Source organism: Streptomyces violaceorubidus (assembly GCF_000717995.1).
Taxonomy (GTDB): Bacteria; Actinomycetota; Actinomycetes; order Streptomycetales; family Streptomycetaceae; genus Streptomyces; species Streptomyces violaceorubidus.
Genome location: NZ_JODM01000039.1, coordinates 1 through 53,613, shown reverse-complemented (window position 1 = coordinate 53,613; position 53,613 = coordinate 1). Strand labels below are relative to the sequence as shown.

Here is a 53,613-nt window from a genome sequence, read left to right as displayed (position 1 = left end):
ATGAGTGAGATCACCACGCCAACGACAAGGGGCCCTGTCTCGTCACCACACCCGCTGACCAGCCCATTTCACCCACCAGCACAGGATGAAAGAGGCTCAGTGAGTGCCACACGAGAAGGGCGCACAGCGCCCGCCCGGGACCGGCTTCAAAGAATTGCCTGGAGCTGTGTTTGAGGTCCATACGCGGAAGGCCAGGAGCGGGCCATCCCCGGCCGAATCGGCTGTCGGATGCCCCGTCCGCAGACCAAAGCAGGGACGCGGAGGCCGTACCCATACTTTGGTGCGGAAGTCGAGCCGCTCGTGCCGGGCGGTTGGTAACCGGATGGTCGGCATTCTACAGTGGCCGACGTGATCAGTGCTCGGCGGATCCGGGAGGTGCCCCCGTTGGTCGTGGATGTGGGCCTGGCGGCCGTCGCCGGGGCCCTGACCGTGCTGGCCGCCCGCCTCCAGGTACTGGGACTGCCTGTCTATCCGCAGCTGACCAGCGGCGCGGCGGTGAACGCCGTACTTCCGCAGGGTCTGTCACGGAGCCCTTCGGGCGGCAGCGTGGCGCTGTTGGTGTGTGCGGCGCTGGTGTGGCGGCGTCGGCGCCCGGTCGCACTGACGGTGGCGACGACCGCACTGACCGTGGCGTGGCCCGTGGTGGTACCGCTCCTGGTGGGGCTGTACACGGTGGCCGATCGCTGTTCGGCGCGCGTCACTGCCTGGGTGAGCGGACTCGCGATGCTGCCGGTGGCCGTCCAGTTCGTACGCACGGTGCAGTCGGGCCTGCACGGGGTCGCAGATCTCGTGGCGGGAGCCGCGCTGGTGGGGACGGCGACCGGCTGGGGCATGGTCGCGGCCGACCGGCGTGCACGTGCCGCACGTGCGGCAGCGGACGCCGAGACACGCGTGGAGCTGGCCAGGCGACGGGTGCGCGAGGAGATCGCCCGCGAAATGCACGACGTCCTGGCTCACCGGCTGACACTGCTGAGCATGCACGCCGGGGCGCTCTCCTACCATCCGGATCCGTCCCCGGAACAGGTGAGGGAGGCGACCGGAGTGATCGTGGAGAGCGCCGGCCGCGCTCTCGAGGACCTGCAGGACATCCTCCAGGTCCTGCGCACGCCTGCCGTCACGGCGCGGGTCGAGCCGCCCCAGCCGACGCTGCGCGAGGTGACCGGGCTCGTCGAGGAGACCCGGGAGGCGGGGATGCGGGTGGAGTTCAGCGAGCGGCTCGAGGAGATGAGCACACTGGACGACATCAGCTCACGCACCGGGTACCGCATCGTGCAGGAGATCCTGACCAACCACCGCAAACACGCACCCCGCTCGGTCCTGCGGCTGGCCCTGGCCGGCGGGCGGGCCGACGGACTGACCGTGACCGCGTCCAACGCCCTCGACGCCTCGCCCGGCCCGCGCCGCGCGGTGCCCGGCCAGGGGCTGGTCGGGATGGCGGAGCGGGCGCAGCTGGCCGGTGGGCGGATGCGCCAGGACCGCGACGCTGGTGTCTTCCGGTTGGAGGTGTGGTTGCCGTGGAAGCGTTGAACCGCCTGATGATCGTCGACGACGACCCGCTGGTGCGCTCCGGCCTGCGTCTGATGCTGTCCGCGGCACCCGACATGCAGGTGGTCGCCGAAGCCACCGACGGCAGCGAGGTCGTCGAGCTGGTCGCCCGGCACCGGCCCGATCTCGTGCTGATGGACATCCGTATGCCGGGGCTGGACGGCCTGGCCACCACTGAACTACTGCGCCGACGCCCGGAGCCGACGCAGGTGCTGATCCTCACCACCTTCACGACCGACGGGTACATTCTGCGGGCCCTGCGGGCGGGCGCCGCCGGTTACCTCCTCAAGCACACCCCTCCGCCACAGATCATCGAGGCCGTACGCAATGTGCTGGCCGGTGAGCCGGTGCTGTCCAAGGAGGCCGTACAACAGCTCATCGCCACGGTGGCCGACCCGGTACAGCAGACCGTCGCCGACACAGACCGTGAACAGAAGGAGGCCGTCGAGCTGCTGGACCGGTTGGGCGAGCGTGAGCGGGAAGTCGCTCTGGAGGTCGCTCGCGGACTGACCAACGCCCAGATCGCGGCGGCGTGCTACATGAGCCTGCCCACGGTGAAGGCACATGTGTCGCACATACTCACCAAGCTCGATCTGAACAACAGGGTGCAAATCGCCCTGGTCGTGTATCGCGCGGGACTCGTCTGAGCCCCACCCCGGGACCCGAGAGCGCCCCGGGCGGGGCGAAGGCCTGCGAGGGCCCTTGTCAGCGCTTTTCGGCGGGGGCCGGGCGCCGTCGGATGCCGAACCCGCCGCGGACCCACCATGCGGACAGGGCGACGAGCACGCCGGCGAGCGCCAGGCACAGCCCCGTCACCGTCCAGCAGGGTCGTCTTGCCCGCCCCGTTCGGGCCGACGAGCGCGGCCATCCGTCCGGCGGGCAGCCTGAAGGAGGCGTCGCGCAGCGCCCACCCGCGCCGGTAGTACCTGCCCAGCCCGCGGGCCTCGACAGCGAGGGCTTCGGGGACTTGCCCGTCTTGTGTGGAGTAGGTCATGACGTGCTGGCCTGCGTTCCTCCTGTGAGGGGTCAGCGGCGGGCCGCGCTCCGTGTGCGGCGACCCCGGCTCAGACCCGGTCTCACCGCTGCCGGGCCCGGTGGGGCGGCGCACGTGACGAAGCTATGGCCTGGGCGGCGGTGGAACTTCGGCGAAAAGTCGGTGAGCCATGGCTGCCGGAAGTCGGGGCCCGTGACGAACTTCTATACCTTGGTCGGCCGTTCAGGGACGGACGCCGGACTCCGGTGGCCGTCGGCATCGTGAAGTTGCGGTTCACGGGGCTGGTGTGCGTTTGGGGAGGCCCGTGCCGGTCGCGGGCAGGCGACGCATGTCGGCGGCCGGGGCACCGTCATCGGGGCCGATGGAGCCGGTGGCTCGACGGCCGGCAGCGCAGCCTCGGCCGTCGACGCCGTCCAGTCGCCGCACAGCAGGCACACGTCCCTACCGGGCAGTGGAGCGGCGCAGGTCAGGCAGGGTTCAGCGGAGTGATGCCGGTACCCGCGTACAGGTCGGGCCGGAGCGACAGGACGGTGAGCGGCTCGCCTGCCTTGATCGCGTGCCAGGCGATCACCGCCGTGTGAGCGATGGGCCAGTCCGTGTCGGGCCAGCCCATCGTGTCGACTGCGTGGGCGGCGGTGAAGGGGACGTGCTCTGCGAACCGCAGGGACGCCGCGTGCCGGCCGGCGCCGGCGGCCTCCCGTTCGGCGGCCACGACGGCCAGGGAGGGGAGGACGACGCGGCCGGTGCCGCGTGAGGCCTCGATGTAGAGGCCGGTGAAGAAGGGGTCGGCCCGGAACAGGGCGGACAGCGCGGTGTGGTCCAGGACAGCCGTCACGTTCACGCGGCGGCGCCACCCTGATGCGCGCGGATCTTCGCCCAGGCGTCCTGGCCGGCCTGCCGAACCTGCTCGCTGTACTCGACGCCGAGCTCGCGGGCCGCCTCGGCGGCGCGCTCCTCCCGTTCCGCCCGCGTGAGCTCGCGGGAGGCGAGCTCCTCCAGCAGTTCAGTGATCGTCGTGCCCCTTTCCTCTGCCAGGACCCGCAGCCGGTCGCGCACGTCCTCACTTGTCTTGATACTCGTCGGCTTGCTCATGCGACCGATTCTACCGCCGGTAGAACAGGAGTGACATGTGCGGCAGGCGACGAGGAGCGGCAGAGAGACCGGGTCCTGCGTGGTCCGAAGGCGGCCGGGCGACGGCGACGAGCCGGCCGCGGATGCGTCGCGCGTCACGGCACACCGTCCGAGCGGCGCACGGTCGCATGCGTCAAACACGGCGCGATGCAGCCGAGGTGATCCAGGCACGCGGCGTGTCGAGCACCGTACGGGCAGGTGCTCAGGCGATGTCCGTGTCCGTGTCCGTGTCCGTGTCACGCTCCACCGTGCGAAAGAGGCGGACGGTCAGGCAGCATGGAAATCGTGTGCCGGGCCGCCACGCCACTCCACCCACCGCCGGTCGTCCAGGACGGTGGCCGCCGAGCACATGACCGCGATGGCGGCCACCGACGACCCGGAGCGTCTGCTCGATCACGACCTCGCCTTCCACCAAGTCGTCGTCCCCGCCGCGGGCAACGAGACCCTGGCCGGGCTCGTCGAGGGCCTGTCGACACGCACCCTGTGGGCCCGGCCCCGTCTCTACCGGGGCCACGGCGATGACGGGGCACTGGTCCGCACCCGTGTGGAGCAGCGGCCCACCTCTGCGGTGTGAAGGACTGGATCGCGGATCAGTCCGGTGTCAGGGCACCCTGCCAGTCACGGAAGACGTGTGGATTCCGGCCTTCCGCATGGTCCAGCGGTGGCGTCCGGTGCGGGCGCCGTCCCGGGCTCATGACGGCCGGGGAGACGCAGGCGCGTCAGCCGTGGTCAAGGCCAGAGGTCGAGCCGCGCAGACAAACTCCGTTGCCCACGGGGCTGACTGAACCTCCTGAGGGCATATTCCGTTCCCTGGGTGACATGCCTCATCCGGCATGGCGACCACCAGCAAGTAACCCAGGAAGCGGAGCAGTTCATGCCCAAGAAGTTCAAGCCGGGACGACGTACGACCAGCGCGCTGGGCGCCCTTCTCGCGGCCTCCGCAGCCGTTGTCGCTATCGGCTCCCCTGCCTCGGCGGCGATCAGCAACCACCGCGTGCAGCTGTGCGCCCAGGGCAACTACAGCGCCGACATCACCTGGTCGACCGGTGCCCACTCCTACGTGGTGAACCCCGGCCAGTGCCAGACCTTCGACATCTCGGGCACCGGGCCGTACACCATCGGCGGCTTCTACAACGTCAGCCACGCGCACTTCAACATCACCACGGTTGTGCCCCTTCCTGGCGGATTCAACCAGGACACGCCCGGCAGCAAGTGGGGCGCGATGGGCACCACCACTGATCCCTACACCGAGCGCTGGCAGTAGGCATACGGCGGCCGCCGAGGCGGTCCGCCCTCGCGCCGACTTCACGTACGCCGCGGTCATAGAGCTGGACGACTACCCCGGCTTCGACCGCAGCGTGCCGGCCGGCTTCGCGACCGCCTGCTCGACCTCACGCCGGTCCGCCTCGAGGAGGCCGGGCCGGTGGTTGCGCGCGACCCGCGCGACGCTGTCGCGGGACTTCGCCGGATACCGCTTCGGCACTGCGACATCCTTCCAGGCCGCCTCTCAGCAAGCCAGGTCAGTGTCACCCATCCGTGCCGTCGTCAGACGCGCTGGGGAACACGGCCTCGACTGGCCGGGCTCCTTGAGCGGTCACCCGGCCTGGTCCGAACGTGTGCCAAGTCCGCAGACATCGCGTGACATGCTGAGAGGATGATTGAGGAGAAACAGAACACCATGGCGGAGCAAGCCGTCCGGGACCGGGTGGTGGACTGGCTGGAGCGGGCCGAGGGACCTGGCTTCGGCCGTGTCACACGTATCGATCAGTGGGACGTGACCCCCGACGGCCTGCACGTGGCGGCGGTCGGCACTGTCCTCTCCGGTCTGGACGGTCGAAGTCACCGTGTTCTGTGTGTGATCGCCACCAGCGACGGGGCTTGCCTGGAGTACGACGTGCGGGCAGATCGCGTCTCGTGCGGTCCTGGTGTCGTGGCCGTCGCTGCACAGGGCCGTCTCACCTGGTTCGACCTCGCCGGAGAAGTCTGGTCCGAAGGACCGACTCTGCCCGGGTCCGTCGAGCAGCTCCATGTCTCGGCGGACGGCCGACGGGTGCTCGTCGTGCTGGCCGCTGACCAGTCCGCGTGTTACAGCGCGGCGGGACGTGTGTCTGCCGCGCCGTCGCAATGGGAACCCCTTGTCTTCACCTCTGAGCCGGAACGGCGTCGTCAGTGCTACGTCGTGGACCGGCACAGCGGTTCCGTACACAACGTCACTCCGGCCGGCCTCAACGTCTGGGAGATGTGCTGGGCCGGTCCGGACGCCGCTCTGGCCGTCTGTTCGGCACAGCCTGGTGAGTCTGGCTGGTACGACCCCCAGCTGACGCGTATAGAACTTCCGTCGGCGGCAGCCACCTGCCTCTATGTCCCGCCACAGGGCCGCCAGTTGGCCTCGCCGGTCTGGGCCGGTGGCCGGAGCGCCGTGATCGAGGCGACCTGCAGCGACCGCGGAGTGGTGGCGGGAGATGTGATCCTCCTGGACCCGGAAGGGAACGCGGTACCCCTCGACACGCAAGGAGTGGACGTGTCGTCGCTCCACTTCCCCGCAGAGGGACACCTCGGATACGCGGGACTGCGCGGACTGGTGACCGTCATCGGACGAATAGATCCGGAGATGGCGGCCGTCACCCAGGTCCGGTCGACGAACCAGACCTTCCACGGCTGGACCCCGCAGATACGTACCGACACGGCGGGCCGCTTCCACGGCTTCCTCGAGTCCTACGAGACGTGGCCGCGTCTGGTCACCGTCACGGAGGCGAAGACGCGTACCGTCTTCGACCCGGCTCACGAGGGCACGGCCTTCGTGCGGGACCGGTCCGGGAGGATGGAGGAGGTCTCCTGGACCTCCTTTGACGGTCAACGGATTGAGGGCCTGCTCGTCGTCCCCGACGGCCCGCCGCCGTATCCGCTGGTCGTCAACGTCCACGGCGGACCGGTGTCGTCGTGGCGCAACTGCTGGGGCGTCTCCAACTCGGACCGCTATCCGCTCGCACCCCTGCTGGCATCGGAGGGGTACGCCGTACTGCATCCCAACCCGCGTGGCAGCCACGGCCGCGGGGAGGCCTTCACCCGCTCGGCCGTCGGGGACATGCTCGGCGCACCGGTACAGGACCTGCTGAGCGGGATCGACCACCTCGTCGACCGAGGCGTGGCCGACCCCACGCGGATCGCCGTGACCGGCACCAGCTACGGCGCCGTCGTGAGCCTGTTCCTGCCCACCGTCGACCGGCGCCTCGCAGCCGCGATCGCGGTGTCCCCCGTGAGCGACTGGAGCAGCCAGCACTACACGTCCAACATCCCCCGCTTCGACGAACTGTTCCTGCAGGACAGCCCCCATGCCGCGAACAGCGCCTACGTCCACCAGAGTCCGCTGTTCACCATGACGCGCAACCGTACGCCCACCTTGGTGACCGCGGGCCTGCTCGACAAGTCCACCCCACCCCAGCAGGCCGTCGAAGCGCACCAGGCACTGCTGCACGCCGGTGTCGAGACCGAACTGGTCCTCTACCCCGCCCAGGGCCACGGAGTACGCGACTTCCCGGAAACCACCGACCACCTCTGCCGCACCCTCCTGTGGCTCCACCGCCACCTGGCCCCGCAACAGGAGCGGCTGACTCGGTGAGCTGAGGTGTCGGTGAGTGACGTGCCTGCTGTCCTGCCCTCTCCCGAGCCGCACGGGGCGCCGCCCGCGGTCATCGCGTCTCGTCCACCGCCGGGGCCGGGCTGCCGCCGCGAGTGAACGGTAGGCGGCCGGGAGAGAGCGATGCCGTCGGCCACGGCGACAGTGAGTGCCACATCGAGACGCGCTCATCGAGAACGCGCTCGATGTCGGCAGTGCCGCCGACCGCGGCGTCGCAGAACGTCGTGACCGGTGCCGTACCGGTCTGTGCGTTTCAGTCGCGGTCAAGAACTCTGGTGGCCACCCGGACCGCGGCTGGACAGAGATACGTAGGATGTGTCTCTACATGTGAGCAGACACATGTGCATCGACATGACCGGAGGAGCCGTGGATCTTCGACTCGAGGGCCGACGAGCAGTGGTGACCGGCGGCAGCCGGGGTATCGGTTTCGCGATCGGCCGGGCGCTGGCGGCTGAGGGGGCGTCAGTCGCCCTGGTCGCCCGTTCCGCCGGCCATGCCGAGGAGCAGGCGGCGCGGCTGCGCGCGGAGACCGGCGCAGAGATCATCGCGGTCCCCGCGGACACCGGGGTGGACGCTTCGGTGACCGAGATGGCCAGGGCCGTGCGAGAGCGGCTCGGCGAGGTGGACATCCTCGTGAACAACGCCGCCACCACCAATCCAGGAGCGTTCCCCGACTCCGCCCTGGAGGACGAGATCAACGTCAAGGTCCGCGGCTATCTCCGCTGCGTCCACGCCTTCGCCCCCGGGATGGCCGAGCGTGGCTGGGGCAGGATCATCAACATCGGCGGACTGGCGGCGCGGCAATCCGGGTCGGTGACCGGCTCGGTGCGCAATGCTGCCGTGGTCGCCATGTCGAAGAACCTCGCGGACGAACTCGGCCCCCGGGGGGTCAACGTCGTCTCCGTCCAGCCCGGTGCCACCAGGACGCTCACCTGGCTGAACAACCTGGATCGTCAGGCGTCGGCCGCGGGTGTCAGCCGTACGGAACTGGAGGAGCGGTACGCCGCCACGGTGGGCATCGGCAGGCCCGTCGAACCCCACGAGGTGGCGGCTGTCGTCGCCTTCCTGGCCAGCCCGCTCAGCGTGGCGATCAACGGCGACACGATCGCCGTGGGCGGCGGGATCAAGGGGCCGATTTACTACTGACCCGGCCCCGGACGAGCACACACGTGCCGGTCGCCATGGGTGGACGGCAACCGTGCGGTACGACCGCTCAGAGCGGGACGACCGCCGTGATCGTGGTGCCGGTGTCCGGGGCGTGGGTGACGGTCAGGGTGCCGCCGAGAATCGCGGCCCGCTCGGTCAGCGCGGCCAACGCCGCGAGGTCCTCCGCCTGGACGGGCGGTGCGCCGTCGTCCTGAACGGTGACCACCGCACTGGCGCCGATGGCGGCGCTCACCTCGACACGACCGGCCCGACCGTGTGCGACGGCCCGTTCGACGGCCTCGACGACCAGCAGGTACAGATGGGCCTCGACCAGGTCGGGGAGCCGCTTGGCCGGCATGCCCGAGAAGCCCAAGGGCACCGGGCAGCGGCGCGCGAGGGCGGTGAGGGCCGCCGACAGCCCTCCGACGCGCAGGGCACCGGGACTGAGCGCGTCGGTGACCTCCCGGACTCCGGCGAGCGCCTCCTCCAGGTCACGGGCCGTGTCGTGGAGGAGGTCGAGCGCGCCGGAGGGGGCGGTGCCCAGCTCCTGCCTGGCCAGGCTCAGCCCGAGCAGGGCTCTGACCATGCGCTCCTGGACACCGTGCTGAAGAGTCATGGCGTACCGGCGTTGGCGTTCCGTCTGCCGGTGTGCGAGCAGCCCCGACGACCGGTTGCCCTCCCCCGCTCCGCCGCCGACGGGGAGCGGCACCGGAAGAAACCGGAAGACGTACAGTGCCGTCCCGCCCTCCGGGCCGTTCCACGGTGTCAGGGTCCACTCGACGGGCAGCAGCGAACCGTCGAGTCGGGCAAGCATGCCCTCGCCCCGCACCGGGCCGGTCAGTTCCCCCGGCTCCGGGTGCTCGTCGGTCGCGGTGACCGGACGGCCGTCGCGGCCCAGCAGGTCAGCCGGACGGCCGTGGCCGAGCGCCGCGGCGGCCGCGGGATTCGCGTAGCACACCAGGTGGTCGGCGTCGACGGCCCAGACAGGCTCCGTCACCATGCCGAACACGCTTCCCCCGCCGTCGGCAACCGATGTCATCACGCACGTTCCTTCCCCCAGCCCAGTATGTGCCGCCCCAACGGCGCCGGTATCCGTCGAGCGCCGCGCGGCAGGCGGCAGCCCCGCACGTGGCGACACAGGAAACCCGGCGCCCCTGACAGCGCCTGATGCCGCTGCCCCGACTCTCACAGGCGCAGCCAGGGTCTGCATCAGTCATATGACTTGGAACGGGGGCCGCACGACGGCCAAGCGACCGGCACTGCCGTACGACGCCGCCTGCGGAACACCTTCCCGCCGTGCACCGTCGCCGGTCGTGATCGATGACGAACGGTGGTTCCCCCAAGGTCTCCCAGGCCTGAGGAGCCCGTAGTGCCAGCCTCTCGACGAGTGCCGTGTGTGGGCTCCGGCCGGTTCCCGAACCGCCCTGGGCTGTTTGGTGATCAGGGATGCGGGGGCGCCGCACCCGTGCCATTCCGGCGTCGATGCAGCGGGTGTACGTCTTCTCCCATCGACAGATGACCCGCCCGGCGGCGCACGTCGAGGAGATCAGGGTCGGCGGTACTGGCACGGGTCCGGTTGACCGAGCCGACGAAGGGCGTGCGGGTGCCTGTCCACTGGCTGCCGAGCGGTTCGTTGACATCGGCGGCATGCAGGCGGGAGCGACCCATCTCAACGTGTTCTGGTTCCAAAAAGCCGGGGGACGTCGTCGACGTCCCCCGCTCCCTGTACCTCCTGCTGCGCACCGGACCTGTGGCCGCCCGGCCACATTGCCCGGGAACAGCCCGTCAGTCGTTGGGGTATTCGATCCAGTAGTGGCTGTTCGCAGCCGTCGTGCCGAGTGAAGCGAACTTCCGTCCCGAGGTCGTGGAACTCATCCACACCTCGGCGCCGTTGCCGGCGGTGGGCATCATGAAGGTGTCGTCCGACGTGTTGTAGTGCCCCTGGACGGAGAACTTCCACAGGTTGCCGTAGTTCGGCACGGTGAGCGTCTGGCACTCACCTGGATTGACCCAGCCGGCGTACGCGTTGCCGTACTGCGCGTTCTCGTAGAACCACCGCGAGGCGTAATTGCCCTGCGAGCAGAGCTGGATCCGCCCCGTACCGATCGCGGCCGACGCCGAGCCGGCCGGAACGATCGCCGCTCCGAGGCCGGCGGCCAGAACTGCCACCGCTGATATGAACCTGCGTGTCTGCATCGAGAAGTTCCCCCATCTCATCCAGTGATGATCTGTGTGACCGCTGTGGACAGAACGAGATCTTATGACGTGTTACTGACCCGAACAAGCCGATCCGTGGCGAGATTTGTTCGCTCCTCTCCATTCCGAGTGGGTGCTCCGACTACATGTCGAAGAGGCGTTCCGCGCAGCACGGTTCCCGGCGCAGCCGGCGGCTGACGTCGAGCCAGTCGGTGGGGTCCACCGCCCGCGGCTGTCGCGCGGTCGCGGCGTACGCACCGACGAGGTCGTCCTGTCGGTGGACGATGCCGTCGCGCATGGCCCAGGTGGTGCGGATCAGATCGTCGAAGTCCTCGAAGGGGTTGCCGTCGACGGCTGTCAGATCGGCGACCTTGTCGGGCTCCACGGTGCCCAGGTCGTCCGCCACGCCGAACAGACGGGCAGGCACGACGGTGGCGGTGCGCAGGGCCTGTGCCGCGGAGAACCCGTGGGATCGCAACGCGCGCAGTCCCAGGTGGACATGGAGGCCGATCGGCGCAAGCGGCGCGTCGGTGCCGAGGGCGAGCGTGCCGCCCTGGTCTTGGATGCGCCGGTAGACGGCCATCTCCTCGGCGACGGCCCGCAGTGCCGACTCCGTCGGTGGAGCCGCCGCGTAGTGGTCGACGAGCGCGGTGTCCCACGGTGGCATGAGCGTGGTGACCCGGGGATCCTCGGCCAGCTCGGGGGCGGCGCCGAGGAGGGCGATGGCCGTGAAGGGGGTGAGGACGAGCTTGAAGTCACCACCCCGGTAGGTCTCCAGGACGTCCTGGTAGGAGTGGCCCGTCGGCGAGTGGGCGTGTCCGTACTCGGTGCGCTGGGTGGCGGCCAGGTGGGTGGTGAGGTCCTGTCCGACGCCGATGCCGGGTGACAGGAAGTGGCTGCCGGACCGTACGCCGAGGTCCTCGTGCGCGGTGCGGGCCGCTTCGCGCATGGTCCCGGCGCAGGCACGGACGTACGTCTTGACGAAGTCGTAGTCGAGTGCCGTGGCTCGTTCCAGGGAGCGCCGGACGCCGTCACGCGTGCGGTGCGCCCTGCCCATGCTGTAGGCGACGCGGCTGCCGTCGATCAGCTCACCGGTGGCGAACAGGCGCGGTCCCCTCATGTGGCCCGACTGGACGGCCTCCCTGATCCTGACGGCTTCGTGGGCGAAGCCGCCCAGCGACACGTTGGTCGTGACGCCGTAGGCGAGCATGAGACTGCTCTGCCGGCCGCCGTAGGTGTACTGCCAGGGGTGGGTGTGCGAGTCCCACAGCCCCGGGATGACGGTGAGGGCGGAGGCGTCGACGAGTCGCTCGCCGGCCGGAGCGCCCGCCCGGTGGGGTTCCACGGCGGCGATGCGGTTGCCGCGGACGACGATGTCGACGTCCTCCAGGACCGTGTCGCCCGTGCCGTCCCACAGCCGTCCGGCGTGCACCCGGGTGGCGTTGGAGCGGGAGGGCAGCCGACGGCGGTAGGACAACGGGACGGGCAGGGCGCGGTCCTGGGTGCCGTCGCGGTTCACGAGCCGGAGGGTGCCCGCCGCCTCGTAGAGCAGGGTCCGTGAATCCCCGGACCACGAGGGGTGGTCGGCCGCCCTGTCCGTGACGCGCCGGGCCTCGCCCGCGGGGGAACCGTCCGCGTGGACCGGAAGGATCCACAGCGCGGACTCCATGACGAACGCCATCGCCGAGCCGTCGGGAGCCCACACCGGGCCCGCGTTGCCCCGGTCGGAGAGTGAGGCGTGCGCGAGAGGCTGGTGGGCCGTCCATCGGCCGGTCTCGGTGTCGACCACGCGGATGAGGTTGTAGCCCTCACGGAACCGCTGGTTGAGGCGGTTGCGGTCGCAGAAGGCGACGTAGCGGCCGTCGGGCGACCATGTCGGCCTGCTGGGCAGCCCGTTCGCGCCGAGGGGGGTGACGAGTACCTTCTCGGTCCCGCTCGCCAGGTCCTTGAGCAGCAGGCTGCCGGTGATGTCCTGGCAGGCGAGCCGGGTGCCGTCGGGGGAGAGCGCGGGGTTCAGACGTCCGCCGCCCGCGACGATCTCGTCCCGGTCCTCATCGAGCCAGTAGCGGTGGACGGCGATCAGTCCGTTGCCCTCGGGGCCGCCTTCGTAGGAGTAGAGGAGGCTGCGTCCGTCCGGTGCCCAGGAGGGCATCTGGACGTAGGCGGCCGGATCGGCCTGGACGAGCTTGCGGGGACGACGGCCGATCGGCATGACCCACAGCGCGTTCAGGGCGGCGAACGCGACGGACGCGCCGTTCGGGGAGAGCACCGGCAGGTGGATGCCTCGTACCGGACGCGCGGCCGTCGAGTCGAACTCGTAGCGCTTCTCGGGGTAGGAAAGCACGGGCACGTTCAGGGAGGCGGTGAACGGGATGTGCTCCGCGACGTCCTGCGGGGCCGACCGGCCGGGCCGCCGCACCCGCAGTTGTCCGTCGGCGACGTAGTAGAGCCGTCCGTCCGCGCCCCAGGACGGCGGGAGGGGGGAGACGTCCTCCCCGTCGGTCACCGGTTCGCCGTCGACCAACAGGGTGGCGGCGGCCGCGTCGGCCGGGATGACGGCGTCGCCGACGTGCACGTAGGCGATCTGGCCGGCCGGGCCGAGGGCAGGGCCGGCCAGAACGCCGCTGTCCACCGTGCGCAGCACCGTCACCTCTCCGCCCCGGGCGGGTACGGAGGCGAGGGTGCGTCCGGCGCCGGTACCCTTGTCGGCTCGGACGAAGACCAGTTCGTCGCCGTCCGGGTGCCAGGCGGGGTCGTAGTCCTCGGTGCCCGGCTCCTGCGTGAGCCGGGTCAGCTCGCTGGTTCGGACGTCGACGGTCCAGATCGAGTAGGAGCTGCCGGTGACGGGGTCCCCGCCCCGTTCGGACGCGAACGCGACGCGGGTGCCGTCCGGGGACCAGGCCGCACCGCGGTCGTCCCAGGGTCCGGACGTCAACTGCCGCAGTTCCGTGCCGTCGGGCCGCATCGTCCACAGGTGGAAGCCGCCGCCCCGGTAGGCGCACACCGCGATCCGGGAGCCGTCCGGCGACCACGCGGCTCGCGTGGGTTCCAGATCGACCGGGGTCAGCGCCGTCGCCGATCCGCCCTCCCGGGGCAGGGACCACAGAATGCCCTGCACTTCCATGACGAGTCGGCGCCCGTCCGGGGACACGATCACGGACGCGTTCGTGCCGGCGGTGAGTTGGAGGGCCCTGGTGCCGTCCACCGCGGCCGGGGCGCCTTGCTGCGACGGGACAGCGCCTGCCTGCTGGGCCGGGGCCAGGGCGGCGGCACCCAGGCTGCCGATTCCGGCCATCAGGACACCACGTCGCGTTAATACATGTTCACTGAACGTCATGCGGACATGCTAGGGCCCGCGGCGTCGACCGGCACGTACCGAAACGGCCACGGTATCCAACGTATCTGGACGGGTGCCGACCGGAACTCGATCCCAGGAGGGTACGCCGCTGCCTCGGAAGATTTCTGCCCCTCACACATGTTTTCTCGGGCCGCGTCGAGGTTGAACACTGGGCTCTCGGGACCGCGGTGCCGCCGACCCGTGTCTCCACGGCTCCACGGCACACTCCCTGGGGCTCGACACGCCGAGTTCTCCCGACGAAAGAGGTCGCACCACCATGACCGAGCACACGAGCGCGGACACGACCGCGCGTACGAAGATCCCCCTGGGCTCCGACCTGACGGTGGGCCGCATCGGATACGGCTCCATGCGCCTGACCGGGGAGGGACTCTACGGCGAGTACCCCGACCGCGAGGCCGGCAAGTCCTTCCTGCGTCAGGCGGTGGACGCCGGCGTCGACTTGATCGACACGGCCGACGTCTACGGGCCCCACACGACCGAAACGCTGATCCGCGAGGCGCTGCACCCCTACCCGGAGCACCTGGTCATCGCCACCAAGGGCGGTCTGGTCCGCAGCGGCCCCGAGCAGTCGACGATCGGATTCGTCGGCAACCCGCAGTACCTGCGGCAGTCCGTCCACCTCAGTGCCCGGCGCCTGGGTGTGGAGCGCATCGACCTGTACTACCTGCACAGCGGGTGGGCGAAGGATGCCTCCTTCGCCGAGCAGGTCGGCACGCTCGCACAGCTGCGCGACGAGGGAATGATCAGGAACATCGGGCTGTCGAACGTGTCGGTGGAGCAGCTGCGGGAGGCCAGGAACATCACCGAGATCGCCGCGGTGACCGCGCACTACAACGTCGTCGCACGTCAGGAGCGCCCGCTGCTCGATGCGGCGGGGGCGGCGGGGGCGGTGTTCGTACCCTGGCAGCCCGTGTCCCTCACCACGCCCGGTGACCCGACCGACACCAGGGGGAGCGACACGGTCGCCACCGCACTGACCGCCATCGCGGACGCCCACGGGGCGACCGTCCCGCAGGTCGCACTGGCCTGGCTCCTCGCCGTCTCACCGACGATGCTGCCGATTCCCGCCACCACCACACTCAGCCATCTGCGGGAGAACCTCGCCGCTCAGGACCTGCGGCTGACGGACGACGAGATCCGTACGATCGACGCCCTCGCCTGAGCCTGCCCGTGCGAAGAGGGTCGGACGACGCAGCTGCTGATCAGCGACCGCCGCGCGTCACCGACCGCCCGGCGGGAAGCCGATTCGCAGACCGCCCGTCCGGACCGCCGACCGGTCCGGACGGGCGGTTTGGCGGCCGCTGTCAGCCGAGGGTCACTTCGTCAGCAGATCGGAGGCACGCTCCGCGATGGCGTACACCGTGGCGTTGGTGTTGGCGCTGACGATGGCAGGCATGACCGACGCGTCGGCGATCCGCAGGCCGCCGATACCCCGCACCAGCAGGTCCGGGTCGACAACCGCCATGTCGTCGGACCCGATACGGCACGTGCCGCTGTAGTGGAAGTACGCGAGCAGCCCGCGTCGCAGGAAGTCCCGGACGGCGTCACCGTCGCGCACGTCGGGACCGGGCTGCGCCTCCTCCCCGCGCCACGGAGCGAGTGCGGGGGCCTCGCCGATCTCCCGGGCGATGCGCAACCCGGCCATCATCGTGGTGACGTCGCGCTCGTCGCCGAGGTAGTTGGGGTCCACCAGCGGAGCCACCGTCGGGTCCGGTGAAGCGAGCCGCACCGAACCGCGGCTGTGGGGTGCCATGACCGAGAAGCCGATCGTGTACCCGCTCTCGGGACCGGGCAGGGACGGAGCCCGGTACGGCAGGCTGACGAAGAGGATCTGCAGGTCCGGGCCTTCCGCCCCGGGGTCGACGCGGACGAGTCCGACGCCCTCGCCGGGCGGGTTGACGGGGCACGGGGGCACGGGCTGCCGCGCGGCGTAGGTCAGGGTCGACATGGCGTGGTCCTGGAGGTTGGCCCCCACACCCGGCAGGTCCAGCACCGGCTCGACGCCCACGTCGAGGAGGTGGTCCCGAGGACCGATGCCCGAAACCATGAGCAAGTGGGGGGTACCGATCGCGCCGGCAGCGAGAACGACCTCACGTGTGCTCCGCGCAGTGTGCCGCACGTCACCGACCACGTAGTCGACGCCTGTGCAACGGCCGTCGGACAGGCGAAGGCGCGTGACGAGCGCGCCTGTCACGATCTGAAGATTCGGGCGGTTCCGGACGGCGGGCGGCAGGTAGGCGTCGGCCGCGCTCTGCCGCTGTCCGTCGGCGATGGTGTTGTCGCACCAGCCGAATCCGGTCTCCAGACCACTGCTGATGTCGTCAGCGCGACGGTGACCTGCCTCGACCGCACCCTCGACGAGTGCGGCGACGACCGGATTGGGTGCGGCCGGCGGTCCGACCCTGAGCGGACCCTCCTGTCCGCGCACCGCGGCGTCGCGACCGGCGGCGGTCTCGCTACGTCGGAAGTACGGCAGCAGGTCCTCGAAGCCCCACCCCGGTGCACCCAGTGCCGGCCAGCGGTCGTAGCTCGACCGGTGGCCGCGCATGAAGTTCAGCCCGTTGATGCTGGAAGAGCCGCCGAGCGCGCGTCCTCGCGGCAGCGGCATGACCGCCCCACTGAAACTCTGCTCGGTCGACACACCGGCCCAGTCCGCAGTGCTGCCCATCAACGCCGGCCAGGCCCCCGGGACGGACATCAGCTCCAAGGGTTGCGCGTCTCCCGCTTCCAGCAGGAGCACCCGCAGGTCCGGATCCTGTGAGAGACGCGAAGCCACAACACTTCCGGCGGTGCCAGCGCCGACGACGACGTAGTCGTAGGTCACCGCTTCGTTTCGCACAGTCAGTCTCCTGTTCGCAGGCGGGACGGGATTCCCGCTGTAGCCCTCGGGCCCTCCGCGTCGCGCGAGAAGGTCCGATCAGACACATGTGGATCCTAGCCTCACACGTATGAACGACAAAACGTAGGTGGGTGAGCTGGTGTGTATGGAGTAACTGACCAGCCCCAACCGGAGCAGGGCGAGCTGGGAGTGTTGAACACCGATGGGGTGCCCGGCCGGTGTCGGCCGGGCACCCCATCGACTGAGAGGTAGGACTGTCAGTAATGGGCCCACCACAGGTTGACCTTGGTGGCGCTGGCCCAGGAGCAGTAGTACTTCTCTGCCCCCGTGGGGTCGGGGGTTCCGTAGGTCTCGCTGTTCTTCTGGTTCTCCATCGCCTGACACAGGGTCCAGGGGGACACGCCCCAGCTGTTCGAGTAGTAGGACGAGACGAAGTCGTTGTGCAGCGCGGCGGGAGCCGCCGAGGCCGAGGCGGCGCCTCCCGCGAGCAGGCCGGCGGCCGCGGTGGTGGCCAGCAGGAGCCCGGCGGAGGTTCGCTTGAGAGTCTTGATCATGTGAGCAGTAAAACTTTTGGCGGCCTGTCAGCACAAGAGATACGTGTGCAAACGAGTTTCGACGTTAAAAGGTTCTCAAATTAAGGACCTCGACCCGAAACCGCGCGACCGGCGAGGCGTCCCAGACCGGTCAACGCCACGTCGCACGGGCAGCGTTGTTGCCGACGACGACCGCCGACACGGCCCCCACCGAGAGCACCCCGGCGAAGCCGACCATCGCCGGTCCGAGCCCGACGTGCCGGCTCGCCACGCTGAAGAGGACGGCCGGCAGGCCCATACCCAGGTATCCGGCGACGAAGAACATGGCGAGCACCCCGGCCCGGGACTTCTCCCGGGCCACCTCGGTGGCCCGCACCACCCCGCACTTGAACAGCAGTCCCGCCCCCGCCCCGGCGACGGTCACCGCGAGCAGGAACAGCCACAGCGCCGGCCGGTACAGGGATCCCGTCACCAGCAGCAGTCCGGCCGGCAGCAGGGCGGCGCCCAGCAGGGACATGGGACGCGGCGCCAGCCTGCCCAGCAGCAGCTGGGCCAGCGCCGACGCGCCGAACATCAGGAACGCCGCCACACCGGCCACCAGGTGCGAGGTGATGCCGAGCCGGGTCACCAGGATGACCGCCCCGAGCGAGGAGATCAGCCCGAACAGCGCGAAGGAGAAGACGGCCAGCGCGGCGGCCGCACCGAACACCGTCCCGGTGCCGGGCCGCAGCCCGAACCGCTGCGGCGGGTTTCCGGCATCGCCCGTGCGCTCCACCGTCTCCGGTGTGGCCAGCACCGTCACCAGGCAGAGGACGGATGTCAGCGCGAACCCCGACTGGACCACGGTGAGCGGATGTCCGACCCATTGCGCGATCACGCCGGCGACCAGGGGGCCGAGGGCCAGCCCGCCGAGATTGGCGAGCGAGGCGACGACGCCGGGCAGTGCGGCGTCCGGCCGGTCCGGATGCCGGCGGTGGTGCAGGTCGTACAGGTACGCCGTGGCGGTGGACGCCATCAGCCCGATACCGGCCCCGGCGAGGAACCGGCCCACCAGCAGTCCCTCCAGTGTCGTCCACTCGACGAGCACCAGCGCGGCGACGGTTGCCACCGCCAGGGCGGGCACCACGATCCGCCGGCGCCCGAGCCGGTCCGACAGGTGCCCGAGGCCGAGGAAGCCGGCCACCGCGCCCAGCACGAGCACCGCGAAGGCGACGGTGACGGTCGTGGCGCCGAAGCCGTCCCGCTCCGCGTACAGCGGCCACAGTGGAGTCGGCGCGGTGCCGAAGGCCATCAGGACCGTGAAGGCGACGGCCACGGACCAGAATCCGCGTGTGTGGGCCGCCCGGTGGCGGTCCGCGCTCCGCCGGGAAGGCGCGGCCTCGGGCGGGCGGACATCGACGGGGGTGCGGCCGAGCGCTGCGACAGGGTGTGACATGCCTCAAGCCTCGTCCTCTCCGGGCCGGGCGTCCAACGTATCCTCGCGATACGCCATATCTCCGTGGGTGATAGACACGTACCTGTGGAACTGCATCATCTGCGCTACTTCGTGGCCGTGGCGGAAGAGGAGAGCTTCACCCGGGCCGCCCGGCGTCTGCACGTGGTCCAGTCGGCCGTCTCGACGGCCGTCCGTGCCCTGGAACGCGAGCTGGGCGCCGAACTGCTGGATCGCACCCCCCAGGGCGTGCTGCTCACCGAGGCCGGGACGGCGCTGCTGCCCAAGGCCACGGCCACCCTCGACGCGGCGCAGGAGGCGTACGACACGGTGCACGGCCTGCGTGGCCGGCTCCAGGGCACGCTCCGGGCGGGCGGGGTCGCCGCCGCCGGCCTGCTCGACATTCCCGCCCTGCTGGGCCGCTACCACGCGCTGCACCCCGACGTGACGCTCCGCCTGCACGCCTCGCCCGCAGGCTCCGCGGGACTGGTGCGCGATCTGTTGACGGGTGAACTCGACCTCGCCTTCTCGTCCCTGCCGGGCAACCGCCCCGAGGGGCTGGACGTGCGGGAGCTGGCCACCGCGCCGATGGTGCTGATCGTGCCCGCCGCGCACCGGCTGGCCGGCTCCGGTTCCGTGGCACTTCAGACCCTGGTGGACGAGCCCTTCGTCGACTCGCCCGTCGGTTACGGCAACCGCGATCTGGTGGACCGCGCCTTCGCCGCCGCGGGGTCGGAGCGCCGGGTGCTCCTGGAAGCCACCGACATCGCCACCACCGCCTCTTTCGTCCGCCACGGGCTGGGCGTCGCCTTCCTGCCCTCGTTCGTGGCCGGTCCGGCTCCTGAAGGGCTGGCCGTCCTCACCGTGCGGGACACCCCCATGCACTGGTCGCTGTACCTGGCCACCGCGACCCGGCGCCGTCCGCGGGCGACGGTGTCGGCCCTGCTGCGGCTCGTCGACGCGGAACTTCCCCGCTTCCTCACCGCGCCGCACGGCGAAGCGGCGGGCACCGAGTGAACGTCCGCACCCCTCGGCGACGTCACGGCAGGGGTGCGCCGGTGCGTGGTGTCGGGGCAGCCGGAACCCCGGTCGGCAGATCACCGCGTCGGTGTCACGTCGCACGGCGTGGGCGACGACGGCACTCCGCCGGTTCCACAGCGACCACAGCCACCGCTGCTTCGGTCCGGTCTCGGGGATGAGCACCGTGACGCGGGTGCCCGGCTCGGCAGCCGCTGCCGTGTTCACGGTGGTCTGCGCCCCGGCCGTCCGGTGTTTCGTCCTCCGGGCCGGGGTGCGCCGGGCGGGCGGTGAGCCGTCCGGAGGCCGTGCCGTGGTCGGTCGTGGCGCCGTGATTGGCCGGGGCTCCCGGTCAGGATCCCGTGATGTCACGCGCGGGGGTCAAAACCTTCGACAGGGCCAGGACCGTCAGGCCGGCGGCGACCATCACCGAAACGCCCGCCCGCAGGCTCAGCCGGTCGCCCAGCAGCCCGACCACCGGAGGCGCGGCGAGGAACCCGACCCTGGCCACCCAGGAGACGATCGCGACGCCGTCGGAACTGCGTGTGCCGGGGATCCTCCCTGCTGCCCGTATCGCGGCCGGGAAGAGGGTGGAGGCACCGAGTCCCGCGCAGGCGAAGGCAGCGATCACCGCGGCGGCGGAGTGGGTCAGCAGTGCGCAGGCCACCGGCAGCGCCACGAGCACGCCGCTGAGGCGGGCCACCGCCACCGTTCCGAGGCGGTCGGTCACCCGGTCGCCGAGGAACCGGCCGGCGGTCATCGCACTCTGGAAGGCGATGTAGGCGAACCCGGCCGTGGCGTCGGAGGCCCGGTAGTCGTCCTGCAGCAGAGCGGCGCCCCACGAGGCCGGGGTGTCCTCGATGACGGACGACGTGACCAGGAGCAGCCCGAGCATCAACAGGCTCGGCAGTGCCGCCCTGATCCCGGCACGGTACGCGGAGCCGGTGGGCGCCGGCTCGTGGGCGGTGGCCGTTCCGTCTCCGCCCGGCAGGAGGAGCGGCCACACCGCCGCGCCGAGCAGCGCGAGCATTACGCCCACCGCGACGAGGTGGGGTCGCAGCGGGACGGCGCAACCGATGAGCAAGGTCGAGAGCAGTCCACCGACGACCGCGCCCACGCTCCACAGCGCGTGGAAGCTGTTCAGGATCGATCTCCGGTATCCGCGCTCCACCCGCAGCCCATGGGTGTTCATCGACGCGTCCATGATGGCGTCGAGCACGCCGAGCAGGAACAGGCAGCCGGCCAGCGTCCACCACCCGGACGTGAAGGAGACCAGCGGTACCGCGAGGGCGAACACGAACGCGCAGAGCGTGGCGAGGCGGCCGCTGCCGACCCGGGCGCCCAACGGTCCTGCGAGAAGTCCGGCGGTCAGGGCACCGACCGGCATGCAGGCCAGGGCGGTCCCGAGTGCCGCGTTGGAGAGTCCGGCGTGGTCGCGGATCTCGGGCAGGCGCGGAACGATGTTGGCGTAGGCCAGTGCGTTGGCGAAGAAGAGCAGGAAGACCGCGGTTCTGGCGCGTCGCAGCAGGCGGGTCGGGCCCGGTGGCGGGGCGTCGAGGGGCCGGGCGCCGGGCGGTTCGTCCGGGGCGGGACTGCTGGTGGGGTGAGTGGAGTCGTTCACGGAGGGACCTTCCGGCTGGGGGGGGCAGGTCGTGTCTGCGACCGGTGGGCGCCGCACGTCGCAAGCGGGCCGGCGGCAAGGCGGCCGAGGTGAGCCGTCAGAGCGTGGGAACGGCCGCAGCGGCGGCATATCGCTGGGGAAGGTGCAGGAACGCGGCGGCGCCGACGAGTCCGGCGTCCGCACCGAGCCGGGCGGGGCGGACGGCCGTCTTGCGCAGGAAGGGCAGCCCCGCGAACTCGCGCATCCCCGCCTCGATGGCGTCGAAGAGCGGACGTCCCGCCTGGGCCACGCCACCGCCCACCACGATCAGGTCGAGATCGCACACAGCGCTCACGGAGGTGAAGGCCGCGGCGAGTGCTCGTCCGGCCTCGGCGAAGATCCGACCGGCCAGGGCATCGCCGGCGCGTGCCGCGACAGCGAGGTCGGCGGCGGTCCTTCCGTCGCCCGGACGACTCCAGCCGGCCGCCCGCGCACGTGCCAGCAGCGCCGTGCCGCTGGCGGTCAGCTCCAGACAACCACGGCTCCCGCAGGGGCAGTCGGGCCCGTCCGGATCGATGATCACGTGTCCGATGTGCCCGGCATTGGCCGATGGACCGGTCCAGGGACGGCCGTCCAGGACCAGTCCTCCGCCGACGCCGGTCGACACCGTGCAGCCCAGCATGTTCCGCGTACCGAGGCCGGCGCCGGCCCAGTGTTCGCCCACAGCCATGCATGTCCCGTCCCCGGTCAGGGTCACCGGGACGTCGGGAGCCCACGCCGAGGCCCACGTCCGGACGGGAGCGTCACGCAGGACCGGAATCATGACCGGGCTGATGGTTCCGGCGTCCGGGTCGATCGGCCCCGCGGACCCGATGCCGACGCCGCGCACGCCGCCGGCCGCGGCGGCGTGTTCCAGGACGCCCAGCGCGGCCGCCGTCACCGCGGCCCGTGCCTCCTCGCGGCCACCCGTCACCGGCGTCGGCACGACGACGCGGTGGCTCACCGAAGCGTCGGGATGGACCAGCGCTGTCGCGATCTTGGTCCCACCGATGTCGACGGCGAGCACCGGGCGGGCATCAGCGGCTGCCGACGAGAGCGGGGAAGCGTGGGAAGGGGCGCTCATGAGGAATACTCCCTGACTGGGTGATCGGGGGCGGCGCAGGAGCGGCGGCCGCTCGGGGACTGCTCAGGAGGGCCGGCCCGCCGGCGACTGCGCGGAAGGGCCGGGACGGCTCAGAGATAACGAGTGCGGTGGCGCAGGCTGCCCAGCAGCCGGCCGGCGCGCAGGGCGACGCGGACGGCCCACCGGGCCCGCGCCGCTTCGGGACCAAGCACCGCACCGGCTCGCAGCAGCAGCCTCGCCCATTCCCAGAGCGCCTCTTTGGACGAGGACCGGGGCATTCCGTCGGCGGCGAAACGGCGGTACAGCAGAGGATGCGACCGCCCGTACCGGTAGTACTGGCGTGCCATGTCACGTACGCGGTCACGCAGGCGGTACAGGACCACGGCGTCGGCCGCGAAGGCGAGAGCGGCGCCCGACAACTGGGCACGCCAGAAGAACTCGACATCGTCCGACCCGTAGGTGAACGCCGGATCGAACCCGCCCAGTCGCTCCCAGACCTCCCTCCGTACGCCGCAGTTGGCGCCCCACGGGTAGGGCAGGAAGGCGAACGAGTCGGCGAGCGAGGGAACCGGCGCCGGCGGACGGGCCGCGAGAGCCACCGCACCGTTCAGGGTGTGCCGCTCCAGGGCTCCGCCCACCGCCGCGGCCGTGCCCAGCGCCGCGACCATCGCGGACATCCATGTCGGGGCGACGATGTCGTCGGCGTCGCAGAACAGCAGGAGTGTCCCGGCACTGTGCCTGCACCCAAAATTGCGCGCCCCATTGACGCCGCCACCGCCGTCGGCGCGCACCACGCGGAGAGCGGGCAGTACGGATCGGTGTGCCTCCGCCACCGCCGCCGTACCGTCGGACGAACCGTCGTCCACCACGATCACCTCCCAGGGGCCGGTGTGGTCCTGGACCGCCAGCGCGTCCAGTTGTCGGCCGAGCGTGTCCGCGGCGTCACGCGCCGGTACGATCACCGACACCAGGGCCTCGTCCACGGGGCCGGCCGGACGCGGCACCTCGACGGACGTCACGGTGTCCCCCGCCGCACGGCCGGCTCCCGCTCCGGCCCGCCCAGGATGGCTCCGACCACCCGGTCCGTGTCCCGCAGGTCGGGCAGGACGGCCTCGGCTCCCGCAGCCAGCAGTTCCTCGGCGCCGTCGCCCCCGGTCGCCACCGCTACCACCCGCGCACCGCCCTCGACAGCTGCCGCGACATCCCGCAGGGTGTCGCCCACCAGTACGGTGTCGTCAGCCCCGAAGCACCTGCCGTATCTGTCACTGGCCCGGCGCTGCGCCACGGCGACCAGCCGCGCACGGACCGGGTGATCCGATCCGTAGGCTCCGGCGTCGAAGTCGACCAGGCGGTCCAGTCCGAAGGCCGCGAGCTTGCGGTGGGCGTTGGGCCGCAGGTTGCCGGTCAGCAGCGACTGGGCGGCCCTTGGATCGGCACGCAGAGCCGTCAGCGCCTCGAAGGATCCGGGCAGTCGCCGCCCTCCCGATCGCAGCTCGTCGTCCAACTCACGCAGGGCGGTGACCATCGCCGCGGCCGCCTCCGGCGCGCTGATGCCGTGCACGCCGTGCGCTTCCAGCAGCTGGCCCATGATCGCCTGTTCGGTGCGGCCCTCGGTCGGGACGGTGACCTTTGGGGCCGATCCGGTCAGGGCACGGAAGGCACGCGGGTAGACGGCCGGCCCGGCCGGTCCGCTGTCCAGCAGGGTGTGGTCGATGTCCCACAGGACCAGGGTGGTGAGCATGTATCCCCCAGAGTGGCGAGAGTGAAGGGAGCCTGCGGCGGGCCAGGTCGGTGCACCGGGTTCGCCGGCCGGCTACCGACTCTCGGCTCTCGGCACCCGTTCCCGGTCGAAGGCCGTCAGGGCAGGGTGTAGGGCCCGCGCGTCGCCGCGCATCGCGCCGCGCGTTCGGCCGCGGCGCGCAGCGCCGTGGCCGTGGTGGCGCCCCTGCCGAGCGCGTGCGCGAGAGCGGCTGCGAAGTTGTCTCCCATGCCGTAGCTGTCCTGCTCCCGACCCGGGACGGGCATCGCGTCGTACCTGCCCGTCACGTCGGCCGACAGGAAACGGCCGCCCTCGCGTCCTTCGGTCAGTACGACCAGGCCGGGCTTGGTGGCGAAAGAGGCCGGGTCGTACCGTTCGGCCGGATCCGCGGCGCTTCCGATCAGGGCGTCCACCGGCACTCCGCAGGTGGCGACCACCTCCGACTCCCGGAGACTCGCGGTCACCACACGTGCCCGACGGGCATGTTCCAGGACACGGCCATCGCCCGCCACGAAATGCACCACGTCGTAGGTGACCAGTTCGTGCCAGGGCAGAGGATCGTCGAGGGAGGGCTGAAGGCGCGGTCCGAGCGTCGTGGTGGTGCGTTCGCCGGAGTCGTCGACCACACTGACGGCCGTGCGGGTGCGCCCGGGGCGGGTGGCGGTCAGGACCTCCACCCCGAGTCGTCCGAGGACTTCTTCGCTGCGGCGGCCGGCGGTGTCGTCGCCGAGCGCGGTGAAGAACGTCGTCCGCCCGGCCAGTTGTGCCATCTGCACGGCGGCGACGGCACCACCACCGGCCGGTCCCTCCCAGACGGCGGCCGCGTGAGCCACCTCGCCCTGCTGCGGCACCCGGGCCAGCCGCGCGATGGTGGTCCACTCCACGTGCCCGACGACCGCGGTCCGAAGACCCCTGCTTACGCCGCCTGGATGACCCATGTGTCTCCTTCGAGGCCGATCGATGACGTGGCGTGTTGTCACATGTTGCCGAGCCGCAGTGTCACATGACAATGCACCCAGCGGAAGAGACGCCTTCGCGCGCCTGCCCCTGGATGCCCATCGGATGGCAATCCTCTTGAGATACATGTTTACGGCCGCCGCGCTTGGCGAAAGATCGCTGCGTACAAGGGGGTTGCGGAGACATGGAGAGTGACTGATGATCGTCCGCAGCCGAAACAGCACGCGGGATCCGTCACGCGAATGAAGCGTGGAGGTCTGCAATCCTGCGAGAGGGTTCCACACGCATGGTGTCCACATCATCCTTCTCGGCCGGACGGCGAGGCACTGCCGTGCGCGCTCTCCTTTTCGACCTCGACGGCACACTCTGGGACCCTGAGCCCCATGTCTACCGCATCTATTCCGACGTCTTCCGCGACCACGGCCACGAACTGACGCGCAGCCGGTGGGCCGGTGTCCTCGGCACCATCGGCTTCGACCTGTGGGGGAGCCTGGAAGAGCTGACCGGCCGTTCGCTGGACCGCGCCGTCCTGGACGCCCACGTGGCACGCCGAAAGGAGAAGGAACTCGCGGTACTGCGGGCGCGCCCCGGCGTACCGGGTCTGCTCCAGCAGACCGATCAAGCCGGTCTGCTCCGGTCGGTGGTCAGCAACAGTCCCACCGCCTGGATCAGGCGCTACATCCGGCAGTGCGGCATCGAGGGCGGGTGGCAGGCCATACACAGTCCGGAGGGCGACACCAACCGTGCCAAACCGACCCCGTATCTCTACCGCGAGGCACTGGCCAGGCTCGGCGTCGCCCCGCACGAGGCCGTCGCCTTCGAGGATTCCCCCAGCGGTGTCCGCGCGGCGCACGCGGCCGGGGTGCGCTGCGTCGCCGCGCCCAACGCCATGACCACCTCCCTCGACCTCAGCCTGGCGCACCTGCGCATCGAGTCCTTCGAGGGCACCCGCCTGGAGGAGATCCTGCACCGGATCGAATCCGACCCGCGCAGGGCAGACGACGACGGTACGTCCATGAAGAAGCACAAGACCCCGGACGACGTCTGCCTCTGACGCTGTGACGTCACGGCTTCTCCCGAAACCGGCAGCCGCGAGTGCCCCTGGCGAGCCGGCCCACCTTCACGGAGGCATCATGCACGTATCCATGGCCCCAACCGGCACGAACCCGTCGAGGACCGAGCCGGCCGACGACGTGGTGAACCACTTCTACTATCCGCCCGACGACTTCGAGGCCGACCGCGGCGAAGGCGTCTACCTCTACGGCAAGGACGGCCGGCGCTATCTGGACGCGTCGTCGGGGACGTTCAACCTCACACTCGGCTACTCGCACCCGGAGGTCGTGGAGACGATCCGCGAACAAGCCGGCGAACTCATCCACGTCACCAGCAAGTTCCAGTCCAAGCCGGTCAACGCGCTGGTCGCCGCGCTCAGCGAGGTGGCGCCGGCCGGCCTGACCCGAGTACACCTCAAGTCGTCCAGCGGATCGGACGCCAACGAGGCAGCCATAAAGATCGCCCAGCACCATACCGGCAACCCCGACGTCATCTCCCTGTTCCGCGGCCACCTCGGACAGACGATGGCGATGATCAACGCGTCGGGCGCCGCCTTCCGCCGGGCACCCTTCCCCGCCCAGCTCCCCGGGGTGGTGCACGTGCCCGACCCCTACTGTGTCCGCTGCTTCTACCGGCAGCAGCGCGAGACCTGCGGACTGCTGTGCGTGGAACGCGTCAACGACTTCATCGACTACGCCAGTTCCGGCCGGGTGGCCGCCGTCATACTCGAACCGATCTCGGGCAACGGCGGCAACGTGGTGCCGCCGGACGGGTACCTCCAGGCGCTGCGCGAGCTGTGTGACGAGCGGGGCATCCTGCTGGTCTTCGACGAGATCCAGACCGGTTTCGGCCGCACCGGGCACATGTTCGCCTCGGACACCTTCGGTGTCTCCCCGGACATACTCACCTTCGGCAAGGGGCTCGGCGGCTCGGGGATGCCCATCGCCGGGCTCCTGACGGCGGAGCACCTGACAGGGCTGGAGGGCCATCACATCAACTCGACGTTCGGGGCCAACGTCCTGGCCTCGTCCGTGGCCGTGAAGACGCTGGAGATCATCCGGCGTCCCGGCTTCCTGGAGAACGTCCGGGCCGTCGGCGCCCACATCATGGACCGGCTCGGCGAACTGGCCGCCCGTCACGCCTTCATCGGTGATGTCCGGGGCCGCGGTCTCATGATCGGCATGGAGGTCAACGACGCGGACGGCCGTCCGGACCCGGGCTTCACCAACCATCTGGCGGCCCGGGGCATGGACCACGGGCTCCTCCTGCGCACCTCGCTCTACGGCTTCGGGAACGTCCTCAAGGTACGTCCCCCGCTGATCATGACCGTGGAGGAGGCCGACGAGCTGTGCGACCGGCTGGACCGACTGTTCGCGGACGCGCTGTGAGGGCGCTGGTGCAGGGCGTCGCCGACCGGATATGGCAGGCCGTACGCGACGACCGGGCCACCCGCTCGGGACGTTATGTGGAGGGCATCACGGCCGGCGGCGACGCCGAGTTTCCCGTCGACGTCCTCGCCGAACGGGTGGCCTGGGACTTCCTCCAGGAATCAGGGGTCTCCGTCGCCGTCTACACGGAGAGCGAGGGGCTCCGGATCATCGGCGAGGATCCGAGCCACGTCCTGGTCATCGACCCCATCGACGGCACCCGGGGGGCGGCCGCCGATCTGGAAATGGCGTGTGTCTCCGTCGCCGCCGCCCGTTACGGACCCGCCCCCGTCATCGCCGACGTCGAGTACGCGATGCTCAAGGAGGTGAAGACCGGACAGTGGATGTACGGCGACATCCACTCCGCCGGCATCGAGAGCGGCGGATACCCCGACCCGGTTCCCAGCCTCGGCAGGACCGAGGAGACGGAACGCATGTTCTGGTCCCTGGAGTTCAACGGCCATCCCGCCCAGCTCATGATCGACGCCTACGGTCACCTGGTGGACGCCTCGGCCAATCGCGGCGGCGTCTACGTCTTCAACAGCGCTTCCTTCTCCATCTCCCGCATCATCACGGGCCAGATGGACGCCTACGTCGACATCGGCAACCGCCTGCTGCGCGACCGTCCGGAGACGGAGAGCGACTTCCGGAGAGTCGGCCACGGCAGCATCCTGCACCTGTTCCCCTACGACATCGCCGCATCGGTCTTTCTCGCCGAACGGGCCGGCGTCGTCATCACCGACGCGTACGGCGCCTCACTGGGCGACATGCTGCTCCTGGAGATCGACCCGGACAACCAGCGCTCCTGCATCGCAGCGTGCACTCCTGCTCTGCACGCCGCTCTGCTCTCGACGATTCACTGGTGAGCACCGCCCGCACGCCCCACAGGGAGGCCCCCATCGCCACCGCACGGCCCCAGCAGACGTCCGACACCCCCACGGCAACCGTGGGCACTTCCTCGCCGGCCGGCGAACAGGCCGCGGTCGACGCGGCCGCAGCACGTCTGCGCCTCACCGTCGGGGAGGAGATCCTGGACGGCGGCTCGCCCGCTCGGGTCCACCACGCCCGCACGGAGGACGGAACAGAAGTGGTCCTCAAAGTCCTCGCCGCCCATCCCGGAGCGGTGGACGGACACGACCTGAGTTCCTTCCACGGCAAACTCGAACAGATCGACCATCTCCGCGAGCACGCGCCGCAACTGGCCGCGCGCTACCTGCCGGTCCTCAGCTCCGTCGTGGGCGACGGATGGGCCGCCACCACCACCGCCCACCTGCCCTCCGAGGACCTCGGCGCCGCACTGCGCCGGGACGACGGCGACGAGAACCTGTTCTTCGCCCGCAACGACCTCGTCCTGCGCGCGCTGCTGACCGACGGGTACGCCCGCGCCACCTCCCCCGTGCCCCCGGAGCACCTCGCCGACGTCCACATAGGCCGGTTCCTGCGCCGCCTGCCTGTGCTGGAGCGGCACTTCCCGCAACTGGCCGGCGAACGCCAACTCGTCATCGAGGGACGGCGCCTGGAAGCCCCGGCACCGCTGCTGCGCCGACTGCTGGAGACGCAGGCGGACCGCCTCAGCGCACTGGCTCCGGCCCGGCTCGGTGCTCCCGCGCATGGTGACAGCAACGTGCGCAACCTGCTTTTCGCCACCGACGGCCGCGCGGACACGGACGTCCACCTCATAGACCCCCGCGGTTCCACCGCCCCCTGGGACCCCGTGTACGACCTCGCGAAGATCCTGTTCAGCCTTACTGTCTGGGACCCGATGCTCCGCCTCGGCATCCGGGTCGACCACGACCCGGCCGCCGGCGGATACCGTGCCGAGTTCCGCGCCCCGGTGTACCCGGGCTACCGGTCGGCGGCCCACCAGTACCTCGATCGCCTGGACGGCGTGGACACCGATGCCTGGTTCGACAAGGACCCGCACTGGAAGCAGCGCCTGCTGTTCACCCATGCCCTGCACGTACTCGCCGAGGCACCGTGCAGACTCTCCGACCGCAAACCCAAGTACGACGCGACCGGGCGTCGGGTCACCATCGAAGAACTCGCCCTCGGTCACTACCTGATGGGCACCGTGCTGCTCAACGACCTTGCCGTCCAGTGGGCGGAGGGCGCCGCGGAGCTGGACACCCACCGCCACCTGTCCGTGGTGACGGGCGGACCGCCCGTCTCGCCGGGACGCGACCGCTGACGGGCTTTCAGCCGTCGGTCACCCGGTGGCGCCTCAGATCGGCCAGTGCCTCGTCCAGCCCGGGTCCCAGGAGGCGATGGCGTTCGCTGCGCAGTACCAGGCGGGCGGGGCGGCGCGGCGCGGGCACCGGATCGTCGCCGCGCACGGCGACGACCTCGGTCGGCAGGTCCAGCGCGTCCCGGACCCCGGCCATCAGCTCGAACCGGGTGACCACCTGGGAGCCGCCCAGGTGGAACACGCCCACTCCGTCCCACAGCTCCTCCAGCGCCCCGGCCAGCCACGGCAGGTACAGCGGCGCGCACACCACGTCCGTGCGCGCCGCTGTCCGAGGCTTGTCGAACCTGGCCATGAAGCGGTCCGCGAACACACTGCGCCCGTACACCAGCGGTATCCGCACGACCAGATGTCCGTCCTCGCCCGCGAGGAGGTCCTCGGCAGCGGACTTGGACCGCCCGTAGGCGTTCACCGGCGCGCGGGCGGAACTCTCCGTATAGGCATCAGCGGCGCCGTCGAAAACGTTGTCCGTGGACAGCAGCAGGATGCGGGTGCCGGTGCCGCGCACCGCTTCCCGCAGCGTCTCGACCGACCCCGCGTTGAGCTCCATGGCCAGATCAGGACGGCGCTCGGCATCGGCGAGGTCCACCAGACCGGCGGCGTGGACCACGAGGTCGAAGCCGCCGTCCAGCAGCAGAGTTCGCAGCGCCCCCGCGTCGCGCAGGTCGAGCGGTATCAGGCCCGGCACGGCCCGCGCCGACCGGGTTCCGACCACCGTGTGCCGGACGGACCAATCGGACCAAAGAGCCCCACCGACGTAGCCGGAGGCCCCCAGCAGCAAGATACGCATTCGCCTTCTCCGGAGTTCCCGCCGCCCCCGAGGGCGGCCCGTCGGCCCACCGTAGCCGCCCGCAGCGTATCCACAGAAGATCACAGGAGTCATCACAGTCATGACGGACATGCAGGCCTTGGTCCTGGAAGCGGGGACACCCCGGCTCCGCACCCGCCCCACGCCCGTGCCGGGACACCCCGAGGATGTCGTGGTACGCGTGGCGGCCAGCGGCATCTGCGGCACTGACCGGGGCATCGTGCTGGGCGAGTTCCCCGCCCTGGACGGTGTGGTCCTCGGACACGAGGCGGCCGGAGTGGTGACAGCGGTGGGAGCCGCGGTGACCGCGGTCCGCCCCGGCGACCGTGTGGTCGTGAACCCCACCTACTTCTGCGGCCGGTGCCGTCCGTGCCAGCGAGGCATGGCGGCCCATTGCACGGCGAAGGACGGCCGGGAGATCGGCGTCGACCGGGACGGCACGATGGCCGGTGCGGTCGTCGTACCCGGAGCCTTCGTGCACCCGATCCCGGACACCATGTCCTTCCGGCGTGCCGCCCTCGTCGAACCGTTGGCGTGTGTCCTCAACAACGTCGAAGCCGCCGCGCCCCGCCCGGACGACCGGGTCCTGGTGATCGGCGGCGGACCGATCGGCACCCTGTGCGCCATGGTGTTCGCGCACCGCGGCACACGGACGGTCCTGCTGGAGCGGGCCCCCGAGCGGGCAGTGCTGGCGCGGAGCATACTCCCACCCGCCGTGCGGGTGATCAGCGGCGACGAGCCGGGTCTCTGCCTCGCGGAGGGCGCGCCCGCGGACAGCCCGGACGTCGTCGTGGACACCACCGGGGTTCTGCTCGCGGAGGCCCTCACACATGTCGCGCCCGGTGGCACGGTCGTGGTCATGGGCGAACGGGAGGCCGCTCGGGCCTCGCTGGCGCTACGTGCCCTGGTCACCGAGGGCATACGTGTCATCGGTGCGGGCCCCTACCCTCCTCACCTCTTCCGGGCCGCCCTCGACCTCGCCGACATCATGCCGATCGACCGGATCATCACCGACGAGTTCGCACTCGACGCCTACGAGGATGCCTTCGCCGCACTGGCGGCCCCTCTGGGAGCAGGCGCGACCGCGGGCACCTACACGGCGATGAAAGTCCTGCTCGTCTCCGATTCCGAGCTGGTGCGCCGGTGACCGCCCGCACGGCCGCGAACGAAGCCGGCGCAGCGCCGCCCGGCCGCCCGGCCACCGGATGGATGGTGTTCGACTACGGTGAGGTGATCAGCTGGCACCGGGATGTCCGTGCGGAGCTGGCCGCCGTACTGGGAGTGCCGGTCGCCGCCTTCTGCGCGGCGTGGGCCGCCGAACGCCCCGCCTATGACCGGGGCGCCACGGACCTGGCGTACTGGCAGGCGGTCGGCACCCGGGTCGGTGCCCGCGTGGACAGAGGTACCGCGAACCGGCTCACCGCCCTGGACCTCTCCGCCTGGTCGACGGCGAGGCCGGACGTGGTCGCGCTGATCGCCGATCTCTTTGCTGCCGGCGTTCCCCTGGCCCTGCTCTCCAACGCCCCTCGGTCCCACGCCCGGAGCCTGCGCGAGCAGGCGTGGTCGAAGTACTTCCGTCACCTGTTGTTCTCGGGCGAGTTGGGGACCGCCAAACCGGATCCGGCGATATGGCGAGTGGTGGCCGCACGGCTCGGTTCCGGACCTGCCGACTGCCACTTTCTCGACGACCGTCCCGAGAACGTCGCGAGTGCGCGGCAGGCCGGCCTCCGGGCCGAGCTGTGGACCGGAACGACCGCCGACCGCCTGCGGCGTACCGCCCTCAAAGGCGCGCTCCGGCCGGCACGGCACGTACGGGCGGACGGGAACCTTGTTCCGCAGCCCAGGAGATCGGCCGACGCGGCAGTGCAGCGGAAGGGACACCACGTCCCGGATGGCGCCGGAACTGATCCAGGCCAATGAGACTTCGGGGACCGCGAGTTCCAGCTGGGTGACGCGGGAGAGCAGGACGCGCAGGGCCGTCGACCCACGTCGTCGCGTCGTGGGTCGACGGCGCTGGACTGCCACAGGCCCTTGCGGCCGCGGGCGATCGCGTCGAGGCCCGCGTCGGCAGCCGCTCCCGCCGCTACTGGGGCGAGGCCGGCATGGCGTTCCCGGACGAGAACTCCCGGTCGATGCGCATCGACCCACGCCGTCGGCCGGCATCCGCGAAGGGGGCGGACGGCGATGCGCGGAACGGCCCTCACCAGGTCATGGTGCATTGCTCCGCCCATCCGATTGAGGGGCACCGGCCCGGCGGAGCCGGTACCCCTCATCGTGTTCACCCATCCGCCGCCGGGAGCGTGGGGCAGCGCCGTGGCGTGGGGTCAGCGCAGGCCGAAGGCGCGGGTGACGGTCTGGGTGACGCCGTCGCCGTGGCGCTGCTCGGCGGTGACGCGGAAGGACACGTAGTCGGCCCGCAAGGGGGCGTGCAGCCGGGTCTGCCAGGTGTCCTTGTTCCGTTCCAGGTCCTGTCGGTGCCAGGTCGCGCCGTCGTCGTAGGAGATGTCGAGGCGGACGGCGGTGACGGTGTCGTCGGTGGCGGTGCTGCCGAGGACGACGGGCCGGACGGAGAACGGCGAGGTGCGCTTGGCCCGCCCGGCGAGGTCCACGTCCGTGCCGTAGTCGAGCTGGACGAGCGGGAGGACCTGGTCGTCGGCGGTGCCGGAGTGGAAGGTCCACTCGGTGTGGGTGGTCCGGGAGTACGGCAGGAGGTCGCTGTCGGACCGGGTGTCGGCGACGAGCCGGTACGGCAGTGTCCGCGGCGGCAGGTCGCCCACGCCGAAGTCCGGTCGGGCTCCGTTGCGGACCAGCAGGGTGTCGCCCTGGTAGAGCGCGAAGCTGCGTGTCATCAGGTTGCTGTCGCCGCTGTGCGCGGATCCTCCGTCGCCGAAGCCCGCGAGCGTGCCGCCCATCGCGTCGCCGACGCGGTGCGGCACCTCGAAGCCGGCCATGCGTGGCCGGACGACGGGTCCGAACCAGTGCTCGTCGTGGACGCTGCCCGGGCGGTAGCCGACGATGTCCGTGAAGGTCGCCCAGCCGTCGATGGCCGCGTACTGCTGCCACTTGACGCCGTTTCCGGTGGACACCCAGTCGGTGCGGTGGCCCGCGGCGACCGGCTCGCGCGGGAAGGGCGGCACGCGTGTCATGCCGAACCCGGCGTAGGGGTAGGCGGCCGGCCAGTACTCGTACGGCGGGCTGTCCTCGCGGCTCTCGGTGACCTGCTTGCCGGCGGGCGGGGCGAAGGTGTTGTCGATGCGCGCGAGACTGCCGGGACCGGTCTTCGCGGACGGATCGTCCGGCACGCCTCCCTGGTGGTAGTCGGCCAGGTCGTACAGGTAGGCGGGCGAGGGGTGCGCCTGGACGGCCAGCTTCAGCCGGTCGCGGCTCGCGCCGTGGATGCTGCCGATCAGCTCCTCGCCCTCGTCCCGAGGAAGCGAGGTGACGGGGAGCTGCCCGGCCGTCCTGCCGTCCGGTTCGCCGTACCAGTCGAGTCCGCGGCCGTCGCCGTCGTTGACGACGAGGAGCATCGCCGCGCCCGCGGCGTGTGCCGCGGCGGCCTGGTCGGTGGCGGCCACCGCGGTGCTGTGCCGGACGACGACGGCCTTGCCGCGGGCGTCGAGGCCGGCGTACTCGGCGGTCCCGCCGGTGCCTGCGAAGACGGCGTCGACCTGGGTGGTGCCGTCCGGGAAGGGGCTGCTTCCGGGCTGTGTCAGCAGGGTGTCGTCGAGGGTGTGCCCGCCGCGATAGGTGATCTTCAGCGGGGTCTGCTTGGCGCGGATGCGGGTGCTGAAGACGAAACTGCCCTGGTGCACCCGTCCCTTGGTGGGCAGCGCCCACAGGCTGTCGTAGGCGGCCGAGGGCATGAGGATCTCGTGCAGCGCCTGTCCGTCGCTGGGTGACGGGGTCTTCGAGGTGAAGGAGCGGAAGAGGTCGATCCTGCTGTTGGTGACGGATGTGGGCTTGGGGGTGTCCACTTCGATCCGGCGGATGCGGGAGGCGTCGAGGACGACGTCCTGGTCGCCGGTCAGATCGACCTCGGGGGCGGTCAGCACCGCGTAGCCGAGGGAGTGGGAGCCGTGGCGCCCCTCGACGTCCAGGGTGGAGACGATCGTGTACGAGCCGGGGGCCAGGCGGGTGGTCAGCTTTCCGTCCGGCACCCACATGACGGCGGTCCGCCCGTCCGGTCCGGTGATCTCGACATCGTTGTCCACCGGCTTGCCGTGCCGGTCCTTGAGGCGGACCGTCAGGTCGTACTTCTCGGACTCGACGGACATCCCCACCACCGTGTGGACGGAACCGGTCGCAAAGCGGGCGACGACCTGTGCGCCGTACTGTCCCGGTGCCAGACCCTTCGGATCGGCGAGGAGGCCGACCGTGGAGGTGCCGTGGGCCGGCACGGTGACGTGGGAGGCGGCCGGTGTGAACACTCCGGCGGACGAGGTGCCCGGGTCGACGGAGAGGGCGAGGGCGACGGCGTGGTCGGTGGTGTTGCGGTAGGTCAGGTGCCGTTCGACGGGCGCGTGCTGGTTCTCCGCCGACCAGCGGACGAGTCCGGCGTCCACCGAGCCGTCGGCGACGATGTGGTCGTTCAGGTAGGCCGCGGCGACGTCGACCCGGCCGGCGCCTGCCTGGTAGGGGGTGTAGTCGGGGGTCGGCGCGCTGGTGCTCATCAGCGCGTTCTTGATGTCCCGACCGGTCCACCCCGGGTGCTTCTGGGCGAGCAGGACGGCCGCGCCGGCGACGTGCGGGGCTGCCATGGAGGTGCCGCTGTCGGTGCGGTAGTAGCCTTCGCCGCTCTGCGAGTACTGCGACCGCGCGGCCAGTACGTCGACGCCGGGCGCGGTGATGTCGGGCTTGAGGCCGTCGTCGTTCTGCCGCGGGCCCGTGCTGGAGAACCCGGCGAGCCGGTCGGAGGCGTCGACCGCGCCGACCGTGAGGGCGGCGTCGGCGGTTCCCGGTGAGCTCACGCTGTAGGGGTCGTTGCCGGCGTTGCCCGCGGCGATGACGAAGAGGGCCCCGGTCTGAGCGCTGAGCTGGTTGACCGCCTGGCTCAGGGGGTCGTCCTGGGTGTGCCAGACCGGTGTGCCCAGGCTCATGTTGATCACCTTGGCGTGCTCGGTACGGGCCGCCCACTCCATGCCCGCGATGATCTGTGACATCGCGCCGGAGCCGGAGTCGTCGAGCACCTTGCCGACAAGCAGGTCGGCGCCGGGAGCGACGCCTCGTTCCTTGCCGCCGGACGCGGCGCCGGTTCCGGCGACGGTGGAGGCGGTGTGGGTGCCATGACCGTTGTGGTCGGTGACGTCCTCGCCCGAAACGAAGCTCCGGGTGCCGACGATGCGCGGGGCGAGGTCGGGGTGGGCGGTGTCGACGCCGGAGTCCAGTACGGCGACCCGCACCCCGGCACCGGTACCGCCGGCGGACCAGGCCCGGGGGGCGCCGATCTGCGCGGTGGTGTCGGCCAGGTCGGCGTGGGCCTTGGCGTCGAGCCACACAGTGCCGACACCGGAGGTGAACGACGGGGTGGCGGCGCCGCCGGCGGACCGACGGGCGGCGGAGTTCGCGGGGGCGGTGAGGGCCTGCCAGAAGGCGGCGGCCTTCGTGTGCTGGGCGCGCACGGCCTGCGCCCCGATGGCGGGGAGTTGCGCGGTGGTCCGGGCGCCCGGCAGGTCGGCGCCGCTGCCGGTCCTGGCCGCGGCGCTGCCCTGCGCGCGGGTCATGATCAGGGGGAGGGCGCCGGTGTGTGCGTCGTCGTAGCCCTGGGCGATCAGCTGGGTGACGTTGAAGAGCTGCCGGTCGAGTCCGCCGGTCGCGAGGTAGGCCATGGCTTCGTCCGGGTACACATACGTGTCACCCTTCTCCACGGTGACCCGCACCGAGCCGACGGCTCCCGGCGGGCGCTGAACGCCCTGCACCCCCACGGCGTTGCCCGGACCTCGGACCACCGTGACCTGGTCGCCGGTGATCAGCGTGAGGGTGAGGGGCGCGCCGTGCGGCTCGCCGTGCTCGGTCGAGGAACCGACGGCAGGGGTGGGTGGATCGGCGCCGTGGGCTGCTGTCGGAACACCGAGGGCCGCGACGAGCAGCGCGGCGGCCGATGTCGTGCGTATACGGGAAAGACGGACGGGCACATGTCCTCCATGGAGTGATCGTCGAATCCGACCATCTTCCAGCAGGCGTGTAAAGCACCTGGATAAGTGGTGTTAACACGGCACTGATTGTCGCGGAGATGTGATCTGCGCTGCACCGAGGTGTGTTCGACCCTCCGCACACGTGTGGGGTTGGAGGTGCCGGACCGGTCGAGATGCAGGATCCATGGCATGACGTCGGGGAGGCCCCCGAAGCCCGGGTCAAACCCCGCTCGCCGGGCGGCCGGAGATCACCCCAGCAGATCCAGGTCGCGCAGTTCGGCGCGTGAGGCGATCCCGAGCTTGGGGAAGAGCCGGTAGAGGTGGTATCCGACGGTGCGCGGCGACAGGAACAGCTGTGCCCCGATCTCCTTGTTGGACAGCCCTCGCGCCGCCAGCGTGGCGACCTGCAACTCCTGCGGGGTGAGGAGCGTGGCGAGACTGGATCTGGGCACGGGGGCACTCTCGCCGACCGAGCGCAGGGCGTTTCTGGCCCGCTCGACCCAGCCTGCCGCGCCCAGCGCCTCGAAGGCGTCCAAAGCGCCCCTCAGCTGGGGCCTGGCCTCCTTGCCCCGGCGCTCCTGGCGCAACCACTCGCCGAACGCCAGCCGCGTCCGGGCGGTCTCGAAGGGTGCCCCGGCCTGTTCGGCCGCTTCGAGGGCCAGGCCGTAGGCGTCCTGCCCCGGTGTGACCAGCGCGCGGGCCCGCAGTGACAGCGCGGTGCCCGACGCCAGGAGGTCGGCGGAGAGCTCGCCGGTCGCATCGGCACGGACCGCGGCCTCGGCGAGGTCGGCCAGCGCCCGTGCCGCGATGGACGGATGGGCCGCCACGTCGGTGGGCGAGATCAGCCGGGACAGGTGGTGGTACGCGCCCTTGGCGTCGCCGCCGGAGAGTTCCAGCAGCCCCAGCGCCCAGGTGGCGCGTGCGGCGACGCTGCCGATCCGACGGGCGGCCGCCCACGCGAAGGCGGAGCGCGCCATCTCCTCGGCCCGGGCGCGGTCACCGGCTCGGGCCGCCTGCAGGGCCACGATCGAGCGGAAGATGCTGGCGTGCAGATCACCGCCGAGATCCTGTGCCAGCCGCAGTCCCTCGTCCGCCGCGAGCCGGGCGCTCTCGACCCGGCCGAGTTCGGCCTCCGATTCGGCGAGGACCTCCAGGCCGACCAGCAGTTCGCCGGCCGAGCCGCTGGACCGCAGCTCTGCCACCATCTGGGTGGCTGTCGAAGCCGTCCAACCGCGCACGCCTTGGATCCAGGCGCTGTAGGTGACCAGCAACCGCAGCCATACGGGGAGCTCTTCGGGCGGTGCCTGGTCGGGTGGTGCCTGCCGGCCGTCCAGGACCGCGGCCGCGTTGAGCCACGGCGACACCTCCACCTCACGCAGTCGGCCGCAGACCTCCGCCAGCAACGGTCGGTCGGCGGCGTTCCAGGCGAAGAAGGCCGCTCGGGAGAGCATCAGCGCGGCCATCGGCGGGTCCACCGTGTCCGGGGCCGAGTGCAGCAGGGTCCGTGCCGCCGCGACCAGCTCGCCGGACTCGTTGTGAATGGCGGCCAGGGTGTAGGCGAGCTGGCCCTGCAACTGCTTGTCGGTCGGGTCCGCCGACACTCCCTCGGCGAGGTTTCGCGCCCACGACAGCCGCCCCGACAGCCGGGCCATCTCCGCGGCCTGTGCCTGCCTGGCCGCCGCGGCCTGCTTGTCCGGGGAGAGCGCGGCGGCACGCGCGAGCGCGGCGGCGGCCTCGGCCGGACCGCCGCGGGCCTGGGCCCGTTCGGCCACCGCGACCAGGGCCGCGGCGGTCGGCTCGTCCTTTCCGGCGGCCGCGGCCGCCCGGTGCAGGACGCTGCGGTCGGTGTCCTCGGCCAGGATGTCGCCCAGCGCCTGGTGGGCGCGCTGCCGTTCGACGAAGCGGGCGCTCTGGTAGACCGCGGAGCGGATCAGCGGGTGGCGGAAGACCAGCGCGTCGTCGTGGACACTGGCCAGTCCCGCGGCCTCGACCGCCTCCAGGTCCGCGGCGGTGGCGTCCAGGGCCCTGCCCGCCCGCAGCAACTCGTCCAGGCGCAGCGCTTCGCCCGCGGCGGCGAGGAGCAGCAGCGCGCGGGAGGGCGGCGGAAGCTGCTGCACCCCGTGGATGAACAACGTGGTCAGGCGGGTTGACCAGAACGGGCGGTCGGACAGCGGCACCGCTCCGGACAGCTCTGCTCCGCTCAGGCTCAGGTGCAGTTCGGTCAGGGCCAGTGGGTTGCCCGCGGCCTCGCCGAGCAGGCGGTCGCGGACCGAGGCGGGCATGGGGACCGTGACGGCGGCGGCCAGCAGCTGGGCCGAGGCCGCGTCGGACAGCGGGGGGACGGTGAGTTCGGGCAGCTCGCTGACGCCGAAGGTGTCCGGGTGGCCGCTGCGTTCGGCGATGAGCAGTCCGATCTGTTCATCGGCCAGCCGCCGGGCGACGAACCGCAGCACGTCCGCCGAGGAGGGATCGAGCCACTGCGCGTCGTCGATGACCACCAGCACGGGCGCGGCCTCGCTCAGCAGGTTGAGAGCCGCCACGGAGATCAGGAAGCGGTCGGTGCCGGAGCGCTCGGTGGACAGGCCCAGAGCCTGCGCGATCGCCGTGCGCTGCGCCTCGACCAAGGTGTCCAGGCGGTCCATGACCGGCCGCAGCAGCTGGTGCAGGCCCGCGAAGGCCAGGTCGGTCTCCGATTCGGCGCCGGTGGCCCGGAGCACCCGGAGCCCGCTCTCCTGGGCACGGTCGGCGGCGTAGTGGAGCAGAGCGCTCTTCCCGAGTCCGGCACCGGCGCGCAGCAGCAACGCCTCCCCGTGGTCGAGTACCGAGGCAACCAGGAGGTCGAGCCGGGCGGTCTCCGATTCCCGGCCGAAGAGTTCGCGGCCCATCACACCAGGGATTCTCGCAGACGGGCCGGAAGGCGCCGGAGGCGGCGTCGAGAGGCCCGACGGCGCCGGGGCATCCGCACCCACGCGTTAGGCGGGGTGATCCGGTATCACCAGCAGCGGGCGCTCGATGTGCCCGACCAGGGGTTCGGCCTCGGGGCCGGCCACCACGAGCCAGGCTCTGGTCGCCTCGGCGACGTCGCTCACCACCTGCCAGGCCGGCCTGGTTCCCGCCTCCCCGCGCGGGACGGCCTTGATTCCCAGTTCGGTGGCCAGCAGAGCACCCTGATGCGCGAGTCGCTCCGCCCTCTCGACGTCGGCGGGGGTGGTGCCGGGCACGGGGGCGAGCACGACGGCTGTGCGTCCGGACGCCAGCAGGGCCGCGATCTCCACGACGGCCGCCGATCCTCGATAGACGATCAGCATCGGCTCGGTGAGATCCGCTGCCGTGTACGCGGCCGCGGTCCGGCCGCCGCGGGCGGTGATCATGCCGTCCATGCCTGTCTCCTCTCGGACGTTCATGCCACCACAGTGCCTACCGCACCCCCTTTCCCGCATCCGTCAGACCGACTGGCCCGAACCGCCGCCGGTTCGTGCCCCCAGTCACCTCGACCGGCCCCGGCGCGGGGCAAAACCAGTCATTTTGACAGAAGCCCGGTCGGCCGTTCCCGGAAAGCATGGTGCGTGGACATCGGACCATCGACCCAAGGAGGGGCCATGACGAGCTCACCGACGGCCCAGCGGCCGGCACTCGGCTTCGCAGCGATCTGCCTCGGCTACTTCATGATCATCCTCGATACCAACATCCTCAACGTGGCGCTGCCGGACCTCCGCGACAGCCTGCACGCTTCGATCGCGGGCCTTCAGTGGACGGTGAACGGCTACACCCTGGTACTGGCCGCGCTGCTGCTCACCGCCGGCGCGCTCGGTGACCGGATAGGCCTGAAGAGACTGCTGCTGGCCGGCCTGGCGACGTTCACCGTCGCCTCGGCGCTGTGCGCCGCCGCCCCGTCCACCGCGGTCCTGGTGAGCGGCCGGGTACTCCAGGGGCTGGGAGCCGCCGCACTGCTGCCCGCGACCCTGGCGCTGATCCCGCACCTGTTCCCCGAGGCCGCACGCCGCCAGCGCGCCGCACTGGCCTGGGTCGCCACCTCGACGCTGGCCATCGCGGTCGGCCCGCTGGCCGGAGGCCTCCTGGTCGACGCGTTCGGCTGGCGCTCGGTGTTCCTGGTGAACGTACCCATCGGTGTGGTGACCGTGGCGCTGATCGCGATCTCCGTCGCCGAGACCGTCCCGCAGAAGGCCACCCGCCCCGACAAGCTGGGCCAGTTCCTCGCCATCGCCGCGCTCGGCCTGGTCACCGCGGGCATCACCTCCGCGGGCTCGGCCGGCTGGGGATCGCTCATCACGCTGCTGCCGCTGGCTCTGGGGATCGTCGCCGCCGTCGGCTTCGTGATCAGCCAGCACCGCGTCGACGAGCCGTTGCTGCCGCCGAGCTTCTTCGCCCACCGCCAGCGCACAGCGGCCGTACTCTCCGCGACGTTGATGGGCTTCGCCTTCTACAGCGTGCTGTTCATGCTGTCCCTCTACTTCCAGCAAGCGCGCGGCTGGTCCGCCGGAGCGACCGGCGTCGGTCTCCTGCCCGCCACCGCCGGTACCGTCGCGTCCACCTTCCTCTTCTACAAGCCGCTGGCGCGCCGCTTCGGGCACCCCGTCATGCTGCTGGTGGGCATGATCGGCAGTGCGGTGGGCGGCGTGATGTTCGCGCTGACCGACCACGACAGCAACTACCTGGTTCCCGCCACGGGAATGGTTCTGCTGGGCGTGTTCAGCACGTTCGTCCTCTCGTCGCTGACGACGATCATCATCTCGAGCACCCCGGCGCACCACTCCGGTCTGGCCTCCGGCGTGCAGAACACCGCCCGGCAGGCGGGCGCGCTGTTCGGCATCGCGGTCATCGGTACGATCCTGAACGGCCCCGGCTTCATCGGCCGTATGCACATCGCCGCCTACGTCACCGTCGCGGACCTGCTGATCGGGGTGGCGCTGGCCGGCCTGGCGCTTCGCTCGCAGTCGAACCAGCAGGCCGCCGAACAGCCGGCCGTGCCCGCGTCGGTGCGCAGCTGAGCCTGGTCTCCGACCTCGTGAAGCCCCGCATGACGTGGAGCCCGGGTTTCCCGGTCGGCGCCGGTCGACGAGAGCTTGTCACGGACAAGTTCGGCCTCCAACGGAATAGAACGCCGCGGCCTCGGTCGGCGTCGGGAGAGTCGCTCCCCCGACGCCGACCGAGGCCGCGGCCGCCGGGCCCCTGTCCGGGAGGAGGCCACCACCGCGGCCGCCCCGGCGCTCCGGGCGCCGTGGCCGGATGCGGCCCGAGTCCTCCCCGTGTCGGTGGGCTCACCGACCCGATCCGGCAGCCGACCGAGGCGGTCCAGCCGGCTCCGGGCCGTCGGTGTGCGGGTGAACGTCGTCGAGCTCAGCACGAGGGCGTACCAGAGCGCCGGTGGCACGCCGGTCCCCGCCCCGGGTCCGGACCGGCTCAGCGGCATCGCCCGCAGCACTCCGGCACGTGGTGGCTCGCGGCCATGGGGGACGGTTCACTCCACAGACCGGCGATGAACGCGCGGGGCCGGTCTTCTTCCCCGCCTGGGCGGGATGCGCCTACGGTGCTGCGTGGCGACCTACGACAGGATCGGCGCGGCCCATGCCGTCACCCGGCGACCAGATCCCCGCCTCGCCGCCAGGATCGATCAGGCGCTCGGCGGTGCCATCACCGTGATCAACGCGGGTGCCGGTACCGGCTCCTACGAACCGCCGCGGACCGTGCTCGCCGTGGAACCCGGGGCAGTGATGATCGCCCAGCGACCGGCCGGGTCCGCCCCGGTCCTGGATGCGACGGCGGAGTCGATCCCCCTCGCCGACGACTCGGCCGACCCGGCGATGATCCTGCTGGCCGTGCATCATCGGCGAGCTCCTGTGCATCGCCCGGCAGCGGGTCGTCGTCCTCCCCTTCGACCCCGGCATCAACCACCGGTTCTGGCTGCTGGAGGAGTACCTGCCCGAGGCGGCCGCTTTCGACGGCACCCGAGCCGTCGCGGTCGAGCGCGCGGCCGGGCCGCTGGGCAGTGCACGCGTCAAGACCGTCCCCCGTCCCGCACGACTGCGCCCACGGATTCCTCACCGCCTTCTGGCAGCGACCCGAGGCGTACCTCGACCCGTCGGTGCGGGCCGGTATCTCGCTGCTCGCCCAGACCGGGGACGAGGTGATCCGACCGGGCCTGGCCGACGCCCGCTGAACCTGGGCCAGCAGTAAGCCCGTTGACCAAGTGTTCCAGTGTTCATCCGGTTCACACCGGGGACAGAACCGCTTGGCAGGAGGACTCATGGGAAGTCGCCCCGCGACGAGGCGAACCTGGGCAGGTGGCCTGGCGACGCTGCCGCTGCTCGCCGGAGCACTGACACTGACCACTCCCCTGGCGCACGCCTCCGAGGCACCGGCCCGCCACGACCTCCCGGGCACGAAGCCGCGGTGGGCGACGGCCCAGGCCGACAGAGGAACGGCCTCCGGCGCCGAGAAGGTGTCCGTGCGGGTCTACCTCGCCGGTCGCGACGCCGCAGGACTCTCGGCGTACGCCAAGGCCGTCTCCGACCCCCGATCGCCCTCGTACGGCCAGTACCTGAGTCCGCGCCAGGCAAAGGCCCGCTTCGGCACCACCGACGCGCAGGTCGCGACGGTCAGGTCGTGGCTGACGTCCGCGGGTCTGAAGGTGACCGGCGGCAACCGGCACTACGTCTCCGCCACCGGCGACGCGGCAAGCGCGGAGGCGGCGTTCGGCACCCGGCTGCACGAGTACGCGAAGGACGGCAAGTCCTACCGGGCGCCCGCCGGTACGGTGTCGGTCCCCTCGTTCGCGGCCGACGCCGTACTCGGCGTCAGCGGCCTCGACAACGCTCCGCGCATGCTCGGTCACGACGATCAGCTTCCGCAGCCCAAACCGGCGGTCGTCAACTCCGGGCCGTTCTCGACGTACTACGGCTCCGACCTCGCGACCTCGCTGCCCTCCGCATACGGCCACAAGGTCCCGTACGCCGTGAAGGGGTACACCGGCCGGCAACTGCGCGCCGCCTACGGAGCCGAGCGCCGCACCGGCAAAAAGGTGCGGATCGCGGTCGTCGACGCGTACACCTCGCCGACCCTCCTGCGGGACACCGCCGCCTACGCCGAGCGGCACGGTGACGGCGCCTGGCGCAAGGGGCAGCTGAAGCAGGTGCTGCCCGAGCGTTGGACGGACACCGAGGACTGCGACGCCGCCGGCTGGTACGGCGAGCAGACCCTGGACGTCGAAGCGGTGCACGCGGTCGCACCGGCCGCGGACATCACCTACGTGGGCGCCGCCTCGTGCTCCACCGAGGACTTCTACGACGCCCTGGCCAAGGTCGTCGACGGGCATCTGGCCGACATGGTCTCCAACTCGTGGGGCGACTTCGAGAGCAACGTGACACCGGATGTCGCGGCCGCCTACGACCAGGTGTTCCAGTTGGGCGCGGTCCAGGGGACGGGCTTCTACTTCTCCTCCGGCGACTACGGCGACACGGAGATCGTCACCGGCACGAAGCAGGTGGAGTTCCCGGCCGACTCCGCGTGGGTGACGGCGGTGGGCGGCACGTCGCTGGCCGTCGGCAAGCGCGATACGTACCTCTGGGAGACCGGCTGGGGCACCGAACGCGCCGTGCTGTCCCCCGACGGCACGGCGTGGGACGGCTTCCCCGGCACCTTCAACGGCGCCGCGGGGGGCGGGACGAGCCGAACCGTCCCTCAGCCCTCCTACCAGCGAGGTGTGGTGCCCGCGGCGCTGGCCACCGCCCACGGCACGCCGGGCAACCGCGTCGTGCCGGACCTGTCCGCAGTCGCCGACCCCAACACGGGGTTCCTGGTGGGCCAGACCCAGACCTTCCCCGACGGCTCGCGGCACTACAACGAGAGCCGGATCGGAGGCACCTCGCTGGCCGCGCCGGTGATCACCGCGCTCCAGGCCCTCGCCCAGGAGGCACGCGGCGGATCGGCGATCGGATTCGCCAACCCGGTCATCTACTCCACGTACGGCTCCAGGGTCTACCACGACGTCACGGACACCCCGACCGGCGTCGAACTAGCGGTGGCGCGGCGGGACTTCGTCAACGGTCACGACGGATCGGACGGTCTGGTCACCTCCGTGCGCAGCCTCGGCAAGAACACCTCGCTGCGGACCGTGCGCGGTTACGACCCCGTCACCGGCGTCGGCTCGCCCGCGGCCGGATACGTCGAGTCGTACCGGCGGCGCTGACGCCGGGGCATTACGAGCGCTGCTCCGACAGCCGTCCGGCACAGCGGGCGCGTTGACGCGGCGACCGCGGACGCCCGTGGCAGCGACGAGATCACCGACATCTCGGCCACGGTCGACTCGATGGCCGACAGCCTGCACCAAAGGCTGCTGAGTGAGCAGCGCTTCACCGCGGACGTCGCTCAGGAACTGCGCACCCCGCTGGTGGGTCTGCTCACGGCGAGTGAGCTGCTTCTCGCCGGTGGCGGCATCCGGGCGACTCGTCCCCTCCCCTCGCGGCACGGCCGGACCGGGAACGCACTGGGCCTGCGAGGTTTCGGCCACCTCTGGCCGGATCGCGTCGTGGTCGGGCGCGTCGGCTGAACCTCCGCCTGCCTGTCGCCGTTCTCCGTAGAGATGTTCGAGCAAGACGTGACGGGAGGGGCTCATGACGGAGACGACATATGCGGTGGAGCTCACTGAGGACGCCGTGACCAAGATCTCCGATCTGCTGCGGCGGGAGAGGTCGGGGCTCGCCATGGTGATCGGGAACCCGAACGCGAGTGGGTCCCGCACCTGCGGCGACTCGCTCCGGTGACTCCGCGAGACGGCGGACGACAGGTGCCCCTGGCCTGGCTGTGCGCACAGGACGGCGCAGGCCGGCTGCTCGCGCGCAGCCGGGGCCTCTGGCGACTGCCGTCCTTCGAGTACCGTGCCACGCACCACGTCCTGGCTCTGACTCTGCTGTTCACCTGCCCACCAGAGGCCATGCCCGCGCTGGGCGGGGACGACGCCGACACGCTGCGCACGCTTGTGTCGGACGATGTCGAATGGTCCCTTGTGGTGCTACACGACTCTCGCGACCGGGGCCGGTGGCTTGCCGTCGCCGGACAGGATCGCGGCCGACGGTGCTTTTCGCTGGCTGACGTCCAGCCACCTGCTCGGCGGCTCGCTCGACGAGGCGCTGGAAGCCTGGACTGACACGGCAACCCGCCTCGGAGCGGGCGTCGGGGTCGGAGTGACGCTGGCCCGCCGGGCGCTCGGCTCATAGGGCCCGCCCTGTCGCCTGCCCGTCCTGTGCACATCGGTTCCGCACCCGGCCCGAAGAATCGGGGAGTCCGGGCCGAGGTCCAGGAAACTCTTCCCGGGACCGTACGGGTCGCCCTCCTCTGGTCCGAGGTCCAGAAAGCCGTGACCCGGCTCCCGGCCTTCCGTAGCTGGGCGGATGGCAGGGGCCTTGCTACCGGAGTTCTTGTTGAGCCCTGCGAGGTGATGGTCAACAAGTTCCTCCAGGTGCTCGGCCGGTGAGAGCGCGAAACGGCCTGCGGGATTCTGGGCGTTGTGCCTGGCGCCCCAGACGGCGTTGAAAGAACCGTTGGCCGCTCCCGCGACCCAGTCGCCGGCCAGGCCGTAGACGCTGTCTTGTGCTGCGGCTTCCGCCATGCCGGTCACCGCGCCGAAGCCGGCGTTGAAGCTCACCACGGTGCCGAACTTCGCCAGCGACTGCACGTTGTTCGGCAGTGCGGTGAAGAACGGCTTCTTCGCAAGGTTCTTCACGCCTGCCATGGCCGCGCCGCCCATCAGCCCCATGGCGAATCCCACCGGCGCGCCCACCGCACCGTTGACGGCGGCGACGCCCAGTTCACGTCCGTCGAGAGCGTGTCGGCGGCCCTCGCCGAGTTCGATGATCTGGGCAAGCAACGCCATGCCCACCATCGCGACCACCGATTCGGTCAGGCGGGTCAGCACGTGTGCGACGGCCTGCCGTACGAATGCCAGGCACAGCACTCTCGTGGCCACGATGTCCTCGACGGCCTTGGCCGCTCCGCCGAACATCCACAGCGCCGAGTCGATGACGAGTTGCAGAAACAGCACCACCAGCGCACCGATGATCTCGATCCGCAACGTCTCGATCTGCAGGGCCTCCTCCTCCAGCGCCTCCGCCGCGGACTCGGCGGCTTCGATGAGGACGGGCAGCACGGCGTCGGACTCTCCCACACCCCGGCCACCGACGAGTTGGGCGAGGAAAGCCTCGACCGCTCCCTCGCCGGCGCCGGACAGTGCCTTCGCCGCGAGTGCTCTGACGTTCTCCACACGCTCGGATACGGGCACGAGGGAGTGCGCCGTCTCCCGCCAGGCCGCCGCTTCAGCCCGTAGCGCTGTCTCGTCACCGGTCGGCCAGCGGTTGCCGGTGGTGATGAGCAACAGATTCTGCAGCTCGGACGGAACGTGATGCGCGTCTACCATGGCGGAACTATCCGTCCCCAGGTCCAGGCGTGTTCGGCTCGGCCTCGGGCATCGGCGATGGCGCTCTCGGCGTCACGCTGGGCGCCGTGGAAGCCGGTATTCATGGCGCCGAGATTCTCGGCCATGCTCCGGAGCACTTGCTGCAGCCCTGGTACGGCTTGGGTGAGAGCATCGCGGGGCTCGGCGAAGAGACTGCCGAACGTCTGCCCCAGTGCCGGATCATCACCCCAGGGAGCCGCCCCCGAACGCTGGACCGCGCTTGTCAGACGTTCCGCGATGTGGCCGACTGCCTCGGCCGCCTCCTCGGCCTCAGCGATCGCGTGCGCCAGCGCCTCGAAGTCGACGGCGAGGACGCCACTGCCGGAGAGACCGCCCTCTGGCAGTCTTGGGATGTGGAGGTCCGGTTGAGGCGCCGACACCGGCACGTTGCGATAGCCATCAGGCGGCGAGGGGACCGGGACACCTCCCTCCACCGGCAGCGCCGAACTGGGCACGACCCACCCCTTTCCCGACACGTGCGGATACAGCCGAACAGGACCCGGCCCCCGGGAGGGGGAGTCCACGTACGACTCCTGCCAGACTCTGAGTACTGCATCACCGAAGGAAGCTCCCGACCCCCGGCCATAACAGATCCCTGACGCCTGTGGTCCGTACCCTGACGTATGACTGACGACCGCGGCAGGCAGCAACCGGGTGGTGGCCAGGAATACGACGCACGGGCGGACCTCGTGTCGTGTCCGCCGACCAGTCCGCGTGTTACAGCGCGGCGGGACGTGTGTCGGCCGCGCCGTCGCAATGGGAACCCCTCGTCCTCACCTCTGAGCCGGAACGGCGTCGTCAGTGCTACGTCGTGGACCGGCACAGCGCGGCCAGTGCCGCGTGAGGTCTCGATGGAGAGACCGGTGAAAAAGGGATCCGCCCGGTACAGGGCGGTCAGCCAGGCGCGCCTCCCGCTCCGCCTGCGTGAGCTCGCGAGAGGGGAGCTCCTCCAGCAGCTCGGTGATGGTCGTGCCCCGTTCCTCGGCCAGGACCCGCAGCCGGTCGCGCACGTCCTCACTGGTCTTGATTTCGTCGGTTTGCTCATACCACCGGTTCTACCGCCGGTAGAACCGGAGTGAAGTGGGATGCGGCAGGAACGCGGTCAGTGGAAACTCACGGGTCCGCCCACGGACACGGCCGGCAGGGGGAACCACCGCAGCGCATCGATCTCCGGCGCCAGCCGGGCGTCCCGGACAGCGGCGTCCTCGTGCCTGCCGAAGAGGATGGCGCGGGCGCGCTCCCGATGAGCGACCAGGTCTGCCTCCGCCGACCGCTCGGCGCGAGGTGTGTTCGTGACGGCGGCGACGGCTTGCCTCAGGCCGGTTGCCGGAGCGGGGTCGAACGTCCCGTGCTGCCAGATGCCGGAGCGGAGGTCGAAGCGGTAGTCGGACAGCAGACGGTGACCCGCTTCGGCGATGAGTTCGACCGCTTCGACGATGTGCTCACGGACGGCGTCCGACATGAAATACGGGAAGCTGACACGGGTCCAGCCGGGTTTCACCGCTTCACTGCCGTGTTCCGTGATCACATCGCGATGAGCGTGGGACAGCCGCGTGTCGATGCCGAGCAGGCGGTGCCCGTAGGGACCGGCGCAGGAGCAGCCGCCGCGGGCCTGGACGCCGAAGAGGTCGTCCAGCAGCGCGGTCACGAAGTGATGGTGCAGATATCCCTCCCCGTACCGGATCAGGAAGGAGACGATCGGGAGCCTGGGCGTGTCGGTATTGCCGAGGATGTGGATACCCGGGTGCCGCTGCCACCGGTCCCTGACGGCCTGCCAGGCCCGCTCCTCCTGCCTGCGAATGGTGTCCGCCCCGACCGACTCCTTGAGGGCGAAGACGAGTCCGGCCCGGATCGCCTCGACGATGGCCGGGGTGCCGCCCTCCTCCCGCGCCGCCGCGTCGGTGGCGTAGCGGTGCCCGTCGAGCCCGACATAGCTCACGGTGCCGCCGCCCGGTACAACCGGCACCGTGCCGCTGAGCAGTTCGTTGCGCACGACGAGGACGCCCGGCGTCTGGGGCCCGCCGGCGAACTTGTGCGGTGACAGGAACACGGCGTCCTTGTGGTCGCCCCGGCCGGGGGACGACTCCTTGACCCGGATGGGCACATAGGGGCCGGCCGACGCGAAGTCCCAGAAGGACAGGGCTCCATAGCTGTGCAGCAGGGCGGCGACGGCGTCGGTGTCCGTCAAGATGCCGGTGACGTTCGAGGCCGCGGACATGCAGCCGATCAGCAGGGGACGGTGTGCGTACGCCTCCAGTGCCGCCCGCAGCCCGTCGAGATCGATCCTGCCGGCGCTGTCCTCCGGGACGACCACGACGTCGGCGAGCGACTCCCGCCAGGGGATCTCGTTGGAGTGGTGTTCGTAGGGTCCGATGAACACCACCGGTCGATCGTGCTCGGGCAGCGTCGCACCGGTGGCGGCGGCCAGGCGGGGGGCCGGTCGGAGGCCGAGCATACCGATGACCTTGTCAATCGCGGCGGTGGCGCCCGAGCCGCAGAAGATGGCGCGGTGGGTCCCGCTCGCCCCGACCGCCTCCTCGATGATCTGCCGGGACTCTTCCCGAAGCCTTCCGGTGCGACGCCCGTTGCCCGAGCTCTCGGCGTGGGTGTTGGCGTACCGCGGGAGGACCGCCGTACGAACGAAGTCCTCGATGAAGTCGAGCGAGCGGCCCGATGCCGTCCAGTCCGCGTAGGTGATCCGGCGGCGGCCGTAGGGACCGTCGACGAGGTCGCCCTCGCCGATGAGGCCGTCACGTATCCGTGCCAGGACATCGTCCGTCATGGTGGCCGGTGACTGCGGGGTGACGTGTTCAGGTATCGACATGATGTCCATCGTTCGTCGCAAGTCCTCACAGGTAGACGAATGGACTGACAGTCTTACTCACACGTGTGCGTGGTTCCGTCCGGGGGGCACCGGGGTAGGTGACGTACGGAATGCGATGTGGCCCTGAGCGGTGGCTGCCGGGCGAGCCTGATACGTTTTCACTCGTTCCTTCAACGAAGGCAGGGCCGGACATGTGAGCTTGCCCCATGCCGGCCCCTCGGACGTCACTTCACCACGACGTTGTCCCCGGACGACATCGACGGCCCGGTGGTGGAGTTGCCGTAGTACACCCAGCGCCACATACCCGTCCTGGACGCCTTCACGGTCGTCTTCAGCACACCCGAGCCGTTCGCGTACACCTTCTTCACCGTGGTGTAGGAGGCGGTGCCGGCGGGCTTGAACTGCAGGCTCACCTGGCGGCCTCCGTAGGCGGCGTACTTCCGGGTCTCCCAGTTGGCCCGCGTGACCTTTCCGGTCACGGTGAGGGTCCTGCCCTTGGACACCGGTTCGGGCGAGGCGTCGACGGTCAGGTGGGAGTTGCGTTTGACCTGGACCGTCAGGCCCTCGTCGTCGGTGTCACCGCCGCCGCCCTTGAAGTACACCTCGGCGCCGACCTTCCAGGCCCCGGCCTCGCTGTTGCGCATCGCCCACTCGCTGGGGTCGAAGTACATCGTCTCGTTGATGTCGCAGACGCCCGAGCCCACCTTGTTGCAGTCGCTCGTCTCGATGGCGTGCCACAGTCGCTCGCCCGACGCACCACCGCGGTACAGGAACACCGCCGGCCACTTCCACTGGCGCGTGGTCGCCATCCGGAAGGAGGCGGGCACCGCGACCTCGTTCGACACCCCGATGACGATCGGCTTGCCGCCGTTCACCTGGACCCGGGTGAACGAGACCCCACCCTCGGCCGCCCCGGCCGACACCGCGGCCACGGCCGTGAACACCGCCGCCGCACCGCCGGCCACGACGACTCTCCAGACCTGCTTCCCCACCTGATCCCCACTCTCCGTACACGAAGTCACCGGGGGCTCATCCCTCCGGCGCTCTACAGACAGCCGACAGCCGGCCGGGGTTGTACCGCCGGGCATCACAAGGGGGCGTCGGACAATCCCCGCCTCCCGCGAGGCGGAGAGGTCGGCGGGGTGCGGCGGGGTGCCGGTGGTGAGGCCACCGATGACGAACACCCGGATACCTGGTACAACTATCCACTCGTCGGATCGGACGATCACGTCGAAGTGCAGCTTGCGCAGGCCGGCACGCGGTAGGCGGTGCGTTTCGGTGGTGGCGTCCATGGTGGACAGTTCGCCGAGTCGCTGATGCAGCTGGATCTCCGCTCCTGCCGCTCGGGCCTCCTCGATCAACCGGTCCGTGTCGCGCGGGGTGGGCTGTGGCGGCGACCCCCGTCGCATCGGCGATGCGCTCCGGTGGGGCGGTGGGATGGAACTCCAGCGCGCCGGCGTGCGTGCTCAGCAAGGTCGGCCTCCCGTTCGGCGTGCACCAACGGCAGCCGGGAATTCCTGTACCAAAGTATGAGCCGGGCCGGACCCGATCGTCCTTTCGGCAGGGGAAGGACCTTCTCCTTGCCGATTCACCGGGCCGATGTCGTCCCTAGCGTTGTCCTCATGAATTCAACGGAGATCAAGAAGAACGTGTCCGCCTTCACCCTGCTGTCCGGGGCGGGTGGGCTGCTGGGGCTCGCGCTCGTGGCCTTCGGGGCCGTGCGGATCGCGGGAAGGCTGTGGGCGCATCTGGAGTTGCGGCTGTTGGCGGTCCCGGGGCTGGCCGCGGTCACGGTGGTGGTCGTCGGGGCACTGCTGCTCACCGCCTCGCTCCGGGTACTCTCCCGGCGGCCCTCCGACTCGGCCGCGGCCGCCGGGCGATAGCCAGGGGCCGAGGCAGACCCGCGGCGACCGGAGCGGTCGCGGGAGATCATCGGGCTGGGGGCCCGGGCAACGCCGGACGCCTTCTCGGGCACCGCCCGCGTCCGTGGAGGAGTCGTGGCCTCCCACGAGGCACAGGACGAACCCCATGATCGGCGGAGGTGGTCCGGGCTCACCTGACGAGCTCGTACTGCCGCACGTCGGGGCGGCGCTGCCTCGCTCGGCAAGCAGGACCGCACCTCGCCGATGGCCCGGGCGCCCGTCCGCTCCTCACGTCTCCTTGCCGCTCAGGATGTCCACGAGGTGGTCCCGAGCGGACGCGGGTGCGCTTTGCTTGCTCTCGTCGTCCTCGCCCTTGCCGTCGTCCTCGCCCCTGCCGTCGTCCTGGCCCTTGTCGGCCTCGCTCGCGTTCCCGTCCTGCGCTCCCGGAAGAGAGACCGGCTCCGGCTCCGGCAGTTCACGATTCTCCGCCTCGGGGTGCCCCTCGTCCGGCGCGGAGAGTTGCTCGGGCATGACGGACATGCTCACCGCGCCCGCCGGGTTCACGTAGAGCCGGAGTCCCTCGTCGAGGTCTACCAGGAGGTCCGGGACGGCGACGGTGCGGGCCGCGTACCGGCCGCCCGCCTCGAGCTGCGCCTGCGAGGTGAAGACGGGCACCACGGCCTCGCCGTCCGGGGCGGTGGCCCTCACCAGACCGCCGCCGGGCGTGAGGAGGACACCGACCTCCGCCTCGGCGAGCAGCCGGAAGACGTCCTCCTCGGGCCCGTAACCGGTGGCCGCGAGCTGGATTGCTTCGTCCACCGGGTCGGTCGGTTCCGGCCATCCGTTGGCGCTCGGTGAGGGGCGGTAGTCGTCGTTGTACTGCCACTCCACCACCTCCCCCTCGGCGCTGGACCGGTACCGGCCGGCCACCGCCCACTCCGGCGGCGGCCCCTCCCCTCGCCATGCGGGGTCGACCATGCCGAACCAGTGGTCGGGAGCGATCCGGGCGGCTTCCTGTATGCGCTGCGGCACCTCGGACAACGGATCCTGGCCGTCGGGTGGCGCGGTTACCCGCGATTGCGTTCCGGGCTCCGTCTCGTTCTCCGCTCCGGACTCGTTCTCGGTCTGGATTCCGTCAGTCATGCGGTTACCGACCCTTCGGGACGATGCGATAGGTGTCCGGGCGGTCGCCCGTCTGCCACGCGACACAGATACTCAGGTGTTTGCGACACGCACACATGCGGCTCGGCGGGGAGCGTGCCCCGGGTGGGAGTGTACTGACGCCACTGCCCGACGTGTTGAAAGCCGTCCGGCGGAGCAGGTGACCATGACCACCTCACGTGACCCGGCTCCTGCGCGCCGTCGGCCAGCCGGGTGAAGAACGCGCGCCGGGGCCGGGTGTGCTGACAAGGTGGCCGATGACTCTGGTCAGTGAGCCCCTTTCATCCTGAATAGTTGCAGGTCAGCAGTGTGTGGACGGCCTGGACGATGGTGCCGATACGCCGGGTGGAGCATCTGGCTCGCCGGAGGA

Annotated in this window: 42 protein-coding genes and 3 pseudogenes; 20 read left to right on the top strand and 25 right to left on the bottom strand. The window is 70.9% G+C overall.

Annotated elements, in window-relative coordinates:
* Window positions 1–348: 348 nt before the first annotated feature.
* Both IE94_RS0131120 and IE94_RS0131115 read left to right on the top strand, forming a co-directional pair.
* A complete protein-coding gene (locus tag IE94_RS0131120) occupies window positions 349–1,527 on the top strand; it encodes a sensor histidine kinase (protein ID WP_078606628.1) in 1,179 nt (392 codons plus the stop codon).
* 8 nt (window positions 1,528–1,535) lie between these two features.
* Window positions 1,536–2,192, top strand: coding sequence for a response regulator transcription factor (locus IE94_RS0131115; RefSeq protein WP_037924070.1), 657 nt, complete (start codon window positions 1,536–1,538; stop codon window positions 2,190–2,192).
* A 173-nt stretch (window positions 2,193–2,365) separates the two neighbouring features.
* On the opposite strand, the pseudogene IE94_RS38535 reads toward IE94_RS0131115, so the two are convergent.
* From IE94_RS38535 to IE94_RS0131105, 3 genes and pseudogenes are all read right to left on the bottom strand, one after another.
* Window positions 2,366–2,539 (bottom strand): annotated as a pseudogene (locus IE94_RS38535) (ATP-binding cassette domain-containing protein); the annotation flags it as partial.
* Between the two features lie 466 nt (window positions 2,540–3,005).
* Window positions 3,006–3,380 (bottom strand): PIN domain-containing protein, encoded by a 375-nt coding sequence (locus IE94_RS0131110; RefSeq protein WP_030190959.1) that lies wholly within the window; start codon window positions 3,378–3,380, stop codon window positions 3,006–3,008.
* Window positions 3,377–3,631 carry a hypothetical protein gene (locus IE94_RS0131105; RefSeq protein WP_030190958.1) on the bottom strand — a complete coding sequence of 85 codons (255 nt, stop codon included), beginning with the start codon at window positions 3,629–3,631 and terminating at the stop codon, window positions 3,377–3,379. Before IE94_RS0131105 ends, IE94_RS0131110 begins: the two co-directional genes overlap by 4 nt.
* Window positions 3,632–4,019: 388 nt before the next feature.
* Here IE94_RS0131105 and IE94_RS42025 point away from each other — a divergent pair, with 388 nt between their 5' ends.
* Window positions 4,020–4,244, top strand: coding sequence for an FCD domain-containing protein (locus IE94_RS42025; protein WP_106978099.1), 225 nt, complete (start codon window positions 4,020–4,022; stop codon window positions 4,242–4,244).
* 300 nt (window positions 4,245–4,544) lie between these two features.
* Entirely contained in the window at window positions 4,545–4,934 is a 390-nt protein-coding gene (locus IE94_RS0131095; RefSeq protein WP_030190956.1) for a hypothetical protein, read from the top strand.
* 72 nt (window positions 4,935–5,006) lie between these two features.
* Here the strand turns inward: IE94_RS0131095 and IE94_RS40080 are convergent, their stop codons facing one another.
* Window positions 5,007–5,153, bottom strand: coding sequence for a hypothetical protein (locus tag IE94_RS40080; protein WP_157849409.1), 147 nt, complete (start codon window positions 5,151–5,153; stop codon window positions 5,007–5,009).
* Between the two features lie 171 nt (window positions 5,154–5,324).
* On the opposite strand from IE94_RS40080, the gene IE94_RS38530 reads away from it, so the two are divergent.
* Both IE94_RS38530 and IE94_RS0131080 read left to right on the top strand, forming a co-directional pair.
* A complete protein-coding gene (locus IE94_RS38530) occupies window positions 5,325–7,289 on the top strand; it encodes an alpha/beta hydrolase family protein (RefSeq protein WP_078606624.1) in 1,965 nt (654 codons plus the stop codon).
* A 384-nt stretch (window positions 7,290–7,673) separates the two neighbouring features.
* A complete protein-coding gene (locus tag IE94_RS0131080) occupies window positions 7,674–8,453 on the top strand; it encodes an SDR family NAD(P)-dependent oxidoreductase (RefSeq protein WP_030190952.1) in 780 nt (259 codons plus the stop codon).
* Window positions 8,454–8,520: 67 nt separating this feature from the next.
* Here IE94_RS0131080 and IE94_RS39600 read toward each other — a convergent pair whose 3' ends face one another.
* The 3 genes from IE94_RS39600 to IE94_RS0131065 form a co-directional block, all read right to left on the bottom strand.
* Complete coding sequence (locus tag IE94_RS39600) at window positions 8,521–9,492, bottom strand: PAS domain-containing sensor histidine kinase (RefSeq protein WP_030190950.1); 972 nt, start codon at window positions 9,490–9,492, stop codon at window positions 8,521–8,523.
* A gap of 746 nt (window positions 9,493–10,238) precedes the next feature.
* The gene (locus IE94_RS0131070; RefSeq protein WP_030190947.1) at window positions 10,239–10,622 is read right to left on the bottom strand and encodes a hypothetical protein; all 384 of its coding nucleotides are present in this window, start codon (window positions 10,620–10,622) and stop codon (window positions 10,239–10,241) included.
* Between the two features lie 169 nt (window positions 10,623–10,791).
* Window positions 10,792–13,944 (bottom strand): DPP IV N-terminal domain-containing protein, encoded by a 3,153-nt coding sequence (locus IE94_RS0131065; protein WP_245235349.1) that lies wholly within the window; start codon window positions 13,942–13,944, stop codon window positions 10,792–10,794.
* 319 nt (window positions 13,945–14,263) lie between these two features.
* Between IE94_RS0131065 and IE94_RS0131060 the strand changes: the two genes are divergently transcribed.
* Complete coding sequence (locus IE94_RS0131060; RefSeq protein WP_037924038.1) at window positions 14,264–15,169, top strand: aldo/keto reductase; 906 nt, start codon at window positions 14,264–14,266, stop codon at window positions 15,167–15,169.
* 153 nt (window positions 15,170–15,322) lie between these two features.
* Here the strand turns inward: IE94_RS0131060 and IE94_RS0131055 are convergent, their stop codons facing one another.
* The 3 genes from IE94_RS0131055 to IE94_RS0131045 all read right to left on the bottom strand — a co-directional run bounded on the left by IE94_RS0131055 (window position 15,323) and on the right by IE94_RS0131045 (window position 18,814).
* Window positions 15,323–16,831, bottom strand: a complete 1,509-nt coding sequence (locus IE94_RS0131055) for a GMC family oxidoreductase (RefSeq protein WP_030190940.1) — start codon at window positions 16,829–16,831, stop codon at window positions 15,323–15,325.
* Between the two features lie 272 nt (window positions 16,832–17,103).
* Window positions 17,104–17,400, bottom strand: coding sequence for a hypothetical protein (locus IE94_RS0131050; RefSeq protein ID WP_030190936.1), 297 nt, complete (start codon window positions 17,398–17,400; stop codon window positions 17,104–17,106).
* A gap of 130 nt (window positions 17,401–17,530) precedes the next feature.
* Window positions 17,531–18,814: an MFS transporter gene (locus IE94_RS0131045; RefSeq protein ID WP_245235348.1), complete on the bottom strand. Its 1,284-nt coding sequence runs from the start codon at window positions 18,812–18,814 to the stop codon at window positions 17,531–17,533.
* Window positions 18,815–18,898: 84 nt separating this feature from the next.
* On the opposite strand from IE94_RS0131045, the gene IE94_RS0131035 reads away from it, so the two are divergent.
* Window positions 18,899–19,828, top strand: coding sequence for a LysR family transcriptional regulator (locus IE94_RS0131035; RefSeq protein WP_051777773.1), 930 nt, complete (start codon window positions 18,899–18,901; stop codon window positions 19,826–19,828).
* A gap of 352 nt (window positions 19,829–20,180) precedes the next feature.
* On the opposite strand, the gene IE94_RS0131030 is transcribed toward IE94_RS0131035, so the two are convergent.
* The 5 genes from IE94_RS0131030 to IE94_RS40075 all read right to left on the bottom strand — a co-directional run bounded on the left by IE94_RS0131030 (window position 20,181) and on the right by IE94_RS40075 (window position 25,248).
* Complete coding sequence (locus tag IE94_RS0131030) at window positions 20,181–21,449, bottom strand: MFS transporter (protein ID WP_051777771.1); 1,269 nt, start codon at window positions 21,447–21,449, stop codon at window positions 20,181–20,183.
* A gap of 97 nt (window positions 21,450–21,546) precedes the next feature.
* Window positions 21,547–22,551: an ROK family protein gene (locus IE94_RS0131025; protein WP_051777768.1), complete on the bottom strand. Its 1,005-nt coding sequence runs from the start codon at window positions 22,549–22,551 to the stop codon at window positions 21,547–21,549.
* A gap of 110 nt (window positions 22,552–22,661) precedes the next feature.
* Complete coding sequence (locus IE94_RS0131020) at window positions 22,662–23,570, bottom strand: glycosyltransferase family 2 protein (protein ID WP_051777766.1); 909 nt, start codon at window positions 23,568–23,570, stop codon at window positions 22,662–22,664.
* On the bottom strand, window positions 23,567–24,292 hold the full coding sequence (locus IE94_RS0131015) for an HAD family hydrolase (RefSeq protein WP_030190921.1): 726 nt from the start codon (window positions 24,290–24,292) through the stop codon (window positions 23,567–23,569). Before IE94_RS0131015 ends, IE94_RS0131020 begins: the two co-directional genes overlap by 4 nt.
* Window positions 24,293–24,408: 116 nt before the next feature.
* Window positions 24,409–25,248 carry a PfkB family carbohydrate kinase gene (locus tag IE94_RS40075; protein ID WP_030190918.1) on the bottom strand — a complete coding sequence of 280 codons (840 nt, stop codon included), beginning with the start codon at window positions 25,246–25,248 and terminating at the stop codon, window positions 24,409–24,411.
* A 350-nt stretch (window positions 25,249–25,598) separates the two neighbouring features.
* Between IE94_RS40075 and IE94_RS0131005 the strand changes: the two genes are divergently transcribed.
* From IE94_RS0131005 to IE94_RS0130990, 4 genes are all read left to right on the top strand, one after another.
* Complete coding sequence (locus IE94_RS0131005) at window positions 25,599–26,321, top strand: HAD family hydrolase (RefSeq protein WP_030190915.1); 723 nt, start codon at window positions 25,599–25,601, stop codon at window positions 26,319–26,321.
* A gap of 79 nt (window positions 26,322–26,400) precedes the next feature.
* Complete coding sequence (locus IE94_RS0131000) at window positions 26,401–27,708, top strand: aspartate aminotransferase family protein (RefSeq protein ID WP_245235347.1); 1,308 nt, start codon at window positions 26,401–26,403, stop codon at window positions 27,706–27,708.
* The gene (locus tag IE94_RS0130995) at window positions 27,705–28,613 is read left to right on the top strand and encodes an inositol monophosphatase family protein (protein ID WP_030190911.1); all 909 of its coding nucleotides are present in this window, start codon (window positions 27,705–27,707) and stop codon (window positions 28,611–28,613) included. Before IE94_RS0131000 ends, IE94_RS0130995 begins: the two co-directional genes overlap by 4 nt.
* Complete coding sequence (locus IE94_RS0130990) at window positions 28,610–29,935, top strand: aminoglycoside phosphotransferase family protein (protein ID WP_030190908.1); 1,326 nt, start codon at window positions 28,610–28,612, stop codon at window positions 29,933–29,935. The genes IE94_RS0130995 and IE94_RS0130990 overlap by 4 nt, the downstream gene beginning before the upstream one ends.
* A gap of 7 nt (window positions 29,936–29,942) precedes the next feature.
* Here the strand turns inward: IE94_RS0130990 and IE94_RS0130985 are convergent, their stop codons facing one another.
* Window positions 29,943–30,779, bottom strand: coding sequence for an SDR family oxidoreductase (locus IE94_RS0130985; RefSeq protein ID WP_030190907.1), 837 nt, complete (start codon window positions 30,777–30,779; stop codon window positions 29,943–29,945).
* A 100-nt stretch (window positions 30,780–30,879) separates the two neighbouring features.
* On the opposite strand from IE94_RS0130985, the gene IE94_RS0130980 reads away from it, so the two are divergent.
* Both IE94_RS0130980 and IE94_RS0130975 read left to right on the top strand, forming a co-directional pair.
* A complete protein-coding gene (locus IE94_RS0130980; protein ID WP_051777762.1) occupies window positions 30,880–31,944 on the top strand; it encodes a zinc-dependent alcohol dehydrogenase in 1,065 nt (354 codons plus the stop codon).
* Window positions 31,941–32,717: an HAD family hydrolase gene (locus IE94_RS0130975; RefSeq protein WP_063829754.1), complete on the top strand. Its 777-nt coding sequence runs from the start codon at window positions 31,941–31,943 to the stop codon at window positions 32,715–32,717. The genes IE94_RS0130980 and IE94_RS0130975 overlap by 4 nt, the downstream gene beginning before the upstream one ends.
* Window positions 32,718–33,121: 404 nt before the next feature.
* Here IE94_RS0130975 and IE94_RS0130970 read toward each other — a convergent pair whose 3' ends face one another.
* From IE94_RS0130970 to IE94_RS40070, 3 genes are all read right to left on the bottom strand, one after another.
* Entirely contained in the window at window positions 33,122–36,928 is a 3,807-nt protein-coding gene (locus tag IE94_RS0130970; RefSeq protein ID WP_245235346.1) for a S8 family peptidase, read from the bottom strand.
* Window positions 36,929–37,176: 248 nt separating this feature from the next.
* The gene (locus tag IE94_RS0130965) at window positions 37,177–39,813 is read right to left on the bottom strand and encodes a helix-turn-helix transcriptional regulator (RefSeq protein WP_030190898.1); all 2,637 of its coding nucleotides are present in this window, start codon (window positions 39,811–39,813) and stop codon (window positions 37,177–37,179) included.
* Between the two features lie 87 nt (window positions 39,814–39,900).
* Entirely contained in the window at window positions 39,901–40,332 is a 432-nt protein-coding gene (locus IE94_RS40070; protein ID WP_167343988.1) for a hypothetical protein, read from the bottom strand.
* Between the two features lie 195 nt (window positions 40,333–40,527).
* Between IE94_RS40070 and IE94_RS0130955 the strand changes: the two genes are divergently transcribed.
* The 5 genes and pseudogenes from IE94_RS0130955 (at window position 40,528) to IE94_RS40065 (ending at window position 45,708) form a co-directional block, all read left to right on the top strand.
* Complete coding sequence (locus tag IE94_RS0130955) at window positions 40,528–41,937, top strand: MFS transporter (RefSeq protein ID WP_051777760.1); 1,410 nt, start codon at window positions 40,528–40,530, stop codon at window positions 41,935–41,937.
* Between the two features lie 998 nt (window positions 41,938–42,935).
* Complete coding sequence (locus IE94_RS41305; RefSeq protein ID WP_245235345.1) at window positions 42,936–43,106, top strand: hypothetical protein; 171 nt, start codon at window positions 42,936–42,938, stop codon at window positions 43,104–43,106.
* Window positions 43,107–43,193: 87 nt separating this feature from the next.
* The gene (locus tag IE94_RS0130945; RefSeq protein ID WP_030190887.1) at window positions 43,194–45,134 is read left to right on the top strand and encodes a S53 family peptidase; all 1,941 of its coding nucleotides are present in this window, start codon (window positions 43,194–43,196) and stop codon (window positions 45,132–45,134) included.
* Window positions 45,135–45,152: 18 nt separating this feature from the next.
* Window positions 45,153–45,374 (top strand): annotated as a pseudogene (locus IE94_RS38520) (histidine kinase dimerization/phospho-acceptor domain-containing protein); the annotation flags it as partial.
* A gap of 184 nt (window positions 45,375–45,558) precedes the next feature.
* Window positions 45,559–45,708, top strand: a complete 150-nt coding sequence (locus IE94_RS40065) for a hypothetical protein (RefSeq protein WP_157849408.1) — start codon at window positions 45,559–45,561, stop codon at window positions 45,706–45,708.
* A gap of 248 nt (window positions 45,709–45,956) precedes the next feature.
* Here IE94_RS40065 and IE94_RS0130930 read toward each other — a convergent pair whose 3' ends face one another.
* The 4 genes from IE94_RS0130930 to IE94_RS40060 form a co-directional block, all read right to left on the bottom strand.
* On the bottom strand, window positions 45,957–47,357 hold the full coding sequence (locus IE94_RS0130930; protein ID WP_030190883.1) for a WXG100-like domain-containing protein: 1,401 nt from the start codon (window positions 47,355–47,357) through the stop codon (window positions 45,957–45,959).
* Window positions 47,351–47,851, bottom strand: a complete 501-nt coding sequence (locus tag IE94_RS0130925) for a hypothetical protein (RefSeq protein ID WP_157849407.1) — start codon at window positions 47,849–47,851, stop codon at window positions 47,351–47,353. The genes IE94_RS0130930 and IE94_RS0130925 overlap by 7 nt, the downstream gene beginning before the upstream one ends.
* Before the next feature lie 647 nt (window positions 47,852–48,498).
* Window positions 48,499–50,220, bottom strand: a complete 1,722-nt coding sequence (locus tag IE94_RS0130915) for an aminotransferase class V-fold PLP-dependent enzyme (RefSeq protein WP_245235344.1) — start codon at window positions 50,218–50,220, stop codon at window positions 48,499–48,501.
* Window positions 50,221–50,444: 224 nt separating this feature from the next.
* Window positions 50,445–51,212 carry a hypothetical protein gene (locus IE94_RS40060; RefSeq protein WP_030190874.1) on the bottom strand — a complete coding sequence of 256 codons (768 nt, stop codon included), beginning with the start codon at window positions 51,210–51,212 and terminating at the stop codon, window positions 50,445–50,447.
* 630 nt (window positions 51,213–51,842) lie between these two features.
* Between IE94_RS40060 and IE94_RS39585 the strand changes: the two genes are divergently transcribed.
* Window positions 51,843–52,103, top strand: coding sequence for a hypothetical protein (locus tag IE94_RS39585; protein WP_157849406.1), 261 nt, complete (start codon window positions 51,843–51,845; stop codon window positions 52,101–52,103).
* A 267-nt stretch (window positions 52,104–52,370) separates the two neighbouring features.
* Here IE94_RS39585 and IE94_RS0130900 read toward each other — a convergent pair whose 3' ends face one another.
* A complete protein-coding gene (locus IE94_RS0130900; protein WP_078606617.1) occupies window positions 52,371–53,225 on the bottom strand; it encodes a type VII secretion system-associated protein in 855 nt (284 codons plus the stop codon).
* 299 nt (window positions 53,226–53,524) lie between these two features.
* Window positions 53,525–53,613 (bottom strand): annotated as a pseudogene (locus IE94_RS39580) (IS5/IS1182 family transposase); the annotation flags it as partial.

Coding starts and splice junctions, on each gene's coding strand:
- IE94_RS0131115 (WP_037924070.1), top strand. CDS start 1,536: ATGATCGTCGACGACGACCCGCTGGTGCGCTCCGGCCTGCGTCTGATG.
- IE94_RS0131105 (WP_030190958.1), bottom strand. CDS start 3,631: ATGAGCAAGCCGACGAGTATCAAGACAAGTGAGGACGTGCGCGACCGG.
- IE94_RS42025 (WP_106978099.1), top strand. CDS start 4,020: ATGACCGCGATGGCGGCCACCGACGACCCGGAGCGTCTGCTCGATCAC.
- IE94_RS0131095 (WP_030190956.1), top strand. CDS start 4,545: ATGCCCAAGAAGTTCAAGCCGGGACGACGTACGACCAGCGCGCTGGGC.
- IE94_RS38530 (WP_078606624.1), top strand. CDS start 5,325: ATGATTGAGGAGAAACAGAACACCATGGCGGAGCAAGCCGTCCGGGAC.
- IE94_RS39600 (WP_030190950.1), bottom strand. CDS start 9,492: ATGACATCGGTTGCCGACGGCGGGGGAAGCGTGTTCGGCATGGTGACG.
- IE94_RS0131065 (WP_245235349.1), bottom strand. CDS start 13,944: ATGGCCGGAATCGGCAGCCTGGGTGCCGCCGCCCTGGCCCCGGCCCAG.
- IE94_RS0131060 (WP_037924038.1), top strand. CDS start 14,264: ATGACCGAGCACACGAGCGCGGACACGACCGCGCGTACGAAGATCCCC.
- IE94_RS0131050 (WP_030190936.1), bottom strand. CDS start 17,400: ATGATCAAGACTCTCAAGCGAACCTCCGCCGGGCTCCTGCTGGCCACC.
- IE94_RS0131045 (WP_245235348.1), bottom strand. CDS start 18,814: ATGTCACACCCTGTCGCAGCGCTCGGCCGCACCCCCGTCGATGTCCGC.
- IE94_RS0131025 (WP_051777768.1), bottom strand. CDS start 22,551: ATGAGCGCCCCTTCCCACGCTTCCCCGCTCTCGTCGGCAGCCGCTGAT.
- IE94_RS0131015 (WP_030190921.1), bottom strand. CDS start 24,292: ATGCTCACCACCCTGGTCCTGTGGGACATCGACCACACCCTGCTGGAC.
- IE94_RS40075 (WP_030190918.1), bottom strand. CDS start 25,248: ATGGGTCATCCAGGCGGCGTAAGCAGGGGTCTTCGGACCGCGGTCGTC.
- IE94_RS0131000 (WP_245235347.1), top strand. CDS start 26,401: ATGCACGTATCCATGGCCCCAACCGGCACGAACCCGTCGAGGACCGAG.
- IE94_RS0130985 (WP_030190907.1), bottom strand. CDS start 30,779: ATGCGTATCTTGCTGCTGGGGGCCTCCGGCTACGTCGGTGGGGCTCTT.
- IE94_RS0130980 (WP_051777762.1), top strand. CDS start 30,880: ATGACGGACATGCAGGCCTTGGTCCTGGAAGCGGGGACACCCCGGCTC.
- IE94_RS0130965 (WP_030190898.1), bottom strand. CDS start 39,813: ATGGGCCGCGAACTCTTCGGCCGGGAATCGGAGACCGCCCGGCTCGAC.
- IE94_RS40070 (WP_167343988.1), bottom strand. CDS start 40,332: ATGAACGTCCGAGAGGAGACAGGCATGGACGGCATGATCACCGCCCGC.
- IE94_RS0130955 (WP_051777760.1), top strand. CDS start 40,528: ATGACGAGCTCACCGACGGCCCAGCGGCCGGCACTCGGCTTCGCAGCG.
- IE94_RS0130945 (WP_030190887.1), top strand. CDS start 43,194: ATGGGAAGTCGCCCCGCGACGAGGCGAACCTGGGCAGGTGGCCTGGCG.
- IE94_RS40065 (WP_157849408.1), top strand. CDS start 45,559: ATGACGGAGACGACATATGCGGTGGAGCTCACTGAGGACGCCGTGACC.
- IE94_RS0130930 (WP_030190883.1), bottom strand. CDS start 47,357: ATGGTAGACGCGCATCACGTTCCGTCCGAGCTGCAGAATCTGTTGCTC.
- IE94_RS0130915 (WP_245235344.1), bottom strand. CDS start 50,220: ATGTCGATACCTGAACACGTCACCCCGCAGTCACCGGCCACCATGACG.
- IE94_RS39585 (WP_157849406.1), top strand. CDS start 51,843: ATGAATTCAACGGAGATCAAGAAGAACGTGTCCGCCTTCACCCTGCTG.
- IE94_RS0130900 (WP_078606617.1), bottom strand. CDS start 53,225: ATGACTGACGGAATCCAGACCGAGAACGAGTCCGGAGCGGAGAACGAG.